The 52057-nt window shown below is 49.3% G+C and carries 51 protein-coding genes; 40 read left to right on the plus strand and 11 right to left on the minus strand.

Annotated features, from left to right (window positions below):
* The 11 genes from LI114_RS09285 to mtaB all read right to left on the minus strand — a co-directional run.
* Positions 1–205, minus strand: a 205-nt coding sequence (locus tag LI114_RS09285; RefSeq protein ID WP_227220434.1) for a hypothetical protein, incomplete at its 3' end; no start/stop codon positions are given.
* A gap of 81 nt (positions 206–286) precedes the next feature.
* A complete protein-coding gene (locus LI114_RS09290) occupies positions 287–925 on the minus strand; it encodes a hypothetical protein (protein WP_227220435.1) in 639 nt (212 codons plus the stop codon).
* 329 nt (positions 926–1254) lie between these two features.
* Positions 1255–1761, minus strand: a complete 507-nt coding sequence (locus LI114_RS09295) for an HD domain-containing protein (protein ID WP_227220436.1) — start codon at positions 1759–1761, stop codon at positions 1255–1257.
* Between the two features lie 121 nt (positions 1762–1882).
* The gene (locus tag LI114_RS09300) at positions 1883–2782 is read right to left on the minus strand and encodes a radical SAM protein (RefSeq protein ID WP_022127336.1); all 900 of its coding nucleotides are present in this window, start codon (positions 2780–2782) and stop codon (positions 1883–1885) included.
* A 5-nt stretch (positions 2783–2787) separates the two neighbouring features.
* On the minus strand, positions 2788–4329 hold the full coding sequence (locus LI114_RS09305) for a hypothetical protein (RefSeq protein ID WP_227220437.1): 1542 nt from the start codon (positions 4327–4329) through the stop codon (positions 2788–2790).
* Positions 4330–4360: 31 nt separating this feature from the next.
* Positions 4361–5239 carry a 4-(cytidine 5'-diphospho)-2-C-methyl-D-erythritol kinase gene (gene ispE / locus LI114_RS09310; protein ID WP_227220438.1) on the minus strand — a complete coding sequence of 293 codons (879 nt, stop codon included), beginning with the start codon at positions 5237–5239 and terminating at the stop codon, positions 4361–4363.
* Positions 5239–6432, minus strand: a complete 1194-nt coding sequence (locus tag LI114_RS09315; RefSeq protein WP_227220439.1) for an aminotransferase class I/II-fold pyridoxal phosphate-dependent enzyme — start codon at positions 6430–6432, stop codon at positions 5239–5241. Before LI114_RS09315 ends, ispE begins: the two co-directional genes overlap by 1 nt.
* Complete coding sequence (locus tag LI114_RS09320) at positions 6429–6908, minus strand: Lrp/AsnC family transcriptional regulator (protein ID WP_022127332.1); 480 nt, start codon at positions 6906–6908, stop codon at positions 6429–6431. Before LI114_RS09320 ends, LI114_RS09315 begins: the two co-directional genes overlap by 4 nt.
* A 14-nt stretch (positions 6909–6922) precedes the next feature.
* Positions 6923–7198 carry a DUF1294 domain-containing protein gene (locus LI114_RS09325; RefSeq protein WP_227220440.1) on the minus strand — a complete coding sequence of 92 codons (276 nt, stop codon included), beginning with the start codon at positions 7196–7198 and terminating at the stop codon, positions 6923–6925.
* Between the two features lie 65 nt (positions 7199–7263).
* Entirely contained in the window at positions 7264–10971 is a 3708-nt protein-coding gene (locus LI114_RS09330; protein WP_227220441.1) for a phosphoribosylformylglycinamidine synthase, read from the minus strand.
* 166 nt (positions 10972–11137) lie between these two features.
* Positions 11138–12454 (minus strand): tRNA (N(6)-L-threonylcarbamoyladenosine(37)-C(2))-methylthiotransferase MtaB, encoded by a 1317-nt coding sequence (mtaB, locus tag LI114_RS09335; RefSeq protein ID WP_227220442.1) that lies wholly within the window; start codon positions 12452–12454, stop codon positions 11138–11140.
* 238 nt (positions 12455–12692) lie between these two features.
* Here mtaB and LI114_RS09340 point away from each other — a divergent pair, with 238 nt between their 5' ends.
* The 40 genes from LI114_RS09340 to LI114_RS09535 all read left to right on the plus strand — a co-directional run bounded on the left by LI114_RS09340 (position 12693) and on the right by LI114_RS09535 (position 51943).
* Positions 12693–12920, plus strand: a complete 228-nt coding sequence (locus LI114_RS09340; RefSeq protein ID WP_022127328.1) for an HPr family phosphocarrier protein — start codon at positions 12693–12695, stop codon at positions 12918–12920.
* A 99-nt stretch (positions 12921–13019) separates the two neighbouring features.
* A complete protein-coding gene (locus tag LI114_RS09345; protein ID WP_227220443.1) occupies positions 13020–14183 on the plus strand; it encodes a D-alanyl-D-alanine carboxypeptidase family protein in 1164 nt (387 codons plus the stop codon).
* A gap of 110 nt (positions 14184–14293) precedes the next feature.
* Positions 14294–15625, plus strand: coding sequence for a glucose-6-phosphate isomerase (locus tag LI114_RS09350; RefSeq protein WP_227220444.1), 1332 nt, complete (start codon positions 14294–14296; stop codon positions 15623–15625).
* A gap of 83 nt (positions 15626–15708) precedes the next feature.
* Positions 15709–16113, plus strand: a complete 405-nt coding sequence (locus tag LI114_RS09355) for a hypothetical protein (RefSeq protein ID WP_022127325.1) — start codon at positions 15709–15711, stop codon at positions 16111–16113.
* A 67-nt stretch (positions 16114–16180) separates the two neighbouring features.
* Positions 16181–16726, plus strand: a complete 546-nt coding sequence (locus tag LI114_RS09360) for a YceD family protein (protein ID WP_227220445.1) — start codon at positions 16181–16183, stop codon at positions 16724–16726.
* A 28-nt stretch (positions 16727–16754) separates the two neighbouring features.
* A complete protein-coding gene (gene rpmF, locus LI114_RS09365; protein WP_022127323.1) occupies positions 16755–16937 on the plus strand; it encodes a 50S ribosomal protein L32 in 183 nt (60 codons plus the stop codon).
* 181 nt (positions 16938–17118) lie between these two features.
* Positions 17119–18423 (plus strand): DUF512 domain-containing protein, encoded by a 1305-nt coding sequence (locus LI114_RS09370; RefSeq protein ID WP_227220446.1) that lies wholly within the window; start codon positions 17119–17121, stop codon positions 18421–18423.
* A 31-nt stretch (positions 18424–18454) separates the two neighbouring features.
* Complete coding sequence (gene der, locus LI114_RS09375; RefSeq protein ID WP_022127321.1) at positions 18455–19789, plus strand: ribosome biogenesis GTPase Der; 1335 nt, start codon at positions 18455–18457, stop codon at positions 19787–19789.
* Positions 19790–19800: 11 nt separating this feature from the next.
* On the plus strand, positions 19801–20490 hold the full coding sequence (plsY, locus tag LI114_RS09380; protein WP_022127320.1) for a glycerol-3-phosphate 1-O-acyltransferase PlsY: 690 nt from the start codon (positions 19801–19803) through the stop codon (positions 20488–20490).
* Positions 20491–20511: 21 nt separating this feature from the next.
* A complete protein-coding gene (locus LI114_RS09385; RefSeq protein WP_227220447.1) occupies positions 20512–21525 on the plus strand; it encodes an NAD(P)H-dependent glycerol-3-phosphate dehydrogenase in 1014 nt (337 codons plus the stop codon).
* A gap of 194 nt (positions 21526–21719) precedes the next feature.
* Positions 21720–22424 carry a UMP kinase gene (pyrH, locus tag LI114_RS09390; RefSeq protein WP_022127318.1) on the plus strand — a complete coding sequence of 235 codons (705 nt, stop codon included), beginning with the start codon at positions 21720–21722 and terminating at the stop codon, positions 22422–22424.
* Positions 22425–22475: 51 nt separating this feature from the next.
* Positions 22476–23030, plus strand: coding sequence for a ribosome recycling factor (gene frr, locus LI114_RS09395; protein ID WP_022127317.1), 555 nt, complete (start codon positions 22476–22478; stop codon positions 23028–23030).
* A gap of 31 nt (positions 23031–23061) precedes the next feature.
* Positions 23062–23808: an isoprenyl transferase gene (locus tag LI114_RS09400; RefSeq protein WP_022127316.1), complete on the plus strand. Its 747-nt coding sequence runs from the start codon at positions 23062–23064 to the stop codon at positions 23806–23808.
* A 21-nt stretch (positions 23809–23829) separates the two neighbouring features.
* Positions 23830–24669, plus strand: a complete 840-nt coding sequence (locus tag LI114_RS09405; protein ID WP_227220448.1) for a phosphatidate cytidylyltransferase — start codon at positions 23830–23832, stop codon at positions 24667–24669.
* A gap of 72 nt (positions 24670–24741) precedes the next feature.
* The gene (locus LI114_RS09410; RefSeq protein ID WP_227220449.1) at positions 24742–25899 is read left to right on the plus strand and encodes a 1-deoxy-D-xylulose-5-phosphate reductoisomerase; all 1158 of its coding nucleotides are present in this window, start codon (positions 24742–24744) and stop codon (positions 25897–25899) included.
* 33 nt (positions 25900–25932) lie between these two features.
* Complete coding sequence (locus LI114_RS09415; protein WP_227220450.1) at positions 25933–26979, plus strand: M50 family metallopeptidase; 1047 nt, start codon at positions 25933–25935, stop codon at positions 26977–26979.
* Positions 26980–27023: 44 nt separating this feature from the next.
* A complete protein-coding gene (gene ispG / locus LI114_RS09420; RefSeq protein WP_227220451.1) occupies positions 27024–28064 on the plus strand; it encodes a flavodoxin-dependent (E)-4-hydroxy-3-methylbut-2-enyl-diphosphate synthase in 1041 nt (346 codons plus the stop codon).
* A gap of 15 nt (positions 28065–28079) precedes the next feature.
* Positions 28080–32558 (plus strand): PolC-type DNA polymerase III, encoded by a 4479-nt coding sequence (locus LI114_RS09425; RefSeq protein ID WP_227220452.1) that lies wholly within the window; start codon positions 28080–28082, stop codon positions 32556–32558.
* Positions 32559–32707: 149 nt separating this feature from the next.
* On the plus strand, positions 32708–33907 hold the full coding sequence (gene hisZ / locus LI114_RS09430) for an ATP phosphoribosyltransferase regulatory subunit (protein ID WP_022127310.1): 1200 nt from the start codon (positions 32708–32710) through the stop codon (positions 33905–33907).
* Between the two features lie 24 nt (positions 33908–33931).
* Positions 33932–34576 (plus strand): ATP phosphoribosyltransferase, encoded by a 645-nt coding sequence (hisG, locus tag LI114_RS09435; RefSeq protein WP_022127309.1) that lies wholly within the window; start codon positions 33932–33934, stop codon positions 34574–34576.
* A 60-nt stretch (positions 34577–34636) separates the two neighbouring features.
* The gene (hisD, locus tag LI114_RS09440) at positions 34637–35920 is read left to right on the plus strand and encodes a histidinol dehydrogenase (RefSeq protein WP_413770902.1); all 1284 of its coding nucleotides are present in this window, start codon (positions 34637–34639) and stop codon (positions 35918–35920) included.
* Positions 35921–35956: 36 nt separating this feature from the next.
* The gene (locus LI114_RS09445) at positions 35957–36364 is read left to right on the plus strand and encodes a hypothetical protein (protein ID WP_227220454.1); all 408 of its coding nucleotides are present in this window, start codon (positions 35957–35959) and stop codon (positions 36362–36364) included.
* Positions 36365–36375: 11 nt separating this feature from the next.
* Positions 36376–36729, plus strand: coding sequence for a TIGR04076 family protein (locus LI114_RS09450; RefSeq protein WP_227220455.1), 354 nt, complete (start codon positions 36376–36378; stop codon positions 36727–36729).
* A gap of 33 nt (positions 36730–36762) precedes the next feature.
* Positions 36763–37341, plus strand: a complete 579-nt coding sequence (gene hisB / locus LI114_RS09455; RefSeq protein WP_227220456.1) for an imidazoleglycerol-phosphate dehydratase HisB — start codon at positions 36763–36765, stop codon at positions 37339–37341.
* A gap of 1 nt (position 37342) precedes the next feature.
* The gene (gene hisH / locus LI114_RS09460) at positions 37343–37957 is read left to right on the plus strand and encodes an imidazole glycerol phosphate synthase subunit HisH (protein ID WP_227220457.1); all 615 of its coding nucleotides are present in this window, start codon (positions 37343–37345) and stop codon (positions 37955–37957) included.
* A 1-nt stretch (position 37958) separates the two neighbouring features.
* Positions 37959–38714 (plus strand): imidazole glycerol phosphate synthase subunit HisF, encoded by a 756-nt coding sequence (gene hisF, locus LI114_RS09465; RefSeq protein ID WP_227220458.1) that lies wholly within the window; start codon positions 37959–37961, stop codon positions 38712–38714.
* Positions 38715–38718: 4 nt separating this feature from the next.
* Positions 38719–39078: an SdpI family protein gene (locus LI114_RS09470; protein ID WP_227220459.1), complete on the plus strand. Its 360-nt coding sequence runs from the start codon at positions 38719–38721 to the stop codon at positions 39076–39078.
* Positions 39079–39099: 21 nt separating this feature from the next.
* Complete coding sequence (hisI, locus tag LI114_RS09475; RefSeq protein ID WP_227220460.1) at positions 39100–39450, plus strand: phosphoribosyl-AMP cyclohydrolase; 351 nt, start codon at positions 39100–39102, stop codon at positions 39448–39450.
* A gap of 1 nt (position 39451) precedes the next feature.
* The gene (gene hisE / locus LI114_RS09480) at positions 39452–39790 is read left to right on the plus strand and encodes a phosphoribosyl-ATP diphosphatase (RefSeq protein ID WP_022127300.1); all 339 of its coding nucleotides are present in this window, start codon (positions 39452–39454) and stop codon (positions 39788–39790) included.
* Positions 39791–39942: 152 nt separating this feature from the next.
* Positions 39943–40719: a hypothetical protein gene (locus LI114_RS09485; RefSeq protein WP_227220461.1), complete on the plus strand. Its 777-nt coding sequence runs from the start codon at positions 39943–39945 to the stop codon at positions 40717–40719.
* A gap of 171 nt (positions 40720–40890) precedes the next feature.
* Positions 40891–42915 (plus strand): single-stranded-DNA-specific exonuclease RecJ, encoded by a 2025-nt coding sequence (gene recJ / locus LI114_RS09490; RefSeq protein WP_227220462.1) that lies wholly within the window; start codon positions 40891–40893, stop codon positions 42913–42915.
* 44 nt (positions 42916–42959) lie between these two features.
* On the plus strand, positions 42960–45260 hold the full coding sequence (locus LI114_RS09495; RefSeq protein ID WP_022127297.1) for a RelA/SpoT family protein: 2301 nt from the start codon (positions 42960–42962) through the stop codon (positions 45258–45260).
* A 12-nt stretch (positions 45261–45272) separates the two neighbouring features.
* Positions 45273–45896, plus strand: coding sequence for an MBL fold metallo-hydrolase (locus tag LI114_RS09500; RefSeq protein ID WP_227220463.1), 624 nt, complete (start codon positions 45273–45275; stop codon positions 45894–45896).
* A gap of 18 nt (positions 45897–45914) precedes the next feature.
* Complete coding sequence (gene hemZ / locus LI114_RS09505; protein WP_227220464.1) at positions 45915–47411, plus strand: coproporphyrinogen dehydrogenase HemZ; 1497 nt, start codon at positions 45915–45917, stop codon at positions 47409–47411.
* Positions 47395–48762 (plus strand): 23S rRNA (uracil(1939)-C(5))-methyltransferase RlmD, encoded by a 1368-nt coding sequence (gene rlmD, locus LI114_RS09510; RefSeq protein WP_227220465.1) that lies wholly within the window; start codon positions 47395–47397, stop codon positions 48760–48762. The genes hemZ and rlmD overlap by 17 nt, the downstream gene beginning before the upstream one ends.
* Positions 48763–48971: 209 nt before the next feature.
* Positions 48972–49610 carry a CatB-related O-acetyltransferase gene (locus LI114_RS09515; RefSeq protein ID WP_227220466.1) on the plus strand — a complete coding sequence of 213 codons (639 nt, stop codon included), beginning with the start codon at positions 48972–48974 and terminating at the stop codon, positions 49608–49610.
* On the plus strand, positions 49607–50128 hold the full coding sequence (locus LI114_RS09520) for an ATP-binding protein (protein ID WP_227220467.1): 522 nt from the start codon (positions 49607–49609) through the stop codon (positions 50126–50128). Before LI114_RS09515 ends, LI114_RS09520 begins: the two co-directional genes overlap by 4 nt.
* A 305-nt stretch (positions 50129–50433) precedes the next feature.
* Entirely contained in the window at positions 50434–50760 is a 327-nt protein-coding gene (gene tnpA / locus LI114_RS09525) for an IS66 family insertion sequence element accessory protein TnpA (protein ID WP_227220468.1), read from the plus strand.
* Positions 50757–51113 carry an IS66 family insertion sequence element accessory protein TnpB gene (gene tnpB, locus LI114_RS09530; protein WP_227220469.1) on the plus strand — a complete coding sequence of 119 codons (357 nt, stop codon included), beginning with the start codon at positions 50757–50759 and terminating at the stop codon, positions 51111–51113. Before tnpA ends, tnpB begins: the two co-directional genes overlap by 4 nt.
* Before the next feature lie 131 nt (positions 51114–51244).
* Positions 51245–51943, plus strand: coding sequence for an IS66 family transposase zinc-finger binding domain-containing protein (locus tag LI114_RS09535; protein ID WP_227220470.1), 699 nt, complete (start codon positions 51245–51247; stop codon positions 51941–51943).
* Positions 51944–52057 lie beyond the last annotated feature (114 nt).

Here is a 52057-nt window from a genome sequence, read left to right on the forward strand (position 1 = left end):
GCTTCCATGAGAGTGTCGCGCTGTTTGCGGTGACCTTGTACTCGCGCAAAGCGGGTGGGTTCAAGCCGTTGTTCGCTTCGACGAGCACCGCCGCGGTCTGAACAGGCGCGCCGTATACCTCAGCGCTCGGCAGCATAGCCCCCGTGGTAGAAAACATAGCGATAGCGCCTATCACAGCGATAGTATTTTTGATAGTTCTTTTCATATTATTCTCCTCATTTGATATTATTATTTATTTAATTATATCACGCAGGAAATAATTTGTCAATACTTTATCAAATATCTCTCAAACATAGTTCATGCAGGCTGAGCTGCTCAGAAATCTCTTCCGCTCTATCGGCGTTTCCAGCTTTATGTACTCGTTAAATTCTATCATAAATTTGTACCATGCTTTCTCAAACGGCTGCGAAAGCGAGAAAAATACCTGCTGCCGCGGTATCTCTACGCAGTCTATCCTCATGTGCCGTTTCAGCCTGCTCTCCAGCTCGTTAGTGCCCAGTATCGCGACCTTTTTGAAATTCACCCCGCATGGGCATTCTATTATCACTACGGTGGGGTTGTTGTCCTCAAGCGCGCTCGCGCTCTTCCTGCGGAAGCAGCTTTTGTATATGATCAGCTTCTTCTCCGCAAACTCCGCCGCAGTGAATGTCTTTGCGTCGTAGTAGCGCGAGTACTGTTCCAGCTTCGTCAGATTGTAGTTCATCTGAAAAGTGCACCGCTCGGTTATCTTCACCGTCTGTATCGCAAAATCGTCGCCCGTGTCCGCGCGGTCGAAAACGTTGCTCTCATAAATGCTCTGCATAGCCTTCGTCCAGTAGGTTATGAATCTCTCGCTTCTGCCTTTCGCCGTCAGCCGCTTCATGTACTGTTCAAGCTCTTCAAATCGTATCTCGTATTTCGATAGATCTTTCGTTCGGTAAAGCATATCGGGTCTTCTCTCCTTTTTTGCAATGATCCCTTTATTTATATTTTACCACATTTTTATTTAAAATGCAAAATGTAAATGTCTGTAAAAATCGTTGTGCACTTTAGCTATATTGAAAAAAAGTTTGTTACATTATTTGATGCTTCTGCATAGTTTTTCGACAAACTTCGTCCTAAGATTACCATAAATCAATGATACTTATCATCCTTTTGCACGTTTTTGAAAACAAATATCTAGCTCGTCTGTAAAATAATATATGATTTTTCGGCTGAAATGTAAAAAATAACACGGAAAATGTAGTAAACAGCATTTTCCGTGTTTTCGTTCGTTTAACTTTTGTTTGATTTTTTTGTGATCTTTTTGGCTGAATGTGAAAGATAAATGCAGTACTCTATCAGCGCGATGTATTTATCTGTAAACATTACAACGTAAGATTCGGGATATTTCGGCCTTCCTTTTCTCAGCGGCCACATATGTTTCAGTATCACGTCTGCTTCAACCTTGGTAAGCTTGAAAGATTTTCGCGCATTTTCCAGCGCTACCTGCGGGTGATTTTTCAGATGCTCTTTAGTGCACTTCGGCGAGGAAACGTAAAGGTCATGCAAAAGTCCCGCGCGCGCTGCCTGCTCTGCGTTAAAGCCCAGCTTGCGGCAGGTAAGATAGCTGTAATATGAAACATTCAGACAATGCTGAAACCGCGTCATGCTGTGGTGGTGCTCAAATTTTTTGAGTTCCTGTACCTCGCTGCTGCTAAGTACATCGCTTATCGCGTTCAAGTATGCCGATGTGTGTGATGAATGTTCCACATTGTATCTCGAACCTATTGCTCTTGACACTTTGGCATCAGCCCTTTCATATTTATTTAAGTACATTTTATCAGAAACTTGTGAACTTTTCAATAATTTTTCGTTTCCATATATGCCTTTTTGTCTGATAATTATAGCAAATTTTTAGCACTTAGTAATATTTTGCACTGTAAAACTGCGGTATGTATTTTTCCTGCGCTGAATCTCTTTGCTGAAAATATCCCGCAAATCCCGCTTGCTCCAGTCGCTCCGCTGCCGTTTTGTACTCAAAGCCCGAGAGTTTGCGGTCTATCTCCTTGTGTTCCGCCGCGCGGTATACCGGCGTGTACTGGCACATCAGGCTCACCATTATCTCGTCCGCCGCAAAGCGTTTTTCCAGCTCTTCTATCAGCCGTAGCGAGTCGTGCCTGTGGTTCGGCAGTACCAAATGCCGTACAATCACCCCGCGCTTCATTATCCCGTCCTCGATGATCGGTTTACCCGCGATGTTCGCCATGCGCCGTATAGCCGCGATGGCTTTTTCAAAATAGTCTGCCGCTCCCGAATATTCCCGCGACGCCTGCGCGTCAAAGTATTTCAAGTCGGGCAGGAAAATATCTACTTTTCCCCGCAGCATATCCAGCGTTTCGGGTTTTTCATATCCGCCGCTGTTGTAGACTATCGGTATCCTCAGCCGCTCGCCGCATATCTCCAGCGCGTCCAGTATCTGCGGCACGAAATGCGTCGGGTTCACAAGATTGACGTTGTGCGCGCCCATATCCTGCATTCTTATAAACGTTTCCGCCAGCTCCTCGCGCGTAAGCTCAAAGCCTTTGCCCAGGTGCGAGATCTCGTAGTTTTGGCAAAAACAGCATTTCAGATTGCACCCGCTGAAAAACACCGTGCCCGAGCCTTTAGTGCCGCTTATGCACGGCTCTTCCCACATGTGCAGTTCTGCGCGCGCTATCCGTACAGCCGCGCTTTCTCCGCAGAAGCCTTTTTCTGCGTACCTGTCAGCGCCGCATTCGCGCGGGCATAGTCGGCAGTTTCTTAAAATTTTCTCAGTCTGCAAATTTCTCACCCTGCCAGCTCGTCATATGTCATGTAGTAATAGTATTCCATCTCGTAACCAGACTCGTTCGCGATCTTCAAAACTATCGTGTAATTCTGCACTTTGTCGCATATCAAAAGCTCGGGCGCGGGATTTTCTTCGGCAGGCAGGTACTCGTATACCGTTTTTCCGTATGCGTCCTGACCCGTTACTCCTACTTTTAAGATCTTTACCTTCGGCTTCGTGTTCGTATCGTCAGTGCTTTTCAGATCAAATCCCGCAAGCTTCCACTTCGCGTTGTCCTCGAGCCACTTGTCATAAATGGTCATATCCTGCGCATACTCTTTTACGTCTGCGTCCTTAGCGTTTTTAGCAGGGCAGAGCGTGATGTCTGATGTTATATTTTTAAGCTCGTTATTGTTAGTTTTGCTGTAATTGTAGTTGCTGCCTATAAGCTCCAGATCGCTGTCGTCCTCAGCCGCTACGCCCGCGATCTCGTCGTAATCTGTGCTTATGGTAACGCTTTCACCGTTGTATGTATCATCGGACGGCACAGAGTAGATATAAAAACTTATCTTCTTGCATGATTCGCAAATAAAAATCGGCAGGCTGTCGATATGCGAGATTTTAGCAGTATATACGTTGCTTGATACACTGTACATATACTGATCGTCGTCATCGTATCCATACAGCGTGAGCGTGTTCGGGATGTATCCTGAATCTTCATCAACGTCTATATCTATGTTCGCGATGCGCCATGTCATTCCTTGCTGGCTGTATACGTCGTCGCTGCCGTAATATGACGTTACGTTAGGATATGCCTGCTGTATCTCTTCCAGTGAAGAATAGCTTTTGCCAAGCCTGATGTTCGTGATCTGCATCTCTACATCTTCGTTGTATGAGCGTGCCGAAAATCCATTGTCAAGCAGTTCAACATCATCTATGGTGCTGTATGCGCCGCTTTTCCCGTCACCATACAGTTCTTCATCGTCCGTATTCCTGCTGTTTTTCACCCAGCTCAGTACAGAAAGACATATGCTTGCGATCATAGGCAGCAGAAAAGCGATTATGATTATAGCCACAACTATCTTCTTTGTAGTCTTTGCATTCCTTGCGGCGTAAGCCTGCATATTACCGTAGTTTGCCTGCATATTTCCGTAATTATACTGCGTGTTGTTGTAGCCGCCCTGCGCGTTAGGGTCAAAGCCGTTTGTGAACCGTATTGTGCTCTTGCCGCCGTTGTAAGCCGAGTTTATATGCGGCTGACCGTAGCTTTGCCGCGCTCCCGCATTATACGTTCCCGTGTAGTTCTGTGTATAGCGGCTGTTTTTTGCGCTGTCGTCGCGAATGTTGTAGTCCTCGCCGAAGTCCTCCTTAGCCGCCTTGCGTTCTTCGCGAAGCTGGTCGTCGAGAAAGTCGTTCTTCTCCTTACTGCGTTCTTTAAAGTGCGTGTGTCCGCGCTCCATGTCACTGCATTTTGTATCGTCACGCGCGGTGAAGCACTCGGGACAAAGGTCTGAATCGCTGCTTTTGAATATATATCCGCAGCATTTACAGCGGTATGCCATGTAGTTTCTCCTCCCTCTGTATGTCAGCAGGTCACTTGATCATCTCTACTCCCTTTGCGGCGGTGCGGTAAGCTCCCGCAAATGTGTCGCAGCACTCGAATTTTTTCAGCGCCGCCTGCGCGCTCTCGCCGTCGGCAAATATTCCGTATACAGCCGAGCCGCTGCCGGTCATTTCCGTGCCCAGCGCTCCCGCCATTTTCAGCTTGTTGCGTATGCCGTTTACTTCCATCGGCGCACAGCTTTCGGTGAATGCGTTGTAAAGCGCACCGCCAAGTTCTTTAGCAGAGCCGCTCTTCATAGCCGCTTCAAACGCCGCGTAGTCACCCTCGCTCTGCCTGCCGCTCTTGTCGAAAAGCGCGTAGGCTTCTGGCGTTGATATGCTCTCCTTCGGCTTTGCGATGACTATATCCGTAGCCGCAAGCGTCGGCAGGGGAGTTATTATGTCGCCTACTCCTTCGCATAGCGCCGTGCCGCCCTTTATGCAGAAAGGCACGTCAGCCCCGCACATCGCCGCCACGGTCTTTAGCTCGTCGTCGAAAAAGTCTAGATGGAAAAGCTCGTTCATCGCGATGATAGCCGCCGCGCAGTCCGCACTGCCGCCGCCTAAGCCCGCTCCTGAGGGGATGTTTTTCGTTAGGTTCACCGTTATCTTGCAGCCTGGCGAGAAATACGCGTAGCTCAGCACTGCCGATATGCCTTTCCATACCAGATTATCCTCATTCAGCGGCAGGTCAGAGCGGTTGCAGAATATCTCTATGCCTGTGCCGTCTGATATTATGAACTCCAGCTCGTCGCAGAGGTCAGCCGACTGCATTACCGTTTTCAGCGTGTGGTAGCCGTTCGCCTGCTTTCCCGTTATGTCGAGAAATAGGTTCAGCTTTGCGTTCGCGCGTAGTTTTATACTTTTCATCAGTTTCCTCCGTTTTCGTTTTTCAGCTCTTCAAGAAATTCGCCTATGCGTTTCAGCGCTTCTTTCAGGTGGCTTACCGAGTATGCGTAGCTTACGCGCACGAATCCCTCGCCGCATTTGCCGAAAGCCGTGCCCGGCACTACCGCAACTTTCTTTGAGTATACCAGCCGCTCGCAAAATTCATCACTCGTCAGCCCCGTCGATCTTATGCACGGAAAAACGTAGAAAGCTCCCTGCGGCTCGAAGCATTTCAGTCCCAGCTTGTTAAAGCCGTCCGTTACCAGCCGCCTGCGCATATTATACTCACTTTTCATCTTCTGTATGTCGCCCATGCACTCTCTCAGCGCCGTGGTCGCCGCATACTGGCTCGTCGTCGGTGAGCTCATTATAGAGTACTGGTGCAGCTTCAATATGTGCTTCATTATCTCGCGCGGGCAGGCGGCGAAGCCTAATCTCCAGCCTGTCATGGCGAAGCTTTTGGAAAAGCCGTTGATGAGCACCGTGCGCTCTCTCATGCCCTCCATCTCTACTATCGAGCAGTGCCTGCCTGTGTACGTCAGCTCCGAATATATCTCGTCTGAGATAACGAATATGTCCGTGCCGTTGAGTACGTCAGCTATCTGTTCTAAGTCCTCGCGGCGCATTATCGCGCCGGTGGGGTTGTTGGGGTAGGGCAGTATCAGCAGCTTTGTCTTGTCCGTTATCATTTCCTCAAGCTCAGCCGCTGTAAGGCGAAATTCGTCCTCTACTTTCGTTTCGATGGCTATCGGCACGCCGCCCATCATGCTGACTATCGGCGCATAGCATACGAACGATGGCTCTACTATCAGCACTTCGTCCCCCGGCGATACTATCGCTCTTACCGCTAGGTCTATCGCTTCCGAGCCGCCTACCGAAACCAGTATCTCTTTCTCGGGGTCGTACTGCGTGTGCACAGTGTTCAGCAGATATTTTGAGATCTCGCGGCGCAGCTCTATAAGTCCCGCGTTCGCAGTGTAGCAGGTGCGACCCTTTTGCAGCGTTTCTATCGCCGCCTGACGTACTTTCCAAGGTGTTTTGAAGTCCGGCTCGCCTACGCCCAGCGATATTACGCCGTCTATCTGCTGCGCAATATCGAAGAATTTTCTTATGCCCGAAGGCTTCATGTCTACTGCGTTTTTGTTCAGCAGCTTGTCGTAATCTTCTGTATTCATGGGGAGATCATACCTCTTTCGTCCGTTTGCTCGTCGGTTATGGCAATGCCGTTTTCCTTGTACGCTTTGAGCTGGAAATGCGTTGCGGTAGATGTTACCGCGTCGATGGCTGCCAGCCTTGCCGATACGAACTGCGAGATCTCTCGTATATTGCTGCCCGTTACAGAAACGATTATGTCGTACGCTCCCGACATCAGCCGTACTGATTCTACTTCTTCGTACTCCGCTATCTCGCGCGCTATCTCGTCGTATCCGCTCTGCGACTGCGGCGTTACTTTAAGCTCTATCAGCGCGGTGACGGCGTTGGGGTCTACCGCCGCTTCGTCGATTATAGAGGTGTAGCCCTTTATTATCCCCTCGCTCTCGTAGCGCGAGATCTGGTCGGCTATCTCTTTTTCCGAGCAGTTGAGCATTACAGCCAGCTCGCTGTTGCTGAGTCTGGCGTTGCCTTTTAAAAGCTTCAATAATGCGTCCATATATGATCTTCCTTTCATAAGCTTGTTTTTACGAGCAGTACTCCCAGCGCCGCCCATATAATCAGCGTCAGCGGTACAAGTATTATAAACTTCGGCTTGCGCGTTTTGTGGTGGAAAAATCTCATTCCCGCCAGCGCGCCGATAGAGCCGCCCAGCAGCGAGAGCGTCAGCAGTACAGCTTCTGGCGTGCGCCACATACTTCTCTTCGCTTTTCTCTTATCGTTTCCAAATGCCGCGAATGTTATTACGCTCATTATCAGCGTTGCCGCCGCGTATATCTTTATCAGCATGGTTTTCGTTATCTCCTCTATAAAATACGGGGCAGGGAATATTGTCCCTACCCCGCATAAAGAGCTTATTTGAAGTATTTTACGCCGTTTTCAAAGATCTGCTGATCCTTTTCTCCGGGTACGTTCTTGCAAACGCAGCAGCCCTTTCTTTCCGAATGTCCCATTTTACCGAATACTCTGCCGTCGGGCGATGTTATGCCCTCGATGGCGTCGATAGAGGTGTTCGGGTTGCACTGTATGTCAAGAGTAGGCTTGCCGTCAAAGTCTACATACTGCGTAGCTATCTGTCCGTTTGCTGCCATAGCGGCTATTTCTTCCGCCGTAGCTACGAATCTGCCCTCGCCGTGCGATATGGCTACGTTGTGTATGTCGCCTACATTGCAGCTTGCCAGCCAAGGCGATTTGTTAGAGGCTATCCTTGTATTTACCATCTTCGACTGGTGTCTTGCAATGGTGTTGAAGGTCAGCGTGGGCGAATCGTTCTTCATAGGCGTGATCTCGCCGTATGGCACAAGACCCAGCTTTATCAGCGCCTGGAAGCCGTTGCATATACCGAGCATAAGACCGTCGCGGTTTTTCAGCAGGTCGTGTATAGCGTCGGTAAGGCGCGGGTTTCTGAGGAACGAAACTATGAATTTGCCCGAGCCGTCCGGCTCGTCGCCGCCTGAGAATCCGCCGGGCAGCATTACTATCTGTGCCTGCTTTATCTTCTCTTCCATAGCCTTTACGGAAGCTTCTATCATTTCTCCGCTAAGGTTCTGTATTACGAAGATGTCGGCCTCAGCGCCTGCCTTTTCAAATGCGCGCGCGGTGTCGTATTCGCAGTTGGTGCCGGGGAATACGGGTATCAGCACGCGTGGCTTAGCGACCTTGATAGCGGGCGACTTTCTTTCCTTGGCTTCGTATGAATATGTCTTAGGCTCGTAGTCGGGCTTCTTCACCTGCGTCGGGAATACGGGCTCGAGCTTTTCTTCCCAAAGCTTCTCAAGGTGCTCGCCGTCTATAACGTAGCCGTTGTCTATCTTGTATTCAGCGGTAGTCTCGCCGATCATCTTCATGTCGGTCTCAGCGCCGTCTGCCAGCTCGATCACGAATGCGCCGTAGCAGGGGCGGAACAGCTCTGCCGCGGTAAGCTTTTCGGTGAACTTAAAGCCTATCTTGTTTCCAAACGCCATCTTAGCAACTGCCTCGCTCACACCGCCGAACGATACCGCCCAGCATGAAAGCACTTTGCCCTCTGCGATAAGCTTTTCTACCTTCTTGAAAACGCTCTTGAGCGAGTCGAAGTTTACAAGCTTGTTGCCGTCGTACTCGGGAGCGATGAGCGCTACCTTAGAGCCTGCTTTCTTGAATTCGTCTGAGATTATGTTGTTGGCGTTCGCTACCGATACCGCGAATGATACCAGCGTGGGGGGTACGTCTATCTCTTCAAACGTTCCCGACATCGAGTCCTTTCCGCCGATAGCCGCGCAGCCCAGCTCGCACTGAGCCTTGTATGCGCCCAGCAGTGCGGCAAAAGGCTTGCCCCAGCGCTCGGGATCGTTCTGCGTTCTCTCAAAATATTCCTGGAATGTCAGCCAGCATTTCTCGTAAGTACCGCCCGCGGCAACTACCTTGGCTACCGATTCTACTACCGCGCTCATTGCGCCGTGGTAAGGGCTCTGCGAAGAAAGATAAGGATTGTAGCCCCAGCCCATTACGGAAGCAGTGGTCGTTTCGCCCTTTAGTACGGGTATCTTCGCCGCCATTGCCTGGTTAGGCGTGTTCTGATATTTGCCGCCGAAAGGCATGAGCACAGTGCCCGCGCCGATGGTAGCGTCAAAACGCTCTACCAGTCCCTTCTGCGAGCAAACGTTGAGGTTTGAGATCATAGCGTCCCATCTGTCTGCCGTGTCCTCGCCCGCGTCCTCGTTGCCGATGAGCGGCGCGCCAACTTCTACCGTGGTGTGCTTCTCAGCTCCGTTAGAGTTGAGGAATTCGCGTGAGAGATCTACTATTATGTTTCCGCACCAGTTCATTCTCAGGCGCGGCTCTTCCTTTACTACCGCTACGAGCGTAGCTTCTAGGTTTTCCTTAGCAGCCTCGGCCATGAACTTCTCTGTGTCCTCTTTGGCGATAACTACCGCCATTCTTTCCTGCGATTCCGATATTGCAAGCTCAGTACCGTCAAGACCGTCGTACTTTTTGGTAACTGCGTCGAGGTTTATCAGCAGTCCATCGGTAAGCTCGCCTATCGCTACCGATACGCCGCCTGCGCCAAAGTCGTTGCAGCGCTTTATCATAGATGTTACTTCGGGGTTGCGGAAAAGCCTTTGCAGCTTTCTCTCTTCGGGCGCGTTACCCTTCTGTACCTCTGCGCCGCAGGATTCCAGCGAGTGCAGTGTGTGCGATTTTGAAGAGCCTGTCGCTCCGCCGCAGCCGTCGCGGCCCGTCTTGCCGCCCAGCAGTATTACGATGTCGCCGGGTGCGGGTCTTTCTCTTCTTACATTGCTCGCGGGTGCTGCGCCTACTACCGCGCCGATCTCCATTCTCTTAGCAACGTAGCCGGGGTGGTAAACCTCCGCAACGTGTCCCGTAGCCAGTCCTATCTGGTTGCCGTATGAGGAGTAGCCGTTTGCAGCGCCTACGGTTATCTTTCTCTGCGGCAGCTTGCCCTCTATCGTGTCCTCAACGGGTACAAGGGGATTGGCAGCGCCGGTAACGCGCATAGCCTGATAAACGTAGCTTCTGCCCGAAAGCGGGTCGCGTATAGCTCCGCCTAAGCAGGTAGCCGCGCCGCCGAAAGGCTCTATCTCGGTGGGGTGGTTGTGTGTTTCGTTCTTGAACATCAGCAGCCATTCCTCGTCCTTGCCGTCAACGTCTACCGTTATCTTTACCGAGCAGGCGTTTATCTCTTCCGATTCGTCAAGGTCTTTCAGCAGTCCGGCTTTCTTGAGCTGTTTTGCACCAATAACGGCAAGATCCATCAGCGTCTGCGGCTTGTCGCTTCTGCCTGCGTAAAGGTCGGCTCTTGCGCTGAGATATTCGTTGTATGTATCTTTTATGTAAGGAGCAGAAATATCGGCGTTGTCGATTATGGTAGAGAAAGTGGTGTGACGGCAGTGGTCAGACCAGTAGGTGTCTATCATTCTTATTTCCGTGATGGTGGGGTCGCGCTTTTCATCGTCGCGGAAATATGTCTGACAGAATTTGATGTCGTCGAGATCCATAGCAAGGCCCATCTCGGCTATCATGTCCTTCAGCTCGTCTTCGCTCTTCGCGATGAAGCCCTCTATCGTCTTTACGGTGGTGGGTATAGCGTAAGCTACGTCCAGCGTTTCAAAGCGGTCGAGCTTAGCTTCACGCGACTCTACGGGGTTGATTATGTAGTGCTTTATCTCGGCTAACTGCTTTTCGTCGAGCGCTCCGCCGAATATGTATACTTTAGCCGATTTTACAGTGGGTCGCTTGCCGCCGCGCAGCAGAGAGATACACTGCGCGCATGAGTCCGCGCGCTGGTCGAACTGACCGGGCAGATACTCTGCGGCTATTACAGCTTCGCCCTTTTTCAGCTCGGGCATATGGTCGTAGGTAACGTCTACCGCAGGCTCAGAGAATACTACAGGTATAGCCGCCTTAAAGTCTTCTTCCGAAAGACCCTCGGCGTCGTAGCGGTTGATTATTCGTACTTCGCCAAGCTCGATGCCCAGCGCCGAGCGGATGTCAGCCGCCAGCGATTTTGCTTCTACCGCAAATTCGGGCTTTTTCTCAACATAAATTCTGTAAACAGACATGATTTAAACAGCTCCTTACTATTTATTGTCATATATTTATATTTGCAGGTGCGTGTCGATTCGCTCCTATATAGTTTATTATATCACATATTAAATATGTTTGTCAAACCTAATTTGAAGTTTATTGAAAGCGGTAAAAGTTTTTTTACAATTAGCCATTATCCTCTCAGCCGACTATTTCTCCGCCGCAGCCGTTTTCGTCCGCAGATGTTATCTTAACGAGCCGCTTCTGTCTGAAAAGACTTTCATCGCTGGTGCGCGGCGTTTTTACCACAACGTACTCCGCTATGTGCCCCTGATGATGTTCGGCGCTGCTTTCACGCTCGAACAGCACCTCTACCGTCCTGCCGATAAAGCTGCGGTTGTACTCCGCGCGGCTTTTCGCGCATACCGCCGCCATCTCCGCCGCGCGCGCCGCCTTTGTCTTTTTGTCAAGCTGACCGCTCATCTTGTCGGCAGGCGTACCGCTGCGCCGTGAGTATGGGAAAATGTGCGCGTCTGCAAAGGCTGTCTTTTCCGCAAATCTCAGCGACTCCGCGTGATCTTCCGCGCTCTCCTGCGGAAAGCCTGCCATTATGTCGGTGGTTATCGCACAGTGCGGAAAAGCGGCGCGCAGCTTGCGGCATATCTCGGCGTACTCTGCCGAGGTGTAGTGGCGGTTCATGGCTTTCAGCGTCTTGTCACAGCCGCTTTGCAGCGAAAGATGAAACTGCGGACACAGCTTTTTCTGCGCCGCCATTCGCGCGATGTCCTCGTCTGAGATCATTTCGGGTTCCATCGAGCCGAGCCGAACACGGAAATCGCCCTCCACCTTGCAAACAGCTTCGATAGCGTCTATCATTCTCAGCCCGCCGAGGTCGCGTCCGTAACAGCATAGGTTTATGCCTGTCAGCACTATCTCCTTGTGACCCGCGCTCACCAGCATCTCCGTTTCCTTTATAATGTCGCCGATCGGCTTCGAACGCATATGCCCCCGCGCATACGGTATGATGCAGTAGGTGCAGAAAAGGTCGCATCCGTCCTGTATTTTAAGATATGCGCGCGTTTTCTGCTCGGCTTCGGCGTTCATCATATGCTCAAAAGGCTGATGCAGATAGTTCTCGGGCACGCTGAAAGTCCGCTTGCGCAGTTTGAAATAATCGTGCACCATCTGCGGCAGGGCAGTCTTGTTGTTGTTTCCGCAGATTATGTCGCACTCGGCTATCTGCGAGGCTTTGTCGGGAAAAGCCTGCGGGTAACAGCCCGTCAGTGCGATTATGCACGCGGGGTTCTCCCTTTTCACACGGCTGATGAAGTGTCGGCATTTCGTGTCAGACTGCGCCGTTACCGTGCAGGAATTTATTATGCAGACGTTTGCCGCGTCAATATCCTCGGTGCGCATATCGCCCATCTCGCTGAAGCGCTCGGCTATGTTTTCTGTTTCGTATTGGTTTACTTTACAGCCGAAAGTCATGTAGTATATTTTTAAAGGCGTATTACCCATTTGTATATCCAACCTCCTGAAAAGAGAAATAAATGTCGCATATGCACAAAAAACTATCACATTTATTGTGAAAATGTACTAAAACCAACTTTGCGCACACACGGCTATTGACTATTATACTATATTTTCAGAAAAAATGCAAATAACGCTTGACAAACTCGAAAAAATGATTATAATATTAAGTGTAGAGCAGAGGAAGCTCTAGGAAAACAGGCATCATTTTAAGGAGGTAACTAATATGAAAACTAAGATCAAACTCGATTCCATCAATGCAGTAAAGGATTTTGTAAGCATCGTAATGCTTTATGATTTTGATATCGACCTCGTTTCGGGCAGATATGCGGTAGATGCCAAGTCAATTATGGGTATTTTCAGCCTCGATCTCTCAAATCCCATCCAGCTCGTTGCTCATACCGATGAGCCCGGCGATTTCTTCGAGAAGATCAAGGAATTTATCGTTGAGTAAAATCAAATCTCATGGCGGCGCTCAGTGCGCCGCTTTTTTTGTATAAAAACCCCGCCGCGTGAATAAAATGTACAAACTGTTCTAATGGAGGGGTGTATCTTGAAATTATCAGCATTTGCCGCGGCAGCTGTATCTGCCATGGTGTTTTTCACGTCCTTTACGGGCGCTTCGGCTGAAAAAAGCCGTACGCCGGAGGATATATCGGCAGAAATTTCGGCGCGCAGCATTTACGTTTGCGACGTCGGCAGCGGTAAGGTCTTTTATGAGCAAAACGCCGACGAAAAGCTGCCGATGGGGCATATGGCTAAGCTGATGACCGCGCTCATCGCCGCCGAAGAGCTCGACTCGGGCAAACTTTCGCTTACCGATGTAGTTACCGTTTCGCCGACCGCCAACGCCAAGCAGGGAACTCAGATATGGCTTGACATTGACGAAAAGATAACCGTAGAAGAGCTGATAAAGTCCATAACCATCGGCAACGCCAACGACGCTTGCACGGCTCTCGCAGAGAAATTAAGCGGCTCAGAAGAAGCTTTTGTAAAGCGTATGAACAAGCGTGCCAAACAGTTGAAAATGACAAAAACTGTATTTTTAGATTGCTGCGGAACAAACGAAAATACAGTATCTACGGCTCATGACATCGCTAAATTGTCATGTACGATTGCAAAGCATACAAGCTTGACGGACTATTTTATAACATGGATAGATAACGTAGGCTGTAAAGATACTGAGCTTGTCAATAATAACAGATTGGTACGAACTTATAAAGGCGTAACAGGCATGAAATCATGCAGCGTTAAAGACCTAGGGGAATGTCTTTCTTTCACAGCAAAACGCGGGGAAATGAGCCTTTGTGCAGTCGTACTCGGCGCTTCTGACAGAGACGAATTGTTTTCTCACGCAAGAGAATTACTTGACACTTGTTTTGACAATTATCGCGTGTTTTCACCCGAGATCGCAGATGAATATTTGCAGGATATAGAGGTCGAACACGGCGAAAAAATGAAAATTCGTGTCAAAGTAAAAGACTTTACGCCTACTATCGTCAAAGCCGGAACGTTCTCCGAAATTGTTCGCTCACCCAAGATAAAAGAAAACGTGAAAGCCCCCGTCAAAAAAGACGATGTTCTCGGAAAAATAGACTACTTTTTCGCCGATGAAAAGCTTCTGATAGTAGAAATTTGCGCCGCAGAGGACGTCGGGGTGATGGATATGCGATGCGCTTTGAAGAAAAATTTGTTTAATTTGCTCAATATGTCTTAACCGTATTAGTCAGTTTCTACAAAACTAAACTCGATTTGCGAAAAGTCTTGAAATATTCATAAAAGTATTGTATAATTAAACAAGCTAATTAGGAAAGGAACTGACTTGCAATGGCTGTTAAACTTAATGCTGAATATCTTAAACCTTTTGTTGCCGATCATGAGCTTGAGGCTATCGCTCCGCTCGTTTCGGCTGCGCACAAAACTCTTGAGAACAGAAACGGTCCCGGCTCTGATTTTCTCGGCTGGGTAGATCTTCCCGTTGATTATGATAAGGAAGAGTTTGCAAGAATAAAGGCTGCCGCTGAAAGGATCAAGAAGTCCTGCGACGTTCTTATTGTTATCGGCATCGGCGGTTCATACCTCGGAGCACGCGCTGTTATCGAGGCTTTAAGATCTACACTTTATAATAATCTTACCAAAGATACACCCGACATCTACTATGTAGGCAACAGCATCAACCCTACTTACCTCAATGACGTTCTTTCTATCTGCGATGGTAAGGACATCTGCGTCAACGTTATCTCGAAGTCCGGTACTACTACCGAGCCCGCACTTGCTTTCAGAATCTTCAAGAAGCTTGTTGAAGATAAGTACGGCAAGGAAGAGGCTAAGAAGAGGATTTTCGCTACTACTGATAAGGCTAAGGGAACTCTGAAAGAGCTTTCTGATACCGAGGGTTACGAAACTTTTGTAGTGCCCGACGATGTAGGCGGACGTTTCTCGGTGCTCACCGCAGTAGGTCTGCTGCCTATCGCAGTTGCAGGCATCGACATCGACAAGCTCATGGCCGGCGCCGCCACAGGCAGAGAGAAGTATTCTAAGGACGACGGAAATGACTGTTATAAGTATGCCGCGCTCCGTAATATCCTTTATAATAAGGGCAAGAGCGTTGAGATGCTCATAAGCTACGACCCCAACTTCGTTATGATGAACGAATGGTTCAAGCAGCTCTTCGGCGAGAGCGAAGGTAAGGATCAGAAGGGTATTTTCCCCTCCTCTGCTACTTTCTCCACAGACCTCCACTCGCTCGGTCAGTTCATTCAGGACGGCTCGCGCATCATGTTCGAGACCGTTATGGAGATCAAGAAGCCTAAGACCGACCTCTTCCTCCAGCCCGACGCTGAGAACCTCGATGGTCTGAACTTCCTCACAAATCAGAATATGTCGGTTGTAAACCAGAAAGCTTATCAGGGCACCGTGCTTGCTCATACCGAGGGCGGCGTTCCTAATATGATCCTCGAGCTTGACGATGTTTCCGAAGAAACTCTCGGCGAGCTTATCTACTTCTTTGAAAAGGCTTGCGCTATCTCTGGCTATATGCTCGGCGTTAATCCTTTCAACCAGCCCGGCGTTGAGAGCTACAAGAAGAATATGTTCGCGCTGCTCGGCAAGCCCGGTTATGAGTCGCAGAAGGCTGAGCTTGAGGCTAAGCTGAAATAAAAACAGGATTCCAAGGCGAACGGGCTTTCCATCAGCCCGCTGCCCGAAAATAAATGTCGTCAGACAGAAATGGAGATTTGATTATGATTAACTTAATTCCCGGAAAAAAAGGCACTGGCAAGACCAAGATACTGATCGACGCGATCAAGGAAGCTGCTGAAAAATCTACCGGTAACGTAGTTTGCATCGAGAGAAGCATGAAACTTACTTACGATATTCCCCACAATGTAAGACTTGTTGACGCTGAGGAATACGGCATCAACAGCTATGACGCTTTCTACGGCTTCGTAGCAGGTATGCTCGCCGGCAACTATGATATTCAGGAGATCTATGTAGACGGTATCCTCCGCATCGGCGGCAGAAACTATGATGAGTTCGGCGCTATGATCGAAAAGGTAGCTATGCTCGCTAAGGACGTAAAGGTAGTATTTACCGTTTCCGCTGACCCCGAAGAGCTGCCTACTAAGGTAAAGGACTTCATTAAGTAAACAAAAAGTTAAATTTTCTTAAATAAATTCCGAAAAAGGCTTGACAAATCGTCGCTAAGAGTCTATAATGGAATTTGTGATGCTTTCCGCTGTCCGAAAGGGTGCGGAGGGCTTTGGCGAAAGGAATGAATACCATATGGTTTTACAGCTCAGACAAATTTTTGAGATCGAAGGGCAGAAGCTCAACTTTGATGAGCAGATACCTCTTTCAGAGCTTGAAAATTCTCCGCTCCATGAGGCTTTCGCCGCGCCTTTGCACATAAAGGGCTGCGTTTATAACCGCGCAGGCGTTGTTGCGCTTGAATATACGGTCTCCGCGCTGCTCGATCAAGAATGTGATAGGTGCTTAAAAGCGTTTCAGAGGGAATATGACGTAGAAGCTTCTCATACCGTTGTGAAAGAGCTCGCCGCGGCAGATGCCGACGACGAAAACGGCAGCGAGTATGATGATTATATCGTTTGCCCCGAGAATACGCTGGATATGAACGAGCTTGCCGTTACCGACCTGCTTATGGAAATGCCCAGCAAGATACTCTGTAAAGAGGACTGCAAGGGTCTGTGCATGAGTTGCGGTAAAGATCTTAACGACGGCGCTTGTGATTGTCAGAATTAAAAGAGATCATGTTTAAGGAGGTGCCAAAATGGCAGTACCAAAGAGAAAGACTTCCAAAGCCAGACGTGACAAAAGACGTTCTAACGTATGGAAGCTCGACGCACCCGCGCTCAGCAGATGCTCTAACTGCGGTGAACTGACTGCACCCCATAAGGTTTGCAAGCATTGCGGATATTATAAGGGCGTAGAAGTGATCAGCAAGGAAGTTTGATCGCAGAGCGAAAGTTCGTAGGCAAGCCGCTTCGGCGGTTTGTTCATCGAGCCGATAAAGCTTTACCTCTGCTATGAAAAATAGCGGAGCTTTGAAAGCATTTAAGGTGTTTTCTATGGGCAGAGGAGGAAAATTCCTTCTCTGCTTTTTTATTAAGTCAATTTTTAAAGGAGCTGCAAAAATGTCGGTAAAGGTCACGGGTGTAGATAAGCACAGCCCCGCTGCGCGCGCTAGGATAAAGGCGGGCGATACGCTGATCTCTATAAATGGTCACGCTATCGCCGATGTGCTCGATTATATGTTTTACGCCGCTGAAGACCGCACCGAGGTCGTTTGCGAGCGCGACGGCAAAGAGCGCAAGTCGGTGATATATAAGTCGGAATACGATGATCTTGGTATGCAGTTCGATTCTTTTCTTATGGATCAGAAACGCAGCTGCTCTAATAAATGTATCTTCTGCTTTATCGACCAAATGCCTCCAGGTATGCGCGAAACGCTCTATTTTAAGGACGACGACGCGCGCCTTTCGTTCCTGCAGGGCAATTACGTCACGCTGACGAACCTTACCGATAAAGATATTCAGCGCATTATAGATATGCGGCTAAATATCAACGTTTCTGTGCATACTACTAATCCCGAGCTGCGCTGCAAAATGATGCACAACCGCTTCGCCGGTGATAAGCTGCGCTATATAAAAATGATGGCTGAAAGCGGTCTTATGCTCAATTGTCAGATAGTTTGCTGCCCTGGTATAAACGATGGCGATGAACTTCGCCGCACCCTTACCGACCTCTATTCGCTCATGCCGAATATCCAGTCGGTCGCAGTCGTGCCTGTCGGCATAACTAAGTTCCGTCAGGGCTTGTACCCGCTGGAGATATTCAACGCCGAAACTGCCGCGCAGACTATCGACGTTATTGCCGAAACTCAGCAGAAATCGCTTGAAAAATTCGGCACGCGCATGGTCTTTGCTGCCGATGAATTTTACCTCACCGCAGGCAGACCGCTGCCCGAGGGTGATTTTTATGAGGATTATCCGCAGTACGAAAACGGCGTAGGTCTTTGCCGCTCGCTCATCGACGAGGTAGATAGCGCGCTCAAAGTCGCTGAATATGACGGCGGAAAGCGCAAGGTCACTCTCGCCTGCGGTACGGCTGCGGCGGTGGTGCATAAAATGCTCGCAGAAAAGATCTCGCAGAATTTTCCAGATGTCGAGCTGAACGTTGTGCCGATACTCAATAGATTTTTCGGCGAAACTATCACCGTTTCGGGTCTGATAACCGCACAGGATCTCGTAGCGCAGCTCAAAGATCTTGATCTGGGCGACGAACTGCTTATCTCAAAGGCTATGCTCAAAGCGGACGAGCCTATTTTTCTCGACGACGCTCATCTTGACGATGTTCGCCGCGAGCTTGGCGTGAAAATAACGCCTACCGCCAACGACGGCTTCGAGTATCTCGATAACGTCCTCGGCATTCATTATTGATTTTTTACTACCATGATTGGAGATGATATAGATGGCTATGCCACTGGTTGCCGTAGTCGGCAGACCTAACGTCGGTAAATCTACGCTTTTCAATAAGCTGATAGGTCAGCGCCTTTCGATAGTCGAGGATACCCCCGGCGTAACGCGCGACAGGATCTATTCAAAATGTGAATGGCTCGGTCATGAGTTTATGCTGGTCGATACGGGCGGTATAGAGCCTGATTCGCAGGACGTTATCCTCTCGCAGATGCGCCGTCAGGCTGAGCTTGCGATAGAAAAAGCTGACGTTATTATCCTAGTTACCGACCTTAAATGCGGCGTTACCGCTACCGATGAGGACGTTGCCGCTATGCTGCGCAAGTCGGGCAAGCCTGTTATCCTCTGCGTAAATAAGTGCGATAACGTCGGCGAACCGCCTGCTGATTTTTACGAATTCTATAATTTGGGTCTTGGCGAGCCTATTGCGGTATCCTCCGTTCACGGTCACGGTACGGGTGACCTGCTCGATGAAGTCCTCAAAGAGCTTCCCGAAAATACCGAGGAGGATTACGGCGAGGACGTTGTAAAGGTAGCCGTTATCGGCAAGCCTAACGTCGGTAAATCTTCTATTATAAACCGTCTTTGCGGCGAGGATAGGGTGATAGTTTCCGATATTGCGGGCACTACCCGCGACGCTACCGACAGCTATGTTGAAACTGAGCAGGGCAAGTTCGTTTTCATAGATACCGCAGGTATCCGCAAAAAGTCGAAGGTGCTTGAAAATATCGAGCGTTACAGCGTTCTCCGCTCCTATATGGCGGTAGACCGCGCCGATGTTGCTGTCATAGTTATCGACGCTTCCGTAGGTTTTACCGAGCAGGATTCTAAAGTCGCGGGCTACGCTCACGAAAAGGGCAAGGCCTGTGTAGTAGCTGTAAATAAGTGGGACGCTATCGAAAAAGATACTCACACTATGGATGAGTTTAAGAAAAAGCTCGAGGTAGATTTCAGCTTCATGAGCTATGTTCCTTTCGTTTTCATTTCCGCTAAAAACGGCACTCGTATGGATAAGCTGCTTGAAAAGATAAATTACACTGCTCAGCAGAACGCCGTCCGCATACCTACCGGCAGGCTCAACGACGTTCTCGCATACGCCACCGCGCGCGTTCAGCCCCCCTCTGATAAGGGCAGACGCTTGAAGATCTATTACATGACTCAGGCTTCCACCAAGCCGCCTACATTTGTGGCTTTCGTGAACCGTGCCGAGCTTTTCCACTTCTCGTACCGCCGCTATATCGAAAATCAGATACGCGAAACTTTCGGGCTCGACGGCACGCCTATCGTTATGATGGTGCGCGAGCGCGACCGTGATGACGTTAAATCCTGAGGAGGCGCTGCATGAAATACGCATTGTGTCTTATCATCACGGCTCTGATCTCTTACTTCTGGGGCAGCCTAAACTCCGCGATAATCGTGGTTAAGCTTGCTAAGGGCGAAGATATTCGCGAAAAGGGCAGCGGCAACGCAGGCCTTACAAACGTCCTCCGCGTTTACGGCAAGGGCGCGGCGCTCGCGACCCTCCTTTGCGACCTTTTTAAGGGCGTTGCAGCGGTAGTCGCGGCAAGACTGATAGTCGGCAACCTGCTAGATATTACTTTCTTTAACGATAAGATCTTCATAGGCTATGTGGCAGGTCTTTTCACCATGATAGGCCATATTTTCCCGATATATTACGGTTTTCACGGCGGCAAAGGCGTACTGCTTGCGGCTACGACTCTTATCGCTATGGACCCCCTCACCTGCGTGCTTTCGGTAGGCGTTTTCGCGATAGTTCTCGCTATAACAAAGTACGTTTCGGTAGGCTCTATCTCCGCCGCGGTGATGTACCCCGTTTTTACGATCATAACCCAGTCGGTGCGCCATATGGACGGCAGACTCGAAAACTTCCTTATCACCCTCTGCATAGGCGCGCTGATAGTTTATATGCACAAACCTAACATAAAAAGACTGATCGCAGGCAACGAAAATAAATTCGGACAGAAAAAGGTCGATCCGGCAGAAAACGATACGCCGGAGATCAAAAACTGACTTTTCCAAGGAGAGATGGCTATGGCTAAAATAATCATACTCGGCTCAGGCGGCTTCGGACTTTCCATCGCGATAATGTGTGCGAACGCCGGTCATGATGTTACCGTTTGGTCTAAATTTCGCGACGAGATCGACGCTATCGAGCGCACGGGCGAGCTGAAAGCAAAGCTCCCCGGCGTGAAAGTTCCCCCTGAAGTAAAGCTCACTACCGATATTTCTGAGGTGCGCGATAAAGACCTCGTTATCCTCGGCATACCTACTACCTTCTGCCGCGGCGTTTGCGAAGAGGCGGCGCAGTATATCCAGTCCGAGAGCATTGTCGTAAATACCGCTAAGGGTCTGGAGATCGGCACGCTCAAAACTATGAGCGAGGTCACTAAAGAATCTATGCCGAAAAACCGTGTAGCTATACTTACCGGCCCTTCTCACGCCGAAGAGCTCGCTAGGGGAGTGCCCACCACGATAGTTGTCGCTTCCGACGACCGCGAGGTCTCTTATTACGTTCAGAATACTCTTTCCAACGCTAATTTCAGGATATATGTCAACGATGACGTTATCGGCTGCGAACTGGGCGGCTCGCTGAAAAACGTTATCGCGCTGGCGGCAGGCGTTTGCGACGGCCTCGGCTTGGGCGATAATACCAAAGCTGCTCTCATGACCCGCGGTATCCGCGAGATCTCGGCGCTCGGCATAGCTATGGGCGCACAGTCTGATACTTTCGGCGGACTCAGCGGCATCGGCGACCTTATCGTTACCTGCTGCAGTATGCACAGCCGCAACCGCCGCGCAGGTATCCTCATAGGTCAGGGCGTTTCTCCCGACGAAGCGGTAGAGCGCGTCGGCACGGTAGAGGGCTATACCTGTACCAAAAATGCTTACGAGCTGTCGCACCGCTTAGGCGTTGAAATGCCGATAACCGAGCAGCTCTACGCCGTGCTTTTCGAGGGTCTTGACCCTAAAATGACCATCGCCGCGCTTATGCAGCGCCCGAAGAAAAACGAAACGGAAAAAGATTTCCTTGGCGAGAGTAAATAAACAATTTCAGGCAGACCTGCCCGCGTTTTGCGGTGGTCTGCTTTTTGTTTGAACTTTTTTAGAAAAATTGCAAAAAGTACTTTACAATACTGCCGAAATATTGTATAATTTATAGTAGGTAATACTGTACCGAATTAGGTATAGTAAAAGCGCAGCCGTATTTCGCGGCATGATACATTTAAGGAGTGTATTTGATGGAACCAAAGTATAAAAGAATTCTGCTCAAGTTGAGCGGCGAAGCTCTCGCGGGCGATAAAAAAATGGGACTTGATTATGAGATAATAAACGTTCTCGCACGTTCGGTAAAGAAGTGCGTTGACGAAGGCGTGCAGGTTGGTATAGTAGTCGGCGGCGGCAACTTTTGGCGCGGCAGATCAAGCGGCGCTATGGATAGAACCAGAGCCGACCATATAGGTATGCTCGCTACCGCTATGAACGCCCTCGCAGTTGCCGATGGTATGGAAAACTGCGGCCTTGAAGTTCGCGTGCAGACGGCTATCTCTATGCCGCAGGTCGCAGAACCTTATATCAGAAACAAGGCTGTCCGCCACTTTGAAAAGGGCAGAGTAGTTATCTTCGGCTGCGGTACCGGCAACCCCTTCTTCTCCACCGATACAGCCGCCGCACTGCGCGCTGCCGAGATCGAGGCTGATATCATCTTCAAGGCTACTATGGTAGACGGCGTTTATGATAAAGATCCGCATAAGTTCGATGACGCTGTTAAGTTCGATGAGCTTACTTTCGGCGATGTTCTCGCTAAGGATCTTAAAGTTATGGATTCTACCGCAGCCGCTATGTGTAAGGATAATGAGATCCCTATTCTCGTATTTGACATCGCGCGTCCTGATAATATCTACGACGCCTGCATGGGCAAGAATATCGGTACTATCGTAAAATAATTCGGGGTAAATAAGATCCCCTAAAATATCAGAAAAGAGGATTTACAGATCATGGATAAGATAATTGACAATGCAAAAACAAAAATGAAGAAGTCGATAAACGTTATGCTCGAGGATTTCGGAACTATCCGCGCGGGCAGAGCTAACCCTGCCGTTCTCGACAGAGTAAAGATAGATTATTACGGCTCGCCCACACCTATCAATCAGGTAGCCGCAGTTTCTGTTGCAGAGGCAAGAATACTCGTTATCTCCCCTTGGGATAAATCTACCCTCGGCATGATCGAAAAGGCTATCCAGGCTTCCGATGTCGGCATCAATCCGCAGAACGACGGTCAGGTGCTCCGCCTTATCTTCCCCCAGCTTACCGAGGACAGACGTAAAGAGCTCGTTAAGGAGATAAAGAAGATGGGCGAGGAGTGCAAGGTAGCTATCCGCTCTATCCGCCGTGACGCTATGGAAAAGTGCAAGGCGCTGAAAAAGAATAACGAGATCACCGAGGACGACCTTAAAGGCGCTGAGGAAACTATCCAGAAGATCACCGATAAGAATGTTAAGGAAGTTGACGAGCAGGTGGCTGTAAAGGAAAAAGAGATCCTCTCTATCTGATAAAGCTTAAACTGAAAGGATCTGAACTGACATGGCTACTGCTGAAAAACCTCTGCTGCCGCCCGGCACAAAAGTGCCTGCGCATATAGGCGTTATTATGGACGGCAACGGCAGATGGGCTAAAAAACGCGGTCTGCCGCGGAAATTCGGTCACCGCCAGGGCGCGCAGACTTTCCGCACCATCACCCGCCACGCTAAAAAGCTGGGCGTGAAGTATTTCACCGTGTATGCTTTTTCTACCGAAAACTGGAAACGTCCTGCCGATGAGGTCGAGGCTATAATGGATCTTTTCGATAAATATCTCGACGAAGTTCGCGATTTTATAGAGGAAAATATCCGTATTTGCTTTATCGGTGACAGATCTATGCTGCGCCCCTCGCTTCAGCAGAAAATGGCGAGCGTAGAGGCTGATTCGCGCGATTTTACCGCTATGACTCTCCTTATCGCTATAAATTACGGCGGCAGGGACGAGATAGCCCACTCGGTTAGAGTGCTTGCCGAGCAGGTGAAGTCGGGCAGGCTCGAGCCGCAGGATATTACCGATAAAATGATCGGCGAAAACCTATATACAGCTCAGCTCGACGGTGATTGCGCCCCCGATGTAGATCTGATAATCAGACCCAGCGGCGAACAGCGCCTCTCAAATTTTATGATATGGCAGTCGGCATACGCCGAATTTTACTACACAAATATCCTGTGGCCTGATTTCAAGCCTGCTGACCTCGAAAAAGCGGTAATAGCTTACAGCGACCGCAACCGCAGATTCGGCGGAGTTTGAGTTTGAAAGGAACGTGAAAAAATGAAGACTAGAATAATCTCAGCGGCTGTCGCGATAGTGATAGCTGTACTGATACTCGCTTTGGCGCACACATGGGTTTTCAATCTCGCAATAGCTGCTATCGCCGTCGGTGCTCTCTATGAGCTTTTCAAGGCTGTCGGGCTGGTAAAATTCCGCCCCGAATGCTGCGCCTGCTTCGCATTTGCCGCAGTTGACTGCCTGCTCCCGATGGTCTATAAGCACGGCTTTTTCACTTTCTTTAATGTCAAGCTTTACGGTTTTATATTCGTGGCGGCTATGCTGCTGATGTACCTCAAAAATCACAGCGAATACGCCTACTCCGTGCCGTTCACCATGATAGGCATGACGCTACTCGTTACTTATTCTATGAGCACCCTCATCAAGCTTATCTCAATGTTCCCCGACTGCGGCAGATTTGCAGTAGTCCTCACCCTTGCGGGCGCATGGCTCGCAGATTCGGGCGCTTACTTCGCAGGAACGTTCTTCGGCAAACATAAGCTTTGCCCGGTGATCAGCCCGAAAAAAACCGTAGAGGGTCTTATCGGCGGAACTGTCTGCAACGGCGTTTTACTGCTCATGATCGCGGCAATTTACAGTGTTATCAATAAGGGCGTCGAGGTTCACCTCTTCGCGATATTCATAGCAGGAATGTTCTGTTCGCTGGTAGGACTTGTGGGCGATCTTTCCGCTTCTGTTATAAAGCGCCAGACCCAGATCAAGGATTACGGTAACATAATGCCCGGTCATGGCGGCATCATGGATAGGTTTGACAGCGTTCTGCTGGTAGCGCCTTTCATGTTCTACCTCTTCTCGCAGGGCGCGCTTGTAACATTAGGATAAACATTATATGGCATAAAAGGCTTTGTGGCACGTCATGAAGCCTTTGCCTTTTTTGGACTGAGGTCGTATTTTATGCAGACAAATCAAACTATAACAATAATTGGCTCTACGGGATCTATCGGCACACAGGCATTAGAGGTCGCGCAGAAGCATAATATAAGGGTGAAAGGCCTCGCCGCAAATTCAAACGTTTCTCTGCTCGCCGAACAGGCTCTTAAATTCGACGCAGATACCGTTTGCATTTTCGACGAGAGCAAATTGGCGGCGCTTAAAACCGCGCTCGCCGGCAAGAATATAAATGTGCTCAGCGGAATGGCGGGCTTAAAGACCATCGCTCGCATGAATGGCGTTGACAAAATGCTCAATTCCGTTGTCGGTATGGTCGGCCTGGAGCCTACTGTTGCCGCTATCGAAAACGGCACGGACATCGCCCTTGCGAATAAAGAAACGCTGGTGGCGGGCGGCGAACTGGTAATGCGCCTAGCCGCAGAAAAAAATGTCAATATCTACCCCGTAGACAGCGAACATTCTGCGATCTTCCAGTGCTTGCAGGGCAATAAGCCCTCGCAGATGACAAAGATTATCCTCACAGCTTCGGGCGGCCCGTTTTTCGGCAAGACAAAATCCGAGCTTGCAAACGTCACGGTAGAGCAGGCGCTAAATCACCCGAACTGGAGCATGGGCAATAAGATAACCGTCGATTCCTCAACGCTGATGAACAAGGGTCTTGAATTTATCGAAGCTATGCGCCTTTTCAGCGCTTCTCCAGATGACATCGAGATAGTCGTTCACCGCCAAAGCGTCGTTCACTCCGCGGTCGAGTTCGCCGATTACTCCGTGATAGCGCAGATGGGCGTTCCCGATATGAAGATACCGATACAGTACGCCCTGCTTTATCCCGACCGCGCCGAGTGCCCGACGGGCAGACTTTCGCTCACCGATTACGGCAAGCTGACTTTTGAGAAGCCCGATCTCGATACTTTCGACTGCCTGAGCGCCTGCATAAAAGCGGCTCGGCTGGGCGGCATAGTTCCTGCCTGCGTGAATGCGGCGAACGAGGTCGCGGTGGCGGCTTTCCTCGGCGGCAAGATCTCTTTCCTGCAAATAGGCGAGCTTGTCACCCGCGCACTCACCTGCATGGAAAACACCCCCGCAGATTCCTTGGATAAAATACTCGCGGCAGATAGATTTGCCCGCGAATTTATAGAAAAACAGATAAAGGCGCTTTAAGCGTTCGTAAACAAAAGAAAGGCATATTTTTCTATGAGCAGAGTTTTAAGCATACTTTTCGCGTTGCTCATCTTCGAGCTTATAATCGTTATCCACGAGTTCGGCCACTTCATCGCCGCCAAGAAAAACGGCGTGCGCGTGAACGAATTCGCGATAGGCATGGGTCCCGCGATATTTAAAAAGCAAAAGGGCGAAACGCTCTACGCACTGCGCATTTTCCCGATAGGCGGCTACTGCGCTATGGAGGGCGAGGATACCGAAAGCTCCGATAATAAGGCTTTCTGCAATAAAAGCCCCCTGCGCAAGATAGTGATAGTCGTCGCGGGAATAGTCATGAACCTTCTGCTGGGCTTTACTTTTCTCATCGTAAATACCTGCCTTTCCGATGGAATTACCTCTACAACTGTCGCGAAATTCTACGAAAACGCTACCTCTAATCAAACTGGTCTTGCCGAGGGCGATAAGATAGTTTCGGTAAACGGTATGCGAATTTTCTCCGCTATCGACCTTTCCTACACTATGCAGAATGACGCCGACGGCGTTTTTGATATGGAGGTAAAGCGCAACGGCGAGCGTGTAAAGCTTACCGGCGTGTCTTTCATTACTGACGATTCTATCCATATCGACTTCATGGTAAAGGGCGTGAAGCTCAACCCGATCACTGTTATCGACAACGCTTTTCACGAAACTATCAGCTATTCTCGCCTTATCTATATCTCGCTTTTTGATCTGGTAAGGGGCAAATACTCGCTGAAAGACCTCTCAGGCCCCGTCGGTATAGTCGATCAGATGAACGAACTCATCGACTCGCAGACCAGCACCGAAACTGGTATCGACTGGAAAGGTCTAACGCAGAATATGCTCGCGATGGGCGGCTTTATCTCGATAAATATAGGTCTTTTCAATCTGCTCCCCCTGCCCGCGCTAGATGGCGGCAGACTCATGTTTCTTATAGTAGAGCTTATCCGCCGCAAACCTGTCAACCCTAAGTATGAGGGTCTTGTGCATTTTGTGGGTCTTGTCTTGCTGATGCTCCTAATGGTGGTAGTTACTGTAAGTGATATAACTAAAATATTCTGACAAATTAGACGATCCATACAATTTTCCGAAAGGTCTGTAATAACATGAAAAGAAACGTAAAGCCGGTACTCGTGGGCGACCTCACGCTAAATGGCGAGAAAATATATATACAGTCGATGCTGAATGTCGAAGCGCATAAAACTGAGGAGAGCGTCCGCCAAGCAAAAGAGCTTGAAGCCGCGGGCTGCGAGATAATCCGCGCCGCTATCCCCGATATGGAAGCAGTAAAGCTCGTTTACGCGCTGAAAGAAGCCGTGAATATCCCCGTTGTGGCAGATATTCATTTCGATTATCGCCTTGCCATCGCCTGCGCCGAAGCAGGTATAGATAAGATAAGGATAAACCCGGGCAATATCGGCGGCGAGGAAAAAGTTAAAGCGGTAGTAAAAGCCTGCACCGCGCGCGGCATACCGATAAGGATCGGCGTAAACGGCGGCTCGCTGGAAAAAGAACTTCTTGCGAAATACGGCTCGCCCACCCCCGAAGCGCTCGTTGAAAGCGCTATGCGCCATGTACATATTCTCGAAGCCTGCGATTTTGACGATATAGTCATTTCGATAAAGTCCTCGAACGTGCCTACCATGATAAACGCTTACCGCCTTTTGGCGCAGAAGTGCGATTACCCACTGCATCTCGGCGTTACCGAAGCGGGCACTGAACGCATGGGTATAATTAAATCCGCCGTCGGCATAGGCTCGCTGCTGGTAGACGGCATCGGCGAAACTATCCGCGTTTCGCTCACCGACGAGCCTGTAAAAGAGATACGCGCCGCTAAGGATATTCTTATGGCGGTAGGAAAGGGAAGCGGCGTTAAGATAGTAAGCTGCCCCACCTGCGGACGTACTAAAATAGACCTCATCTCGCTCGCAAAGCGCGTGGAAAACGCCGTGAGCGGTATAGATAAAAACATCACCGTGGCCGTAATGGGCTGCGTGGTAAACGGCATCGGCGAGGCAGGCGAAGCTGATATAGGCATCGCAGGCGGTAACGGATGCGCCGTGCTCTTTAAACACGGCAAACAGATCTGTAAGCTCAGCGAGGACGAAGCCCTCGGCAGACTTATAGAGGAGATCGAAAAACTCTGATAAACGGGAAGTACCATGAAAGATTATAAATTATCCGAATTCTTAGAAGGCTATAACGAGCAGGTGCCGCAGATATTGTCCGACACCTGCGTATTGAAGCTTGTCTATACCGAGCATGACGGCGCGCTGGAGCTTTTTGCGCGTTCAAATCGGCTCGTACCTTTTGCAGACGTTTCGCAGTTTGAGCGCTCTATGTGCGAAAAGCTGGGGCTTAAAGAGCTGCGCCTGCGTCTGAAATATACGCCCGATATGCTCTGCGCCGAGTATTTTCAAGACCTCACCCAGTTTCTAAAATCGCGCTTTCCAGTTGTAAACGGCTTTTTTGAGGGCGCGGACATCAGCTACTCGGGCGGTCTTTTTACCGTAGGCTTGAAGCACGGCGGCGCTGATATACTCAAAAAGGCGGGCATAGAGTCCGCTTTTCCCGCGCTGGTGTTTGAGATGTTCTCCATCAGCGTGCGCATAGAGCTTACCGGCATTACGCAGGTTGATACCGCCAGCTTTGCCAAACAGCAGGAGGATTATCTGAATAGTATCCCGATAAATAATCCTTTGTCCTCTGCTCCTGCAGGCTTCTCGCCCGCAGGCGGCTCTGCTCCTTCCGCTCCGCACGAATACCGTACCTGCAACGTTGAGTTTACAGGCCTGCCGATAATCGCCGAGGGAGCAAAGGTACTGAAGGGCGCGCCTATCATGCCTACCGAGCGCGTAGTGCCTATGAACGAGATCACTTCCGAGCTTACCGATAGGATAGTTATTTGGGGCGAGATCTTCCATATCGACACCCGCGAAACTAAAAACGGTATGCTGATAGCTATTATCTACTTCACCGACTTTACTTCGTCATTCTCGATGAAGCTGCTCGGCTCGGCTAAAAAGTCCCGCAACCGCCTCAGCAAGGACGAGCTTTCCGCTATGCTCGAGGTCATGAAAAAGGGCACGAGTATTATCGCGAGCGGTAAGGTGGTCGAGGACGATTACGACCATACTTTTAATTTCATGCCCGACGATATTATGCAGGTAAAGCGCACCACTCGCCAAGACACCTGCGAGCATAAGCGCGTAGAGCTTCACTGCCATACCAATATGTCCTCTATGGACGCGCTCGCCGCTCCCGGCAACCTCGTAAAGCGCGCTTTCGAGTGGGGGCATAAGGCTCTCGCGATAACCGACCACGGCGTAGTTCAGGGCTTCCCCGACGCCGTAAATACCGTTAAAGGCATACGCAAAAACGGCGGAGATTTTAAAGTTCTCTACGGTATCGAAGCTTACGAGGTCAATAACGATATTGTCATCTATAAAGGCTGGGAAAAGACCCCGCTTACCGATGAGATAATAGTTTTCGACCTTGAAACCTCGGGCACAAATCCCGTTAATGACAGGATCATAGAGTTCGGCGCGGTAAAGCTGCGCGGACTTAAAATAGTAGACCGCTTTTCAGAGTTCTGCAACCCCCACCGCGAGCTTACCGAGTTCATCACAGGGCTTACAAGCATAACTGACGATATGCTTAAAGACGCGCGCGACGAGGGCGAGGTGCTCAAAAGATTTAAGGAATTTTGCGGCGGCAAACCCTTGCTTGTCGCGCATAACGCTAATTTCGACTGCGGATTTGTCAGAGCAGCCGCAAAGCGCGCGGGGATAGATTTCCCGTTTTCCTCGCTCGATACGGTAGTTATGTCGCAGAAAATGCTGCCCGAGCTTGAAAAGCATAAGCTCGATTATGTGGCCGAGCATTTCGGCTACGGCGATTTTAACCATCACCGCGCCTGCGACGACGCCGAAGTTCTCGCGAAAATTTTCATCAAGCTGGCTGAGATGATCTCCGACCAGTACCCGCATATGGTCATAACCGCCGATATGCTGAACAGCCTGCTTGCCGATACCGATAAGGTCACCGCGCCCGAGTCAAAAACTTACCACCAAATAATCCTTGTGCGCAATAATACAGGTCTGAAAAATCTCTACCGCCTTATCTCTGATTCAAACCTCAAATATTTCAAGCGCCGCCCGCGTATACCGAAGTCGGAGCTTGTGAAAAACCGCGAGGGTCTTATAGTTGCCTCCGCCTGCGAAGCTGGCGAGCTTATCCGCGCGTATCTCAATAACGAGCCTATGGATAAGATAAGGCAGATAGCTTCTTTCTATGATTATCTTGAGATACAGCCAGAGGGAAATAACCAGTTTATGCTCGTTTCCGAGAAAGACCCTTACACTCATATCAATAGTTTGGAAGATCTGCGCAATATCAACCGCTTTGTGGTAAAGCTGGGCGACGAGCTGGGCATACCCGTTTGCGCAACGGGCGACGTTCACGTCATGGACCCCGGCGACAGCGCCTATCGCGCCATTCTTATGGCTTCAAAGGGCTTTACCGACGCGGATAATCAAGCGCCTCTATACTTCAAGCCTACTAACCAGATGCTCGATGAGCTTTCCTACCTCGGTGAGGAAAAGGCTTTTGAGGTGGTAGTTACCAATACGAATATGATAGCCGATAAGATAGAGAGCGGGCTGAAAGCTTTCCCCGACGGTACATATACGCCATTTATCCCCGGTGCAGTGCGCGAATTGCAGGATATTTGCTGGAAAAAGTGCTGCTCTATCTACGGCGACTGCGCCCCCGAGTCTATCGAAGTTCCCGAAGGCGAGGACGTTCACGTTGCCGAGTATTATAAAGACCATATCCCCGAGATCGTCTATAAACGCCTTGACCGCGAGCTTGCTTCCATAATCAAGCACGGTTTCGCAGTGCTTTACATGATAGCGCAGAAGCTTGTTTACAACTCCGTTCAGCACGGCTATCAGGTAGGTTCGCGTGGTTCGGTAGGTTCGTCCTTCGTAGCTTCGATGTCGGGCATTTCGGAAGTTAATCCGCTTATGCCGCATTATGTCTGCCCGAAATGCCGCCACAGCGAGTTTATTACAGACGGTTCGGTCGGCTCGGGCTTCGACCTTCCGCCGAAAAATTGTCCCGAGTGCGGTACTGATATGCACCGCGACGGCCACGATATTCCGTTTGAAACGTTCCTCGGATTTGACGGAGATAAAGCGCCTGATATAGATCTTAACTTCTCGGGCGATTTCCAAAGCCAGTCGCACCGCTATACCGAAGAGCTTTTCGGTAAAGACCACGTTTTCAAAGCGGGCACTATCTCTGGTGTGCAGGAAAAGACCGCTTACGGCTACGTTAAAAAATATCTCGAAGAGCGCGGCAGAACAGCCCACCCTGCCGAGATACAGCGCCTGGTGAACGGCTGCCTTGACGTAAAGCGCACTACCGGTCAGCACCCCGGCGGAATGGTAGTTATCCCCGGGGATTATGAAGTTTACGACTTTACCCCCGTGCAGCACCCCGCCGAAAAGGACGAAGCCGACGTTATAACCACCCACTTCGACTTCCACTCGCTGCATGATACTATATTGAAGCTCGACGAGCTGGGTCATGATGTTCCTACTATATATAAGTACCTCGAGGAATTTTCAGGACTCGTTATCACCGAGATACCCATGTCCGATCCCGCAGTTTACAGCCTCTTCACCTCTCCCGAAGCGCTCGGCGTTACCGAAGAGGATCTTATGTGGAAAACGGGCACGCTCGGTATCCCCGAAATGGGTACTTCTTTCGTCTGCCAAATGCTTCTCGATGCGAAGCCGAAGAATTTCAGCGACCTGCTGCAAATTTCAGGACTTTCTCACGGTACAGACGTTTGGCTGGGCAACGCGCAGGATCTCATCAAAAACGGCACCTGCACGATTTCGGAAGTTATCGGAACGCGCGATAGTATCATGACATACCTCATCTATCACGGCGTAGACCCGAAGCGCTCGTTCAAGATAATGGAGATAACCCGTAAAGGTAACGCGCCAAAGCTGCTTACCGACGAGATGAAGCAGGATATGCTAGACCATGACGTGCCGCAGTGGTATATCGACAGCTGTTTGAAGATAAAGTATATGTTCCCGAAAGCGCACGCCGCAGCGTACGTTACTTCGGCGATAAAACTTTGCTGGTTCAAAGTCCACGAGCCGCTTGTGTTCTATGCAGCCGTTTTCACCGTCCGCGGCGAGGATTTCGACGCTGAAACAGCCGTAAAGGGCGTTCATATGGTAAAAAATAAGATACTCGAGCTGAAAGCTAAGCCGAAGGAAGAGCGCACCGCTAAGATAGAGGGCACGATAGATACCTTAATGATAATCTACGAGATGCTGCTGCGCGGTCTGGAATTTCTGCCCGTAGATATTTATAGATCTCACGCTTTCATTTATCGCATAGAGGACGGCAAGCTGCGCCTGCCTTTCGTTTCGATAAACGGCGTAGGCGCTTCCGCAGCGAACCAGCTTTACGAAAAGGCGCAGAGCGGCGACTTTATCTCGATAGAAGAATTCCAGCAGCAGAGCGGCGTAGGCAGATCGGTAATAGAAACGCTGAAAAATAACGGCGCTTTCGGCGACCTGCCCGATTCTAATCAGACTACGCTTTTTGGCTTCTGATAAATTAAATTTACAGTACGGTAAAAGTATATTCATACCCCTGCTTGACAATGCGCAAGATGTATGATATTATATTTAAGTAATATGCTACTATGTTAGCACTTTACTATAATGAAGTAATTATAAGTGGAAAGGAAATAGAAGTATAAATGAAAAGATATGACCTAATTACTCCTGAGGGCACGAGAGATCTGCTCTTTGAGGAGTGTCTTGCAAGAAGAATGGTAGAAAATAAACTCACAACGCTTTTTTCCAGATTTGGTTACAGTGAGGTAGTTACCCCCGGTATAGAGTTTTACGACCTTTTCAGCGGCAGTTCGCGCAATTTCCAGCAGGAAAGTATGTACAAGCTTACCGATTCTAAGGGCAGGCTGATAGTTATGCGCCCCGATTCTACTATACCTATAGCGCGTCTTGCTTCCACCAGACTTAAAGACGCTAAGCGCCCGCTGCGCCTTTACTATAATCAGTCGATATATGAAAACAACGCGCTGCTTAAAGGCAGGTCTGACGAGGTAGTGCAGACGGGTATAGAGCTGCTGGGCGGCACTAATACTAAGCGCGCTGATTACGAGGTGCTCTGCACAGCGGTAGAGGCTCTTGCTGAGTTCGACGAAGAAAAGTTCAGACTCGAGATAGGTCATATCGGCTACTTCAAAGAGCTTGTTGCCCGTCTTGATGTAGACGAGCGCGTGCGCGAAGAGATACGCTTGCTCATCTCGCAGAAGAATTATCCCGCGCTCAACGACCTGCTTGATGAGGTCGGCGAAAATCAGATAACCCATACACTAAAGCAGCTCCCGCGCCTTTTCGGCGGCGTAGAGGTGTTCGATAAGGCAGCCGAGCTTTTCACCGATGATAAGATAACGGCTATCCTTTCTACTCTCAAAGAAGTTTACAGCCGCGTTTCCAGCTTAGGCTACGATGGCAAGATCTCGGTAGACCTCGGAATAGTAAGCCATACCGATTACTACACGGGAATAGTTTTCAAGGGCTATATCTCCGGCGTAGGCAGCTCGGTGCTCAAGGGCGGCAGATATGATGGCCTTATGGCTGAGTTCGGCGAGCCTTGCCCCGCGGTAGGCTTCGGCGTGAACTGCGATGAGATAGCGAGATACCTCAGAAAGAACTGCCTTGCTCCTACCCTCAAATCTGCCGACTGCATAGTTTTCGGCGAAAAGGGCTATGTTGTAGAGGCGATAGCTTTTGCGCAGAAGCTTGTGCGCGACGGCATGGTGATAGAAAACAGCCTTTTTGATACCCTTGAGGAAACCAAAGAATACGCGGCTTCAAAGGGTATACATAAAATATTTATCATTAACGAAAACGTATCGCACATAGAAATATAAAACGCAAAGGACGGAATTTTTATCATGAATAAACCTCTTAGAATAGCTCTTACAAAGGGCAGACTTGAAAAAGATACCGTTGGTCTGTTTGAAAAGATAGGTTTCGACTGCACCGCGGTTAGAGAAAAGGGCAGAAAGCTCATTCTCCCTATCCCCGATGGCAATATCGAGGTAGTTCTCGCTAAGGCGAACGACGTTATCACCTACGTCGAGCACGGCGTGTGCGATATAGGCGTTGTCGGTAAGGATACTATAATGGAGATGCAGGGCAAGTTCTTCGAGCTTGTAGACCTTGGCTTCGGCAGATGCAAATTCGCCCTCGCTACTAAAAAAGGCTCGAAGTTTTACGGCGGCTATAACGTAAAGACTATAGCTACCAAGTACCCCAACATCACCCGCAATTATTTTGAAAGCAAGGGCATGGATGTCGAGATAGTTAAGATAGAAGGCTCGGTAGAGCTTGCCCCCCTGCTCGAACTATCCGACGGTATAGTCGATATTGTCGAAACAGGCACTACCCTTAAAGAAAACGGGCTGGAGGTAATAGAGGACGTTTGCCCCATATCCGCCCGCCTTATTGTAAATATGGTAAGCATGAAAATGCGCCAGCAGGAGATAGAAAACTTCATCTCGCTGGTGGAAAAAGCGCTCGATAAGCCCGAGCAGTAAATTCTGCATCGCAAAAGTGCTTTGTGTTTGAAGTTTAAATTGGAGGAATAGAAAATGGCAATCATGAGAAAGATCGTCGCTGACGGTGCTGCTGAGGAAGAGTTTTTCAAGCAGGTAGAAAAGCGCAGCGGCGAAACTGATAAAAAGGTAACGGCAGTAGTTACCGAGATAATCGAAAACGTAAAGGCTAACGGCGACAGCGCTGTAAAAGCTTATACCGAAAAGTTCGACGGCAAGCTTCCGCAGTATTACGAAGTACCTCGCGAGGTAATAAACGACGCTCTTACCGAAGCGGACAGCGCCTTTACCGACGCTCTGCTCAACGCGGTAGAAAACATCACCGATTTCCACACCCGCCAGAAGTCCCAGAGCTTTGTAAACGCTAAGGAAAACGGCGTTATCCTCGGTCAGCGCGTAAGAGGTCTTGAAAGAGTAGGCCTTTACGTTCCCGGCGGCACGGCTGCTTACCCATCCTCTGTTCTTATGAACGCTATCCCCGCAAAGATCGCGGGCGTTAAGGAGATAATCATGGTAACTCCTCCGCTTAAAGACGGTACTCCCAATAAGGATATTCTCGTAGCGGCTGCCGTTTGCGGCGTTGACAGGATATTTATGTCGGGTGGCGCACAGGCTATCGCAGCCCTCGCTTACGGCACTGAGGAGATACCGAAAGTAGATAAAATAGTAGGCCCCGGCAATATCTTCGTAGCTACCGCTAAGAAACTGCTTTATGGCACCGTAGATATAGACATGATAGCAGGCCCTAGCGAGATCCTCGTTATGGCTGACGAAACTGCCGACCCGAAATTCGTAGCTGCCGACCTTATGTCGCAGGCTGAGCATGATAAGCTCGCTTCATCTATCCTCGTTACTACCAGCGAAGAGCTTGCTGACAAGACTCTAGCTGAGATAGAAAGACAGATGCAGTACCTCTCGAGAAAAGAGATAATCGCAAGCTCACTCGAAAATTACGGTGCTATCCTTATCTGCAAGACTAAGGACGAAGCCTGCGCGCTCGCAAACCGCTTCGCCCCCGAGCACCTCGAGGTACTTTTCGATAACCCGATGGAGTATATCGGCAAGCTCGATAACGCAGGCTCTATCTTCCTCGGCAAATACGCTTCCGAGCCCCTCGGCGATTACTACGCAGGCCCGAACCACGTTCTGCCTACCAGCGGCACAGCTCGCTTTTTCTCGCCCCTCGGCGTAAACAGCTTTGAAAAGCGCACCAGCTTTACATATTATACCGAGCAGGCTCTGCGCGAGGCTAAGGACGATATAGTTCTCATCGCCGAAAAGGAAGGCCTTACCGCTCATGCAAACGCTATCAAGGTAAGGTTTTAAACCCAAAACAATACTAAAAATTTTAGGAGAAAAATAATGAACAGAGCATATCTCGACTCGCTCCCCGAAGTGAGGAATAAATATGGTTTTCAGCTTAAGGACGACGAAAAGGTAGTCTTTACCTGTAAACTGGCGGTTTTCGGAACATCGCAGGGCGCGATGCTCGGCGGCGACAACACCGTTTTCGCGCTGACAAATCAGAGAATAATGGCAAATAACGGCAGAGGTATATGGTGTGTTTCCATCTCTGATGAGGACATTGCGAGCTACTCGTTGGTAAATAAGGGCAAATTCATCTTTAAAGAGCGTTACGCGCTCGTAATGCTTAAAGATCTTCTCGCTTACGGCGAGGACGGCGAGCTTACCCTCGACGGCTTCCGCTTTTACTTCTCAAAGCGCAATGAAGCCGCTTTCGACGCTATCATGCAGCAGGTAATGCAGTAAGGGGAAGCGCCGTGAATAAATGGTATGATGAAGAGTACGAGTTTGAGGTAGAGGTCACGGGCTATTTGCGCGGCGATTCTCCCGTGCGCTATTGCCGCAACGGCGAGGAGATAGGCGATAAGTATACCTGTACCTACGGCTGCCCCGTAAATAAAGACGGATCCGGTATATGCTCAAAGACCATGATTGTGCTTTACCCGCTGATGGAGGCGGTGCGCAGCGGCGGCGACCTTACAAATCTCGGCGGCAGCGGCAAATATGTAAAAGATATTGTCTGCCCCGACGGCTGCGTTATCTTCCGCCTTACCGCCAAGCCGCTCGGCAACCCTAACTTCCATACGGGCGGTTTCTGGAAACAGCAGTAAATACACACAATTTTTCATAAGCAGGTGACAAATATGCGTACAGCAGAGATCAAAAGAAAAACTAAGGAAACGGATATTGAGGTCTTCGTCAAGCTTGACGGCGATGGCAAGGTGAATGTCGATACAGGCATAGGCTTTTTCGACCATATGCTCACAGCTTTCGGCGTTCACAGCGGTATAGATATGCAGGTGAACTGCACAGGCGACCTTAATGTCGATGGCCACCATACGGTAGAGGACGTTGGTATAGTGCTGGGTCAGGCTTTCGCTAAGGCGCTGGGCGATAAGGGCGGTATAGCCCGCTACGGCTCGGCTTATGTGCCTATGGACGAAGCCCTCAGCTTCTGCGCGCTGGATATAAGCGGCAGACCTTTCCTCGCTTTCAGCGCGAATTTCACCGATTTCCGCTGCGGCGAATTTGATACCTGCCTTACCGAAGAATTTTTCAGAGCTTTCGCGATGAATTCTGGGATAACGCTGCATATCCGCGAGGAATACGGCAAAAATGATCACCATATCATCGAAGCGATGTTCAAAGCTGTCGCTCACGCCCTTAAAGACGCTATGGCGGTAACGGGCGGCGGCGTACTTTCTACAAAGGGAGTGTTGTAAAATGATAGCAATAGTCGATTACGGCGCGGGAAATATCTTCTCGGTAAAAAATGCGCTCGATTTCCTCGGCGTAGAAAATAAGCTTACGGCCGATAAAGCCGACCTCGAAGCTGCGGACGCGATAATCCTCCCCGGCGTAGGCGCTTTCCCATGGGCTATGAAAAAGCTCACCGAAAGCGGCCTTGTAGATACCGTTAAAGAGCAGGCAAAGCTGAAGCCTTTCCTCGGTATCTGCCTGGGTATGCAGCTTCTTTTTGAAAAGAGCTTTGAGTTTGAAGAGTGCGAGGGTCTGGGGCTGATAAAAGGCTATGTCGATAAGATAAACGAGCCCGACCTCGTTATCCCGCATATGGGCTGGAACAAGTTGGTTTATAATCAGCCATGCCCGCTTTTTGACGGCCTTACCGATGACGAGTACGTTTACTTCGTTCATTCCTATAAAGCTTTCTGCGCCGACAGCGCTCTTTGCGCATACGTTGAGTACGGCGGTAAAGTTCCCGCTATGGTGTCTGACGGAAAGACTATCTTCGGCAGCCAGTTCCACCCAGAAAAGAGCGGTAAAACAGGCTTGAAGATACTCGAAAATTTCGTGAAACTTGCAGTGGAGGGAAAGTAATATGCTGGCAAAAAGAATAATACCCTGCCTTGATGTCCGCGATGGAAAAGTGGTAAAAGGCGTTAATTTTGAGGGCATAAAAGAGGTCGGCGACCCCGTTGCCTGCGCTTATGAATATAATCTTCAGGGCGCTGACGAGATCGTGTTTTACGATATAACCGCCTCGCACGAGGGCAGGGGAGTAATGCTCGACGTAGTCCGCGAAACTGCTAAAAAGGTCTTCGTGCCCCTCACGGTCGGCGGCGGTATCAAGACCGTTGACGATATTAGAGATACCTTGCGCGCGGGCGCTGATAAAGTTTCCGTTAACTCGCAGGCTGTTCAGAATCCGCAGCTTATCAAAGACGGCGCTGATATTTTCGGCAGCCAGTGCATCTGCGTCGGCATCGACGCAAAAAAAGTCGCCGATAATAAGTGGACTGTTTATATCAATGGCGGCAGGATTGATATGCAGCTCGACCTCATCGACTGGGTAAAGCGCATCGAGCAGCTCGGCGCGGGCGAGATCTGCCTTAATTCCATAGATACCGACGGCGTGCGCGGCGGCTTCGACCTTCCTATGCTTAAAGCTGTCTGCTCGGCGGTAAAGATACCCGTTATAGCAAGCGGCGGTGCGGGCAAGCTCGGCGATTTTGCCGAAGCGTTCTTAGAAACCGACTGCTCTGCGGCGCTCGCGGCAAGCCTTTTCCATTTCAAAGAGCTTACCGTTTCGCAGGTCAAGGCGGACTGCCGCAGCAAGGGGATAATCGTGAGGTAAAAAAATGAGTATTTTCTATACGGTGCTGACATTTTTTGTGCCCGCGGTCATAATCATCTGCGGGTATATCATGAAAAACTGCCATTCCGCCGAACCGAATCCCACCGTCGGCTACCGCACAGCTCGCTCTATGAGCAGCCGCGAATCATGGGTTTTCGCGAACGAGCGCTGCGGCGGCTTGTGGATAAAAATAGGCTCGATTGCGGCGGCGGTATCTCTGCCTTTCTGCGCGGCGTACTTCTTTATCAGCACAGCTTACGGCGCGGCGCTGATGTGCGCGCTCATGCTTTTGCAGACTGCCGCAATGCTTCTGTCGATACCCCGCGTGGAGAAAGAGCTGAAAGAAAAATTCGGCGATAAATAATAAACGAAGGGAAACCCGATAATGAGTAAGATCAAGATAGATATTAACGATCTTGACAAGTATTTTGTCAAGGGCGAGCTTGTTCCTGCGATAGCTTTTGACGTTGACACCAAAACGGTGCTCATGCTCGCCTATATGAATAAGGAGAGCTTGAGAAAAACTCTCGAAACAGGCTATACATGGTACTGGAGTCGTTCGCGTCAAGAGCTTTGGAATAAGGGCGCTACCAGCGGCCACCTGCAAAAGGTAGTTTCCATCTATTCAGACTGCGACGACGACACCCTGCTGCTAAACGTAAAGCAGACGGGCGCTGCCTGCCACACAGGCTCGTATAGCTGCTTCTTCAATGAAATTTATAATGAGGAGAATTGATATGACTATTTATGAAGAGATCTTTGCTGTTATAAAACAGAGAAAGGCTGATTACGAAAACGGCAAGGCTAAGGAAAATTCTTACACAGCGTACCTCTTTGATAAGGGCGTTGATAAGATATGCAAAAAGGTCGGCGAAGAAGCTACCGAAACCGTTATAGCTGCTAAAAACGGCGATAACGATGAGCTTGCGAACGAGATAAACGACCTGCTCTACCACGTTATGGTGCTCGCCGCAAATCAGGGTCTTGAGTGGTCTGACGTCGAGAAGATACTTGATGAGAGAAACGAAAAGATAGGAAATCTCAAAACTTTCCATCAGGTAGATAAGAATACCTAAATATATGATAACAGGGCGGAAATCTTTTCCGCCTTTTTTGTGCGGTATTGCTCTATGCACAATTTTTCATCTGCCTGAATAGAATGTACAAACGGCGGCTATGCCCCGCCGCAGTCCCGAAGGGAGTACATTTATGTCAGGAGGATTTTATTATGAGCGAAATGAACTGCAATCCGAATAAGCCGTTTAAAGAAGCGGTCTGCGTAGACGTGATGAGGGTGTTCGATTCATGCAGCTCGCAGGAATGTCTTGAAGACTTACAGTTTTCATTCTCTACTGCCGAGCAGGAGGTGATCAATACCGCATCTTACATCAAAACTAAGTGCATACAGGTCACAGGCGTAAGCTTCACCATCGACCCCGTGCCTTTCAACAACGGCTTCTATACCGTAGACGTAACATATAATTTCAGGGCGGAGATCGAAGCGTATTTTGAAAATACCGAAACGCCTACCATCGTTTACGGCAGAGCTGCCTTCTCGAAAAAGGTCATTCTTTTCGGTAGCGACGGCAATACCCAGCGCTTCGTGTCAGACGGCATGAGCACTTTTCGCTACGCTTCCAAGACCAGCGGCTGCGCTGCCTGCTGCTCATCTGCGGCGCTGCCTACCGCGGCGGTCAGCATAGCCGAGCCTATGTGCCTTGACGCTAAGCTTGTGCCCAATACCGCGGCTGAGAGAAACGATGTGCTTATCACAATAGGCATTTTCGCGATAATCCAGCTAGAGCGCCCCGTGCCTATCATGATACCCGCGTTCGATTACTGCATACCCGGTAAGGAATGCTCTACCAATACCGATACCCCCTGCGAGCTTTTTGATAAGATCAATTTCCCGATAGGCGAATTTTTCCCGCAGGGTCTTACCGAGCATAAGCCCTGCTGCTCGAAGCTCGAGGAAGAGCCCGCCGAGGAAGAACCTAAGGGCTGATAAAATTTTACAGAATATTTTTCACAGCGTGCCGTATTTTGCGGTGCGTTGTGAATTTTTTTGCTAAATATAGCGTAGCCTATTGAAAAAAGCGTATTTTGTGGTATACTATAATAGTATTATTGTATTCACGCAGCGCTTTTGCTGCTTTCGATTAAGGACGATCATATTATGAGAAAATGGAAGGTAAACGCGCCCGATCTTAAACTTGCGGGTGAGATGAAGCTGAAATGCGACCTAAGCCTTTTTGCGCTGAAGCTTATGACGGCTAGGGGTTTCTGCGATTTTCAGCAGGTTGTCGATTTTTTCAGCGATGACGAGCTGGAAGACCCCCTCATTACTGCGGATATGGAGCAGGCGGCTGATACTATCAATGAATTTATAGATTCCTACCGCCTTATTTGTATTTACGGCGATTACGACTGCGACGGCGTTACCGCTGCCGCTATCCTTTACAGCTACCTGCAAAGCATGGGTGCGAACGTTACATATTATATCAACGAGCGTGAGGAAGGCTACGGCATGACGATAGACGCCGTGCGCAAACTGCATGAGCAGGGCGTAGAGCTTATCGTTACCGTGGATAACGGCATCTCCTGCGTTGCCGAGGCTGAGGAGATATACAAACTCGGCATGAAGCTTGTAGTTACCGACCACCACCAGCCGCCCGAGATACTCCCGCGCGCCGAAGCCGTGGTAGACCCCCACCGCGCCGATTGCCCGTCTACATTTAAAGACCTCGCGGGCGCGGGAGTTGCGCTGAAACTCTGCGCGGCGCTTGACGGCGGCTTTGAAGCCGTGGTAGAGCAGTACGCCGATATTTGCAGTATAGGCACTGTAGGCGACGTAGTTTCCCTGCGCGGCGAAAACCGCAGTATAGTCCGCCAGGGTCTTATGTATATGCAAAATACCGAAAATTACGGACTTAACGCGCTGATAGATAAGGTGCAGCCCGACCGCAGTTTGCTCAACGCCCGCTCGCTGAGCTTTCGCCTTTGCCCTAAGATAAACGCCGCAGGCAGGTTCGATTCACCCCTGCTCGCGCTAAAGGCTCTGCTTACCGAAGACCCCGAAGAGGCCGATTCTCTTACCGAGCGCCTGCTAGAGCTTAACGCTGTTCGCCGCGAAACTGAGGGCGCTATTCTGGAAGAGATATATAAATATATCGACGATGACCCCGCCGTGCTCAACGACCGCGTGCTCGTGCTATGCGGTAAAGGCTGGCACCACGGCGTTATAGGCATAGTTTCTGCGCGCGTTATGGAAACTTACGGCAAGCCGAATATCATAATCTCTATCGACGAGGACGGCACTGCCCGCGGAAGCGCGCGCAGTCTGCCCGGTTTCAGTATTCACGCCTGCCTAACATACGCTTCGGAATATCTCGATAAATTCGGCGGACACGAATGCGCGGGCGGTCTTTCGCTAAAAGAACGCTACCTGCCGCAGTTTAAGGCTAAGGTGCAGGAGTTCGCCGATAAACTGCGCGCTATGCCCGCCGACGTTACCGAATGCGATATGGTCATTCCGCCCGAGGATATTACTATAGAAAATATCCGCTCGCTCGAAGTTCTCGAGCCTTTCGGCGCGGGCAATCCCTATCCGCTTTTCTGCCTGCCTAACTGCCGTGTAAACGCTGTCTACCCGCTTTCGGGCGGCAAACACAGCAAGATAGACTTCACCTACGGCGGCAAACGCTTTCAGGCACTGATATTCTCCACGCCGCCGCAGGAGCTTTTCTTTAGTATCGGCAGCGTTATCGACATCGCCGCGAATATCGAGATAAACGTCTTTAACGGCAACGAGAGCATAGCGATAAAAGCCGAGGATATAAAGCCGCACGGCATGGATACGGGCAAGTACCTCGCCGCGCGCGACTGCTACGAAAAATTTAGAAAAGGCGTGCCGCTGCCGCCTGCATTCATCGCGAAGATAATGCCTACCCGCGCCGAGCTGGTAAATATGTACAAGCTCATAGCGGCTATGGGCGAGGTGGCGCTCGATACGCTTTTCATGAAAATAAACAGCCCCGCTATGAATTTCTGCAAACTGCATATCATAGCCGATATATTCTGCGAAGCGGGTATAGCGCAGTTCACGCCTTCGCGCCAGAGCATAAAAACTCTGCCTGTAAAGGCTAAGGCAGACCTCAGCGCCGCGCCAACTATGCGCCTGCTCGCGCAGCTTTCAAGATAGCTTTTTTTAGACTACATATCATTCTGAGAGAGGGTATTACAGCCATGGATAATATGGATAACAATATAAAAAACGACGCTATAAAGACCGAGCCTGCGGGTATACAGCCCTACCTGCCAGCGCCGAGGGAGAATGATTACCTCGTGCAGGTCAAGGAGGATATTACCATCGACGCTTTGATACAAAAGATCCTCGACGGCGAGAAGCAGTATGATCTTTCTAAGATAGTCGAAGCTTATAAGCTTGCCGAAAAGTATCACCACGACCAAAAGCGCGAGTCGGGCGAGCCGTATATCAGCCACCCGCTCTCAGTAGCGTATATCCTGCTGGAGCTTGGAATGGATACCGACACTATTTGCGCCGCACTGCTGCATGACGTTGTGGAAGATACAGAGTGCACATTGCAGGAGCTTGAAAAGCAGTTCGGCAGCGATGTAGCTATGCTCGTAAATGGCGTTACAAAGCTGGGCAAGGTGGAAATATTTACCAAAGAAGAGCAAAAAGCCGAGAATATCCGTAAGATACTGCTCGCTATGAGTGAGGATATTCGCGTTATAATAATCAAGCTTGCCGACCGCCTGCACAATATGCGCACGCTGAAATACTGCCGCGAGGAAAAGCGCCGCACCATAGCGCACGAAACTATGAACATCTACGCGCCGATAGCTCACCGCCTGGGAATAAGCTCTATCAAAGACGAGATAGAGGATCTAGCTTTCTACTACCTCGACCCATACGCATATATGGAGATAGAGGAGCAGATGAAACTGCGCAAAGACGACCGCGAGAACCTCATCGAGAATATCAAAAAGAAGATACACGAACGCCTTGAAAAAGAGAATTTCGACCCCCTGCCGCAGATAGACGGAAGAGTAAAGTCGAATTACGGTATATATAAAAAGGTCTACCGCGACGGCAAAGACATCGACCAGATATACGACCGCTACGCAGTAAGAATAATCGTAAATACCATACCCGAGTGCTATAACGTCCTCGGCATAATACACGATATGTTCCGCCCGATACCTAACCGCTTTAAGGACTATATCTCTACCCCGAAGCCGAATATGTATCAGTCGCTTCACACAACAGTTATCGGCAGAGAGGGCATACCATTTGAGGTGCAGATACGCACATGGGAAATGCACCGCATGGCTGAATACGGTATCGCCGCGCACTGGAAGTATAAAGAGGGCATAAAGGGCGGCAGCAGCAAAGAGGATAACCGCATAGCTTGGGTGCGCCAGATAATAGAGTCGCAGCAGGAGTCGAACGACGTGGAGGAGATAGTCCGCGCCATAAAGAACGACCTTGCCCCAGAGGACGTTTTCGCTTTCACGCCAAAGGGCGATATGATAACCCTGCCGAAGGGCGCTACAGTTATAGATTTTGCCTACGCCATACACACGCAGGTAGGCCACAGAATGTGCGGCGCCAAAGCAGATAAAAAGATGGTTTCTTACGATTATCAGATCAAGACAGGCGAGATAATCGAGATACTTACTACCAATATAGAGGGCCACGGTCCAAGCCGCTCGTGGCTGAATATCGCCAAGACCAACGAGGCTAAGTCGAAGATACGCTCGTGGTTCAAAAAAGAGCGCCGCGAGGAAAATATATTCGAGGGCAAAAATGCGCTGGAGCGCGAGTTTCGCCGCAATAATATGCGCGTTCCCGAAGAGGACTTAGAGGAGTTTTTGCGCTTAGATATGCGCAAGCACAGCTGCGAAACGCTGGACGATTTCTTTGCAGCGATAGGCTACGGCGGCGTGCAGCTTTCAAAGGTCATGCAGCGCCTAAAAGTGGAGTATACGAAAAAGTATTCCGAAAAGCAGCAGCCCGAGGTCACTCAGGATGATATTAAGCCTAAGAGCATAAAGAAGAAGTCGGGCGTTGTGGTAGACGGCATAGACGATTGCGTGGTAAAATTCGCGCAGTGCTGTAACCCCTTGCCGGGCGACGACGTAGTAGGCTTTATCACGCGCGGCCACGGCGTTTCGGTGCATAAGTGCGACTGTGCAAACTACCTCTCGCAAAAGGATGATCCCGACCAAAAAGACCGCTGGATACCCGTGCACTGGGAAAGCTCAAAGACCGACCCCGTGTACTTCAAGACCACGCTCGACATTATAGCGGTGGATAGAATAGGTCTGCTGGCAGACGTTTCATCAGCCCTCGCTATGATAAATATTTATATATACGAATCCTCCTCGCGCGAGCTGAAAAACGGCAACGCTATCCTCTCAGTAACGCTCAGCGTAGCGGGCATGGATCAGCTAAACAGCGTTGTTGCGAGGATAAAGAAGATAAAGAACGTAATATCCGTTGAACGCAGCGGAAAATAAAAGGAGAGTATCATGGAGATAATCAAGCTCAAGCCGCTAAGCGTGTGCGATACGAACAGCTATATAGTAGCTACCAACGAGGGCAACGCAGTGCTTATAGACGCACCCGCCGACGCCGATTACATATACGGCGAGATACTGAAACACGGGCTTACTCTGAAAAAAATACTGCTTACTCACGGTCATTTCGACCATGTTGGCGCTGTTGCAGACCTTGTGGAGAAAACGGGCTGTAAGGTGTATATACACGAAATGGATCAGGCAAAGCTCAGCGAAGATACTGACGGACTGCTGATAAACCTTTTCCGCGTGCGCGGCTATAAGCCTTTCGATAAGTCGATAGCTATAACTGAGGACGATATAATCAAGCAGGACGAGCTGGAATTTGACGTGCTGCATACACCGGGTCACACTTCCGGCTCGGTATGCTATATTACGGGTGACGTTATGTTTTCGGGCGACACGCTTTTCGCACGCTCGGTAGGTAGGACCGATATGCCTGACGGCAATTACAGCGCTCTCATGTACTCCATGGAAAAGATAAAAGACCTTGGCGGAAACCTGCGCATACTGCCTGGTCATATGTGCGAAACTTCGCTTGATAGCGAGCGCAAATATAATCCATACCTAATTTAAAACGGGGATAGTAAAAACATGAAAATTATTTTCAGCGGAAACGACTACAAATATGAAATAGAGGCTGTGATGAAGCTTTTCTTTCCCGCGCAGCATTTTGAATTTATATATGCGGAAAAAGAAGCGGCGGAACTTGCGGCTGACGAGGACTATGTTTTTGCAAGAGAGCTGAGAACGAAAAGAAAAACTCTGCTGTATGCAGCGGCGCGGATAGGCGGTAAAAACTGCCGCCGCGTTTCTTCTCTAACGCCAAATGCGGCTGAAGGAGAGTGTGAGCTGGAGCTTTCAAAGCTGGTGTATCAGTCGGTAAGCGCATTAACGGGCATAGTTTCGGAATGGGGCATAGTTACGGGAGTACGACCCGTGAAGCAGGTCAACAGGCTTATAGACAAAGGCTTGACGAAGGATGAAATATTTCGCACCTTGCAGAACGATTATCTGATCTCACCAAAAAAGTGCAGCATAGCCTACGACACTGCCGTTTCGCAGGCGCCGTTCTTGAAACAGCTTGAAGAGAGCGGCGGAAGTACATTCGGGCTGTACGTTTCCGTGCCGTTTTGCCCCAGCAGATGTTCGTACTGCTCGTTCATATCGCAGTCGGCTTCGGGAGCGGGCGTTAAGAAAATAATACCTGCATACATAGAAAATCTCTGTGACGAGATTCGATACACGGCAAAGCTCACCGAGCGCATAGGCATAAAGCCTGACACTATATACTTCGGCGGCGGCACTCCTACAGTGCTCACAGCGCCGCAGTTAGGGCGAGTTATGCTGGCGGTATCTGAAAGCTTCGACCTTTCGCAAGTGCATGAGTACACGATAGAGGCGGGCAGACCCGACACCGTAACGGCTGAAAAGTTGGAAGCGATGAAGCAGGGCGGCTGTACGCGAATATCTATCAACCCGCAGACGCTTAATGACGATGTGCTAAAAGCGATAGGCAGGGAGCATAACACACAGCAGTTTTACGAGAGTTTCAAGCTTGCACGCGCGCAGGGGTTCGATTCTATAAATACTGACGTGATAGCGGGACTGCCGACCGACACACTAGAAAGCTTCAAGCGCACGATAGACGAGTTGATAATTTTATCGCCCGAGAGCATAACCGTACACACGCTTTCGGTAAAACGCTCGGCTCGGCTGAACGGCAGTGATGATAAGAGCGAAGTGTTTAAAAATCCCGCCGCCGAGATGGTGGACTACGCGGCAGAGAAGCTTTACGCCGCGGGTTACAAGCCGTATTATCTGTACAAGCAAAAGAATATGGTGGATAATCTGGAGAATATAGGCTGGGTGAAGTCCGGATATGAAAGTCTGTATAATATCTATATAATGGAAGAAGTGCAGACGATAATCGCTATGGGAGCAGCAGGCTCGACAAAGCTGGTAGACCTGAAAAACGGCAGGATGAAGAGAGTTTTCAATTACAAATATCCGCTGGAGTACAACAAGCATTTTGACATTATGCTGGAGCGGAAGAACGAGATAGAGGAATTTTATGCTGAAGAAAAATGATGTTGTAACGCTTGAGATAACCGGACTTACGAACGAGGGAAACGGCGTCGGTAAGGCTGACGGTATAGCGGTATTCGTACCGCTGACGGCTGTTGGCGATGTGATAGAATGTAGGATAGTAAAGGTGAAAAAGAGCTTTTGCTACGGCATTATCGAGAACATCATAACCGCTTCGGCAGACCGCTGCGAGGACGGCTGCGGGGCTTTTGGCAAATGCGGAGGCTGTTCGTTCAGACACATTAGCTACGAGGCAGAATTGAGAGCAAAGGAAGAATTTGTATACAGTGCGTTCACGCGGATAGGTAAGCTTTCACCGAAATTTGAGGGGATCATCGGCAGTCAGAACAGCGAGCACTACCGCAACAAGGTGCAGTTCCCGATAGCGGCAGACGAAAAAGGAAGACTTTTCAGCGGATTTTATGCAAAGCGTTCGCACAGGGTGATTCGTTCGGAAGGGTGCGCGCTGATACCTGATATATTCACTGAGATCTGCAGCAGACTGCTGGAATTATGCACTGAGCGGAAGGTCACGGCGTATGACGAGGAGAGCGGCAGGGGACTGCTGCGGCACATTTACATGAGAAAAGGCGCGCACAGCGGCGAGATAATGGTCTGTATCGTTGTGACATCAGCGAAGCGGCGCGGTGTATTTGCGGAGATAGCCGAGCAGATATGCGGCGAGTTTGCGCAGATAAAGTCTTTCATCATGAACATAAATCCCGATCGCACGAATGTGATACTTGGCAAGTCGAGCGAAGTACTTTGCGGCAGGGAAGAGATATACGACGAGATGTGCGGCAACAGGATAGCGATCTCGCTGCATTCATTTTACCAGATAAACACATTTCAGGCTGAGCGCGTATACGAGCTTGCAAGAGAGTATGCGCAGTTGAAGCCGACGGACACTCTGCTGGATCTTTACTGCGGCGCGGGCACGATAGGCCTTTCGATGGCGGCAGGCGTGAAAAAGCTGATAGGCGTAGAGATAGTAGCGCCCGCGATAGACGACGCGAAGAAAAATGCCGCTGCGAACGGGATAAAGAATGCAGAGTTCATATGTGCCGATGCGGAGCAGGCAGCGCAGACTTTATACGAGCGCGGCGAGCTGCCGAACGTGATAATTGCTGATCCGGCGCGAAAAGGCTGCACGCCCGAAACGCTGAAATACATAGCTAAGATGTCGCCCGAGCGGATAGTAATGATCTCATGCAACCCCTCGACTGCCGCGCGCGACTGTGCCGAGCTGGAGAAGCTGGGTTACAAAGCTGAGCAGTGCATGGCGGCGGATTTTTTCCCGCGGACGGGGCATGTGGAGACGGTAGTATTGATGTCAAGGGTTGAAGGGAAATAGGCTCGAAAGCCCAGTAATACTGCGGTTTTCGGGCAATCGGGCAATTTTGGTATCTGGCAGACGAAACGCTTCTCAGTAACTTATCCAAGGGCAATCCCGCTCAAAAAGTGTGAGAGTTGAGTTGCCACGATAGATGTCACTATGTTGAGTTGCCAAGTTAGATGTCGGGTAGTTGTGGCTGTGAGATAGATGTCAGAGGAGGAGATAAGATGAAACATGGGAAAGCACCCGATCCGAATATGATCCATCCGATTGCAGGATATGATAAAGAAATCTATGTAAAGCCCACAATTCAGAATCCGAATATCACTGTCGGAGACTTTACCTATATTGCCGATTCGGAATTTGAGAGTCATGTGACGAACTTTTATCCATGGAGCAAGGATAAACTGATCATCGGGAAGTTCTGTCAGATTGCAACGGGCGTTGAGTTCATCATGAATGACGCCAATCACCAGATGAGCGCTGTATCCACATTCCCGTTTTATACGCTGGATGGATGGGATATGGAAGCGCCTTTAGCATCGGATATGCCGTTCAAGGGTAATACCGTAATTGGCAACGATGTGTGGATCGGGCAGAATGCAGTAATTCTTCCCGGAGTAAACATAGGGGACGGAGCAATCATTGGAGCTAACAGTGTTGTCGGCAGTAATATTGCTCCCTATACCATAGTGGCAGGAAATCCGGCAAAGGTCATAAGAAAACGATTTGATGAAGAATTGATCGATCTGATGCTTCGCTTCAAATGGTGGGATAAAAGCATCACAGAAATCAACGAGCTGATTCCTATCCTGACGTGCAGCGATTTGGAAAAGGTTAGAGAGGAATTGAAGGCAAAACTATGATCATACTGATTACGGGCGCATCACACACCGGAAAAACGCTTCTTGCACAAAAAATGCTCGAAAAATACAACTATCCGTATCTGTCCATCGATCATCTGAAAATGGGACTGATCTGCAGCGGGAATACCGATCTTACGCCGGAGGACGATGATGAACTTATAGTTTATCTTTGGCCGATTATCCGAGAGATGATAAAAACAGCAATCGAGAATAATCAGAATCTCATTGTAGAAGGATGTTACATTCCATTTGGTTGGAGAAAGGATTTTGATGACAAGTATCTGGGAAACATTCGATTTATATGCCTTGCAATGACAGCTAAATACATTGATGTACATTTCGATGAGATAAAAGCACACGCTTCTGATATTGAATCAAGGTTTGAAGACGAGTATATTACGGTTCAGCAGCTGAGAGAAGATAATCAGGCGTACATCAGGGGCTGCTATGAGAATGGCGAGTCTGTAACTCTGATCGACGAGGATTATGAACAAGTAATAAAACTACTTTTGAAATGACCACCTCCATTTTTCAGACAGACCAAGGCTCCTCACTACCGGCAATTACGTCGGCGGCGAGGAGCCTTTTTATGCTTCGATGTCGATTGTGATCCCGGACTTGAATTCCACAGTGAAGTGGTCAGCGAAGACAGCATAGCTAAGACGGCGAGAGACTTTTGTGACAAGCTTTTTGCGATAGAGTCCGAGCTTGATAAGCTGACAACAGAAGAACGTCCCCGCCCAACAACCCACCACCCTACCCAGCCAACTCCAAATAGAGTAAACTAGAATTATCTAAGTAAGTCGAACCGGAGTTGATCAGAATGAACGAAATAGCAAGGATAAAGAACGAAGTCAGACTAAAGCAATGGGCAGAAATGGAGCAGCTCAGAAATGAAAGCGGCTTGAACGTTTCACAGTGGTGCAGACAGAATGGCATAAATCAGAAAACCTATTACTACCGCCTGAATCGGGTGCGTAAGGCTTTGTGCGGCGAAGTTGAAAAGCATGAGATCGTTCCGGTAAGTACTGAACCGGAAATCGCAGTATCACACGAACAGATATCTTTGTCCGTAGGAAACGTAGTCGTCAATCTGCCCGATGATTTCAATGAGGACACTCTGAAACGGCTGCTGGGAGTTCTTCGATGATAGGTGATGTGAGCCATGCGGAGCATATCTACATTGTGTGCGGATATACCGATATGCGCAAAGCAATAGATGGTCTTACTGCTATCGTTCAGCAGAATTTTGGACTTGATGTTTTTTCAGGAAGCCTCTTTCTGTTCTGCGGGAAACGATGTGACCGCATCAAAGCTCTGCTCTGGGAAGAGGACGGATTCGTCCTGCTGTATAAGCGTCTTGAAAGCGGTAAATACAAATGGCCACGTGATTCCAATGAAGCGAAATTGATAACCCGGCAGGAATTTCGCTGGCTGCTTGAAGGTCTTTCGATAGATCAAAAAACAGCCATCAAACCTGCAAAGAAAGGAAAAGTGTGCTGAGTTTTCAACAGAAAAAATGAACATATTTGTTGATATATATTCTATGCCCGAAATGTCTGATCTTAATAGACTTTTCGGGCTTTTTATGGTAAAATATATACAGTGAGATCTTACTTTCGGAGGTGAGTACAGTGATAGAAAGAGGCAATATGACAAAAGAGGAATATATCGCTGTACTTGAAAAAGAGATCAGAAAGCGTGATAAAAAGATCGACAAATTAGAGGTCGAAAATGAATGTCTCAGAAAAGATAATCATATCTTCCTTGAAGCGCTGATACTCTCTAAGCATAAAATATTCGGAGCATCAAGCGAGCGAACCGAATGTGAAGATCAGCAATCTTTCTTCAACGAGGCCGAACAGGAATATGCAGAGAAAACGGAAGAGCCTGTAAAGAAGGATGTCAAGGGTTATGTCAGAAAAAGTGCAAAGACAAAACGTGATGAGATCATAAAGAACATCGAGACCGAGGTCATCACCTGCACCATTCCCGATGGAGAAAGAAAATGTCCTCGCTGCGGTTCGGAGATGAAAGTTATCGGCAAAAAATATGTCCGTGAAGAGGTAGAGCTTATCCCAGCAAAGCTGATCGTAAAGAAGTATTACAGCAATACTTATGGCTGCAAAAAGTGCGAGAAAAAGAATATGCCTGTATTTTTGCACGGATTTGTGCCGGCACCTGTTTTGCCACATTCGCTTGCGTCTGCGTCAACGGCTGCGTGGGTGATATACCAAAAGTACGTCAATGCTGTTCCGCTGTACCGTCAGGAAAAGGACTGGGAACGTCTTGGATATGTACTCAGCAGAACGATCCTGTATAATAAAACTTGACACTCCAACCTCAAAGAAGTAAAATAAAAAGAGAAAAAAATGGAGGTAAAGAAATGTCGGAAAATAAACAATATGAAAATGAGTACAAGGTGCAGGCGGTAAAGCTTGCAAAAA

This window comes from Ruminococcus sp. 210702-SL.1.03 (genome assembly GCF_020559915.1).
Lineage (GTDB): Bacteria > Bacillota > Clostridia > Oscillospirales > Ruminococcaceae > YE71.

Coding starts and splice junctions, on each gene's coding strand:
- LI114_RS09515 (WP_227220466.1), top strand. CDS start 48,972: ATGAAACATGGGAAAGCACCCGATCCGAATATGATCCATCCGATTGCA.
- tnpB (WP_227220469.1), top strand. CDS start 50,757: ATGATAGGTGATGTGAGCCATGCGGAGCATATCTACATTGTGTGCGGA.
- hisE (WP_022127300.1), top strand. CDS start 39,452: ATGACTATTTATGAAGAGATCTTTGCTGTTATAAAACAGAGAAAGGCT.
- LI114_RS09360 (WP_227220445.1), top strand. CDS start 16,181: ATGGAATTTGTGATGCTTTCCGCTGTCCGAAAGGGTGCGGAGGGCTTT.
- LI114_RS09305 (WP_227220437.1), bottom strand. CDS start 4,329: ATGGCATACCGCTGTAAATGCTGCGGATATATATTCAAAAGCAGCGAT.
- LI114_RS09330 (WP_227220441.1), bottom strand. CDS start 10,971: ATGTCTGTTTACAGAATTTATGTTGAGAAAAAGCCCGAATTTGCGGTA.
- LI114_RS09400 (WP_022127316.1), top strand. CDS start 23,062: ATGGCTACTGCTGAAAAACCTCTGCTGCCGCCCGGCACAAAAGTGCCT.
- LI114_RS09445 (WP_227220454.1), top strand. CDS start 35,957: ATGAACAGAGCATATCTCGACTCGCTCCCCGAAGTGAGGAATAAATAT.
- der (WP_022127321.1), top strand. CDS start 18,455: ATGGCTATGCCACTGGTTGCCGTAGTCGGCAGACCTAACGTCGGTAAA.
- hemZ (WP_227220464.1), top strand. CDS start 45,915: ATGAAAATTATTTTCAGCGGAAACGACTACAAATATGAAATAGAGGCT.
- LI114_RS09355 (WP_022127325.1), top strand. CDS start 15,709: ATGATTAACTTAATTCCCGGAAAAAAAGGCACTGGCAAGACCAAGATA.
- LI114_RS09405 (WP_227220448.1), top strand. CDS start 23,830: ATGAAGACTAGAATAATCTCAGCGGCTGTCGCGATAGTGATAGCTGTA.
- LI114_RS09410 (WP_227220449.1), top strand. CDS start 24,742: ATGCAGACAAATCAAACTATAACAATAATTGGCTCTACGGGATCTATC.
- LI114_RS09350 (WP_227220444.1), top strand. CDS start 14,294: ATGGCTGTTAAACTTAATGCTGAATATCTTAAACCTTTTGTTGCCGAT.
- LI114_RS09425 (WP_227220452.1), top strand. CDS start 28,080: ATGAAAGATTATAAATTATCCGAATTCTTAGAAGGCTATAACGAGCAG.
- LI114_RS09370 (WP_227220446.1), top strand. CDS start 17,119: ATGTCGGTAAAGGTCACGGGTGTAGATAAGCACAGCCCCGCTGCGCGC.
- rpmF (WP_022127323.1), top strand. CDS start 16,755: ATGGCAGTACCAAAGAGAAAGACTTCCAAAGCCAGACGTGACAAAAGA.
- hisF (WP_227220458.1), top strand. CDS start 37,959: ATGCTGGCAAAAAGAATAATACCCTGCCTTGATGTCCGCGATGGAAAA.
- ispG (WP_227220451.1), top strand. CDS start 27,024: ATGAAAAGAAACGTAAAGCCGGTACTCGTGGGCGACCTCACGCTAAAT.
- LI114_RS09485 (WP_227220461.1), top strand. CDS start 39,943: ATGAGCGAAATGAACTGCAATCCGAATAAGCCGTTTAAAGAAGCGGTC.
- LI114_RS09320 (WP_022127332.1), bottom strand. CDS start 6,908: ATGGACGCATTATTGAAGCTTTTAAAAGGCAACGCCAGACTCAGCAAC.
- LI114_RS09470 (WP_227220459.1), top strand. CDS start 38,719: ATGAGTATTTTCTATACGGTGCTGACATTTTTTGTGCCCGCGGTCATA.
- LI114_RS09385 (WP_227220447.1), top strand. CDS start 20,512: ATGGCTAAAATAATCATACTCGGCTCAGGCGGCTTCGGACTTTCCATC.
- LI114_RS09500 (WP_227220463.1), top strand. CDS start 45,273: ATGGAGATAATCAAGCTCAAGCCGCTAAGCGTGTGCGATACGAACAGC.
- LI114_RS09290 (WP_227220435.1), bottom strand. CDS start 925: ATGCTTTACCGAACGAAAGATCTATCGAAATACGAGATACGATTTGAA.
- hisB (WP_227220456.1), top strand. CDS start 36,763: ATGCGTACAGCAGAGATCAAAAGAAAAACTAAGGAAACGGATATTGAG.
- tnpA (WP_227220468.1), top strand. CDS start 50,434: ATGAACGAAATAGCAAGGATAAAGAACGAAGTCAGACTAAAGCAATGG.
- LI114_RS09415 (WP_227220450.1), top strand. CDS start 25,933: ATGAGCAGAGTTTTAAGCATACTTTTCGCGTTGCTCATCTTCGAGCTT.
- recJ (WP_227220462.1), top strand. CDS start 40,891: ATGAGAAAATGGAAGGTAAACGCGCCCGATCTTAAACTTGCGGGTGAG.
- hisI (WP_227220460.1), top strand. CDS start 39,100: ATGAGTAAGATCAAGATAGATATTAACGATCTTGACAAGTATTTTGTC.
- LI114_RS09325 (WP_227220440.1), bottom strand. CDS start 7,198: ATGCTGATAAAGATATACGCGGCGGCAACGCTGATAATGAGCGTAATA.
- LI114_RS09315 (WP_227220439.1), bottom strand. CDS start 6,432: ATGAATACAGAAGATTACGACAAGCTGCTGAACAAAAACGCAGTAGAC.
- hisH (WP_227220457.1), top strand. CDS start 37,343: ATGATAGCAATAGTCGATTACGGCGCGGGAAATATCTTCTCGGTAAAA.
- mtaB (WP_227220442.1), bottom strand. CDS start 12,454: ATGGGTAATACGCCTTTAAAAATATACTACATGACTTTCGGCTGTAAA.
- pyrH (WP_022127318.1), top strand. CDS start 21,720: ATGGAACCAAAGTATAAAAGAATTCTGCTCAAGTTGAGCGGCGAAGCT.
- hisZ (WP_022127310.1), top strand. CDS start 32,708: ATGAAAAGATATGACCTAATTACTCCTGAGGGCACGAGAGATCTGCTC.
- rlmD (WP_227220465.1), top strand. CDS start 47,395: ATGCTGAAGAAAAATGATGTTGTAACGCTTGAGATAACCGGACTTACG.
- LI114_RS09340 (WP_022127328.1), top strand. CDS start 12,693: ATGAAAACTAAGATCAAACTCGATTCCATCAATGCAGTAAAGGATTTT.
- ispE (WP_227220438.1), bottom strand. CDS start 5,239: ATGAAAAGTATAAAACTACGCGCGAACGCAAAGCTGAACCTATTTCTC.
- frr (WP_022127317.1), top strand. CDS start 22,476: ATGGATAAGATAATTGACAATGCAAAAACAAAAATGAAGAAGTCGATA.
- LI114_RS09520 (WP_227220467.1), top strand. CDS start 49,607: ATGATCATACTGATTACGGGCGCATCACACACCGGAAAAACGCTTCTT.
- LI114_RS09495 (WP_022127297.1), top strand. CDS start 42,960: ATGGATAATATGGATAACAATATAAAAAACGACGCTATAAAGACCGAG.
- plsY (WP_022127320.1), top strand. CDS start 19,801: ATGAAATACGCATTGTGTCTTATCATCACGGCTCTGATCTCTTACTTC.
- hisG (WP_022127309.1), top strand. CDS start 33,932: ATGAATAAACCTCTTAGAATAGCTCTTACAAAGGGCAGACTTGAAAAA.